Source organism: Candidatus Nanopelagicales bacterium (genome assembly GCA_030700225.1).
In the GTDB taxonomy this organism is placed as follows: Bacteria; Actinomycetota; Actinomycetes; order S36-B12.
This window is the reverse complement of record JAUYJT010000017.1, coordinates 1-57,671: the sequence shown is the minus strand read 5'-3', so window position 1 is coordinate 57,671 and position 57,671 is coordinate 1. Positions and strand designations below refer to the sequence as shown.

Here is a 57,671-nt window from a genome sequence, read left to right as displayed (position 1 = left end):
AGGACCGGGTGCTCCGGGTTCAGCTGGGTGGCACGGTGCAGGAAGCCAGCGAGCATCTCATCGTCGTAGACGATCTCCATACCCCTACCGCCCAGCACGTATGAGGGCCGTACAAGGACGGGGTACCCGATCTTGTGGGCTATGGCGCGCGCCTCATCGAACGACCTAGCGGTGCCATACGGAGGAGCTGGCAGCCCCGCTTCCGCGAGCACCATGCCGAATGCGCCCCTGTCCTCAGCCAAGTGGATGGCCTCCGGAGGTGTCCCCACGACCGGCACACCCGCGTCCTTCAGCGGCTGAGCCAGGCCCAGCGGCGTCTGCCCCCCCAGCTGCACGATCAATCCCGCCACCTCGCCCGACTGGCACTCGGCGTAGTAGATCTCGAGCACGTCCTCCAAGGTGAGCGGCTCGAAGTACAGCCGGTCCGAGGTGTCGTAGTCGGTGGACACTGTCTCGGGGTTGCAGTTGACCATCACGGTCTCGTACCCGTCCTCGCGGAGAGTCAGGGACGCGTGCACACAGGAGTAGTCGAACTCGATCCCTTGACCGATTCGGTTGGGACCCGAGCCCAGGATGATCACCTTCGGGCGATCGCCCGGCTCGACTTCTGTTTCGTCTTCGTAGGTCGAGTAGTGGTAGGGAGTCTGAGCGGGGAATTCGGCGGCGCACGTGTCAACCGTCTTGTAGACAGGCCGGATGCCAAGCGCATGCCGGACACCGCGCACGACCGCCTCGTCAAGGTCGGCGATCTGGGCGATCTGCTTGTCGGAGAATCCGTGCCTCTTGGCGAGTCTCAACACGTCGGCATCCAGTTCGTGGGAGGCGCGCACCTTCTCCGCCACCGCGTTCAGCAGATCGACCTGTGCTAGGAACCACGGGTCTATACAGGTCGCCTCATGAACCTGGTCTATCGACGCCCCGCCCCACAGCGCTTGCTGGACCTGGCGGATGCGCCCCTCCCTGGCCGTGGACATCTCCACTAGCAAAGGCGCCGGATCGGGCCTGTCGCCGCTCCATGAGAACGATGCCCCGGGGTTCTCAAGGGATCGAAGAGCTTTCTGCAACGCCTCAGTGAAGTTGCGCCCTATGGCCATGGCCTCCCCGACGCTCTTCATCGTCGTAGTGAGCCGATCGTCCGCCTCAGGGAACTTCTCGAAGGCGAACCGGGGAACCTTCACTACGACATAGTCCAGCGCGGGCTCGAATGAGGCCGGCGTCTCCAAGGTGATGTCGTTGCGGATCTCATCAAGCGAATAGCCGACAGCCAGCCGCGCGGCGATCTTCGCGATGGGGAACCCCGTCGCCTTGCTGGCCAAAGCACTTGATCGGGACACGCGCGGGTTCATCTCGATCACGATGATTCGGCCATCCGCCGGGTTGACCGCGAACTGGATGTTGCACCCGCCGGTATCCACTCCGACTGCGCGAATGATCGCGATTCCGATGTCGCGCAGCCGCTGGTACTCACGATCAGTCAGGGTCAGAGCCGGCGCGACCGTGATGGAGTCACCTGTGTGAACGCCCATCGGATCCAGGTTCTCAATCGAACAGATGACGACCACGTTGTCGTTGTGGTCGCGCATCAGCTCCAGCTCGAACTCCTTCCAGCCAAGGATCGACTCCTCCAGGAGCACCTCCGTGGTTGGGCTCGCCAACAGGCCCGCCCCAGCCATGCGAGTCAACTCGTCCGCATCGTGCGCGATCCCCGATCCAGCGCCACCCATGGTGAACGAAGGCCGCACGACGACGGGGTAGTTCAGCTCCAGCGCGGCCGCCAGGCACTCATCGATGGAGTGACAGATCCTGCTCGCGGCCGACTCCGCCCCAATCGAGTCCACAACGCGCTTGAATACCTCGCGGTTCTCGCCGCGTTCGATCGCCTCGACGTTCGCGCCGATCAGCTCGACTTCGTACTTCCGCAGGCATCCGGACCTGTGAAGTTCCATCGCGGTATTCAGCGCTGTTTGCCCCCCAAGCGTGGGCAGCAGAGCGTCGGGCCGCTCACGCTCGATGATCCTCTCAACGAACTCCGCGGTGATCGGCTCCACATACGTGGCGTCGGCGAACTCCGGGTCCGTCATGATCGTCGCGGGGTTGCTGTTGACGAGCACTACCCGCAAACCCTCCATCTTCAGCACGCGGCAGGCCTGCGTTCCGGAGTAGTCGAACTCGCACGCCTGCCCGATCACGATCGGTCCAGAACCGATGACGAGCACCGAACTGATGTCATCACGCAAAGGCATCTGGCGAACCTCCCATGACGTCACAGAAGCGGTCGAACAAGTACGCGGCATCGTGGGGCCCGGCGGCCGCCTCGGGATGGTACTGAACGCTGAACGACCGACCGCTGTTGAGTCTTAGCCCCTCCACAACGCCATCGTTCAGGCACGAGTGACTGACGCGGGCTGGCCCGAAAGGCGTGTCGAAGTCTCCTTCTGGCGCGCTGATGGCGAATCCGTGGTTGTGGGCGGTTATCTCGACGCGGCCCGTGAAGTGGTCTCGGACAGGCTGGTTGATGCCTCGGTGGCCGAACGGAAGCTTGAATGTCCCCAGCCCCAGCGCCCGGCCGAACACTTGATGGCCGAAGCAGATCCCGAACACTGGATGGTCGGCCGCGAGGAGGGCGCGTGCCAGCTCAACCGCGTGGTCAGCAGCCGCCGGGTCCCCAGGCCCGTTGGAGAAGAAGTAGCCATCCGCTTCGGTCGCCATCAGGTCGGCGGCAGTGACGCCCGCCGGAAGCACCAGCACGCGCACACCCCGTTCCGCCAGGCGCTGGGGCGTCATCGTCTTGATACCCAGGTCGACCGCGGCCACGGTGAAGCGCCGCTCGCCCAACGCTTCCACGATGTACGGCTCGCTCGTAGTGACTTCGCCAGACAGGTCCGCGCCGACCATGCTCGGACAGGCGAGCACTCGGTCCAGACGGCCCACGCCACCACTTTCATCCCCCGAGAAGATCCCTGCCCTCATGGCCCCGCGGTCCCGCAGGTGCCGTGTCAGCGCCCGAGTGTCGACCCCGCAGATCCCAACGACTCCCGCGCTGATCAGGTCCGGCTCCAGCTCAGAGCTGGCTCGCCAGCTGCTGGCCAGGGGAGATGGATCCCGAACGACGTATCCGGCCACCCAGATCGCCCGCGACTCTGGATCCTGCGCGTTCATCCCAGTGTTGCCGATGTGCGGAGCCGTCTGCACGACTATCTGACGGTGATAGGAGGGGTCTGTGAGCGTCTCCTGGTACCCGGTCATTCCCGTGGCGAAGACGGCCTCTCCGAGCGTCGAACCAAGGGCCCCGAACGACCGGCCGGCGAACTCCCGACCATCCTCCAAAACCAGCACCGCTGGCTGCCGATCCATGATCAGGCCGTTTCCGGGGCTGACTCAGCCGCCTGGGTCCGCCCAGCGATCCCCTCGACCGCCACGCGGACCAAGCGCTGGTCCGAAGGGTCTGAGAACCAAAGCCCACTCGAAACCATCTGATCACCCCACATCCAAGTGATCAGCAGCACCCCATGGCGCCCATACACCTTCTGCAGCAGGCCGGGGGCAGTGCCGACTTCCACCAGCCGGTCGGCCCCGATCACCAGCGAGTCCTCACCTGACCTGCGGATTTCCACACCGTCAGGCCCAACACTGATCGCGGCACGCGCCGGACCTCCCGCCGCCACGATCCGGTCTAGCCAATCACCGGCGCGCACGGTCCCCACGTACGTGCCAATAACCTCGGCGCGCCCGGTAGACGGCCCCCCTGCGGGCAGGGCGGGGAGCTCCGACTGGCGGCGTGCCCGCGCGCGCCAGCCGTGCCTCATCCCATAAAGGGCCAAGGCGATGATCGCCAAGACAATCAACGTCATGATCACGCGCGTCGCCCACTGACCCAGCGACGCCTGCTCACTGTATGTCTGCCCAGCGCTCAGCCCTCGGATCACCACTGCAAGACCCCTTCCAGCACTGTGGGCGTGCCCGCGTAGATCGTCGCGACCACGCGCCCTGGCAGCTCCATACCCGCGAAGGGCGAGTTGCGCGAAGGACCCGGGAACTTGATCGGGTCGACAACCCAGCGTGCGCCGGGATCAACCAGCACTAGGTTCGCCGGCTCGCCGACACTGATCGGCCGTCCCTGGGTCTCGACACTGCCGATCTTGGCCGGATTGACACTCATGCAGCGCGCGATACCCGCCCAGTCGAGCAGGCCAGTTTCCAGCGTGGCCGCGATAACGACGGACAACGCGGTGGGCAGCCCGAGCATGCCGAACGCGGCGGCGCTCCATTCGCATTCTTTGTCCTCGGAGGGGTGAGGCGCATGGTCGGTGGCGACAACGTCGATCGTCCCGTCCACGAGACCTTGCCGCACGGCTTCGACGTCGCGCATCGTGCGCAGCGGCGGATTCACCTTGAACACGGGGTCGTATCCGTTGACCAGATCGTCGGTGAGCATCAGGTGATGCGGCGTGACCTCTGCGGTAACGGCGATGCCGACTTCCTTGGCCCTACGGATGATGTCGACACTTCCGGCTGTCGACACGTGGCAGATGTGGACGCGGGAACCGACGTGTTCAGCCAGGAGTACGTCGCGAGCGATGATGGCCTCTTCGGCGACTGCGGGCCAGCCGGCTAGCCCCAGAACCGCCGACACCGCGCCCTCATTCATCTGAGCGCCCCGGGTGAGCCGGGACTCCTGGGCGTGCTGGGCGATGACCCCGTCGAGGGCCTTCACGTACTCCATCGCGCGCCGCATCATGACCGCGTCGTCGACGCACTTGCCGTCGTCGCTGAACATTCGCACACTGGCGGCTGATTCGGCCATCGCACCGAGTTCGGCCAGCTGTGAGCCGGCCAGCCCAACCGTTACGGCGCCTACTGGCCGCACATCGCAGTACCCGGCGTCGCGGCCCAGCCTCCACACCTGCTCAACGACACCAGCGGTGTCGGCAACGGGATCGGTGTTGGCCATGGCGTGAACGGCGGTGAAGCCACCGACAGCCGCAGCTGCGGAACCTGTGAGCACAGTCTCGGCGTCCTCGCGGCCCGGCTCGCGCAGGTGCGTGTGCAGGTCCACGAGCCCGGGAAGCAGAACGTTGCCTCGACCTTCGATCACGATCGCGTCCTCGGGGGCATTCCTCGAATCAGCCCCAGGTGGCGCGATCGCGGCGATCTTGCCGTCCACGAGAACTACGTCGACCGCGTCGCCACCCAGGGGTCTGGCGTCCCGGATGATCACCCGGCGTGATGGGGCGCTCATGCGACTTCCTGTTCCGAGCGAGCGCCGCCAACGAGCAGATACAGCACTGCCATGCGCACGCTGACACCGTTGGTCACCTGTTCGACGATCACGGAACGCGGCGAGTCGGCCACACCGTCGGCTATCTCAACTCCACGGTTCATGGGCCCGGGGTGCATCACGATGGCGTGCTGGGGCAACCGATCCATCCGGCGCTCATCCAGTCCGTAGCGTCGCGTGTACTCCCTCGCGCTCGGGAAGAAGGCATCCTTCATCCGCTCCCGCTGAACACGCAACATCATCATCGCGTCAGTGTTTTCCAGCACAGCGTCGATGTCATACGACACCTCGCACGGCCATTGGTCCACTCCGACGGGCAGGAGCGTCGGGGGGGCGACGAGCGTGACGATTGCACCGAGAGTTGACAGCAGCAGCACGTTCGAACGAGCGACCCGGCTGTGCAGCACATCGCCCGCGAGAGTAACGCGAAGCCCGGCCAAGTCTCCGGCTCCACCGCACAGGTGCCGCCGCATCGTGAAAGCGTCGAGCAGCGCCTGAGTCGGATGCTCATGGGTACCGTCGCCAGCGTTGATTATCGCCCCATCGATCCAGTCTGACGCGGCCAGCTGCCAGGGTGCCCCAGACGACCCGTGCCGGATGACAACGGCATCAGCGCCCATAGCCTGCAGCGTCAGCGCGGTGTCCTTCAAGCTCTCGCCCTTGGATGTGCTGGATCCCTTGGCCGAGAAGTTGATGACGTCCGCGGATAGGCGCTTGGCGGCGGCTTCGAAGGAGATCCGGGTCCTGGTCGAATCTTCGAAGAACAGGTTCACAACCGTCCGGCCGCGCAGAGTCGGCAGCTTCTTCACAGATCTGTCGGTGAGCGTGGCCATCTGAGAAGCGGTGTCGAGGACCAGAATCGCGTCCTGCCGGTCCAGGTCCCCGGCTGAAAGCAGATGCCGGTTCACGCCCGCTCCTCGAAGTAGCCACGATGACCACGACGGACCAGAACCACCTCGTCGACACCGTCCACCTCCGCCAGGCGCACTTGGACGCTCTCGTCGACGGCGGTGGGGATGTTCTTGCCGACGTAGTCCGCCCGGATCGGCAGCTCGCGATGGCCGCGATCCACGAGAACCGCCAGCCGAATGCTCCGGGGACGTCCTAGGTCAATCACGGCATCCAGAGCCGCCCTCACGGTCCGCCCTGAGAAGAGCACGTCGTCCACAAGGACCACTGTGCGACCGTCGATGCCGCCGTGAGGGATGTCAGTGGGGCCCAATGCCCGGGCCGGACGCATGCTCAGGTCATCCCGGTACATGGTTACGTCAATGGATCCGGTTGGAACCCTGGCCGCCTCAACCTCGCTGATCCTGGAAGCGATGCGGCGCGCGAGCACCGCTCCGCGCGTGGGGATCCCCATGACTACTAGGCCGTGGGCCCCGCGTGTTTGTTCAACGATCTCGTGAGACATGCGGGAAATCACCCGCGAAATGTCCGCCCCGTCGAGGACGACCGAACCTTCATCGGTTCCAGAACTCATCCGACCTCCTTGACCGCCTCACTGGACGGGCCGTTAAAGGATGCCCGCGTTGACGCTACCACCCGCTCAACACGGCGCCTAATGAGCGGCGATCGTCAGGTCGGGCTTGAGTCCGCGCCAGGCCGACGAGCGGCGGTGTGACGCAAGACTCCCGTGCCCCAGTTTGCGGAGCCGCCCGGTCGTTACTTACCGTAGACGTAGGCTCATACTCGAGTCGTCGGCTGGATCAGTGGGAAGGATGGGGATATGGCCTCTGACTATGCCAAGGCGCTCGGCGCCCGTCTGCGGGCGATTCGACAGCAGCAGGGTCTGTCACTCCAGGGTGTGGAGGAAAAGTCAGGATCTCGCTGGAAGGCCGTCGTTGTCGGATCCTACGAGCGTGGGGACCGGGCGATCACTGTCGCGAAGCTGGCCGCTCTGGCCGAGTTCTACGCGGTCCCCGTCACCGAGCTCCTCCCTGGCGGCTCTGTGGCCACGCAGCATGACCTGTCACCGCAGATGACAGTCGATCTTGAGCAGTTGACTCGGCTGCCCGCGGACAAGGCGGGACCGCTTGCTCGCTACGTCACCGCTATCCAATCCCAGCGGGGTGACTACAACGGCCGCGTGCTGTCGATCCGACAGGAAGACTTGCGGACCCTCGCGGTCATCTACGACCAGCCGGCGAGCCTCTTGGTCGAGGAGCTGAAGGCCTGGGGCGTTTTGAACGTGGACTCCCGGGCGGTCACTGACTGACTCTGGACGGCTGCGCCCTAACTAGTGCCCTAACTAGTCCTGCCCACCGGGTGTACGCGCATTCCATTCGTAGTGCCTGGAACTCCAGGTGGAACCCCGGCCACAATTACCACCAGCTCCCCACCGCTGGCTCGTCCGCTCCCAAGCAGAGCCGCGTCCACCTCATCAACAAGCGCATCGGTGTCGGCCGCCTGCGGCGCGAGGAAAGCCTCGACCCCCCACACAAGGGCCAGCCAATGGCGGACTCGGGGATTGGGCGTGTAGGCCAGCAGCGGTACCGCAGCCCTGTGTCGCGCCATCAGCCGAGCGGTCGAGCCTGTTTCGGTGAATGCGATCAGGAACGCCGCGTCGACTGCCTGACCGACTTCGACAGCTGCCCGCGTAACAGCGCGCGCGGTTGACACAATCGACTCCTGAGGCATCTCCGGCAGACGATCCAGCGCATGCTCTTCCACGTGCTGAATGATTCGGGCCATCGTCCGCACGACCAGCGCGGGATCCTTACCCACGCTGGTTTCTTCCGAAAGCATCAGTGCATCGGCGCCGTCGAGAACTGCGTTGGCCACGTCAGAAACCTCAGCACGGGTGGGGCGCGATGCCGTAACCATCGACTCCAGCATTTGGGTCGCCACAATCACCGGCTTCCCGAGCCGCCGACACAAGTCGATCGCCCGCTTCTGTTCCAGCGGAACTCGCTCCAGCGCCAGCTCCACTCCAAGGTCCCCCCTGGCAACCATGACTCCGTCGAATCTCTCAACGATCTGGTCAAGCCGGGCTATGGCTTGGGGCTTCTCAATCTTGGCCAGAACGGGAACGCGGCAGCCCTCCTCCTCCATGATCCGGTGCAACGCATCGATGTCGCTGGCCTCGCGCACGAACGACAGCGCGATCATGTCAGCGCCAGTTCGCAGCGCCCAACGAAGATCCGCCGCATCCTTGTCGGTAAGAGCCGGTGCGCTGACTACTACCCCAGGCAAGTTCAGACCCTTATGGTCGGACACAACGCCGGGCTCCACGACCTGAGTCACAACGCGCGGGCCGTCAATGGAGGTGACCCGCAAAGTCACGCGACCGTCGTCCACGAGGATCAAGTCGTCCGGCTTGACGTCTTGCGGCAACCCCGCGTAGGTAGTCGAACACCCTGACTCGTCGCCGAGTTCGTCCTGGGTCGTGATTACGAAGCGCGCCCCGCGAGCGAGCGCCACGGGGCCGTCCGCGAAGACACCAAGCCGGATCTTAGGGCCCTGCAGGTCAACGAGTATGCCGACCCCTCTGCCGGTCTCCTCGGAGGCCCTGCGCACGTTCCTGTACGTGGCTTCTTGCTGTTCGTACGTGCCGTGGGACAGATTCAGCCGCGCCACGTCCATGCCGCACTCCACGAGGCCACGCACCGCGTCGTAGTCAGATGTCGCCGGGCCCAGTGTGCATACGATCTTCGCTCGGCGCATGATCAGCACACTAGCCAGATGGCCGGCCACGTTGCCATGGTCAGCGCCTCAGACAGACAACTGCCTCGCCGATGCCGCGATCGGGACTGGGAGGTTCGATGACCCGGTGAGGTACCGGTCCACAGACGCGGCAGCCGCGCGACCCTCCGCGATCGCCCACACGATCAGGGACTGCCCACGCCCGGCGTCCCCGGCGGCGAACACGCCTGGTACGCACGTCCGATAGGCGTCATCGCGCTCGATTGAACCCCGATCCGTGATTTCGACCCCGAACTGAGTCCTCCACAGCTCCGCCTCGACTCCCGTGAAACCCATGGCCAGGAACACGAAATCCGCGGCCAGCTCGCGCGTAGAACCTGGGACGGGAATGAACTGACCGTCCTCGAACTCGACATCGGTCAATCGCAGAGCCCCGACCCGTCCTGATCCATCGTCCAGGAACGCGTCTGTGGAGACACCGAAGATCCGCTCTCCGCCTTCCTCATGGGCGCTGGAGACTCGGTAGATCATCGGGTACGTGGGCCAGGGCTGGTTCACTAGCCGCTCGTGAGGGGACAGGGGCAGGATCTCTAGCTGGGTCACCGCTGAGGCCCCTTGGCGATGAGCGGTTCCGACGCAGTCCGCGCCCGTGTCGCCGCCGCCGATGACGACGACGTGCTTTCCGTGCACGTCGATCGGGGAAAGTTCGATGTCGCCTTCGCAGACGCGGTTGGCTAGCTCCAGATACTCCATGGCCTGGTGCACACCGTCTAGCTCTCGGCCCGGCACGATCAGGTCCCGGCTACGAGTTGACCCGACAGCGAGCACGATGGCGTCGTACCGATTTAGCAGGGCCTCACCTGTGACGTCCATGCCGACGTTCACGCCGGGTCGGAAGCGCACTCCTTCGGCCTCCATCTGGCGCAGGCGACGATCAAGGTGGTGCTTCTCCATCTTGAACTCCGGAATGCCGTAGCGAAGCAGGCCTCCGATCCGGTCAGCCCGCTCAAGCACCGCGACGGTGTGGCCGGCCCTGGCGAGCTGCTGCGCTGCCGCCAACCCCGCGGGTCCAGATCCCACTACTGCCACGGTTCGGCCCGATTGGCGGGCCGGGGGTTGGGAGGAAACCATGCCGGCCTGCCAAGCTTTCTCCGCGATCGAGACCTCAACCTGCTTGATCGTCACGGGATCCTGGTTGATGCCCAACACGCAGGCGGTCTCACACGGCGCCGGGCACAGTCGACCGGTGAACTCCGGGAAGTTGTTCGTCGCGTGCAGTCGTTCGCTCGCCGCTCGCCAGTCGCCGCGGCGAACGAGATCGTTCCACTCGGGGATCAGGTTCCCCAGCGGGCATCCGCTGTGACAAAACGGGATTCCGCAGTCCATGCACCGCGTGGCCTGCGTACGCAACCGGGATTCAGGGAACTCTCTATAGACTTCCTGCCAGTCATGGATGCGAACATCGACAGGTCGGCGCCCCGGCAACTCACGCCCATGACCTAGGAATCCTCGCGGATCACCCACGACTCGCCTCCATGATCGCCTCGATCGGGTCGCGACCCTGCGATTCGGCCTGCGCCCGAGCCATCAGCACTCGCTTGAAGTCGACTGGCATGATCTTCGCGAATCTGGCCAACGCGGAGTTGGGGTCGTCCATCAGCCGCTTCGCCACAGGGGACTCGGTTTCCAGGAAGTGCTGTTCGATGATCTGAAGGAGGAACTTCCGGTCATCATCATCATCGAGATCCTCCAGCTCAACCATCCCTGTGTTGATCCGCCTCGGGTCCGGATCCAGCAGGTAGGCGACTCCACCGGACATTCCCGCCGCGAAGTTGCGGCCTGTGGAGCCAAGCACTACTACCCTGCCTCCGGTCATGTACTCGCAGCCGTGGTCACCGACACCTTCCACGACAGCGGTCGCGCCGGAGTTGCGCACGCAGAACCGCTCCCCGACGAGTCCCCTTAGGAACACGTTCCCGGACGTGGCTCCGTAGCAGATGACGTTCCCCGCGATGATGTTCTCCTCCGCGACGAGCACGGACTTCCGATCGGGACGCACCACGATCGTCCCGCCCGACAGCCCCTTGCCCAGGTAGTCATTGGCGTCCCCCTCCAGCCTCAGGGTTACGCCGCGCGGAATGAATGCGCCGAAGGACTGCCCCGCGGATCCGACAAACGTCAGGTCGATGCTGCCTTCCGGCATCCCGTCCCCGCCGTACGTGCGAGATATCTGAGCCCCCAGCATCGTCCCGACCGTGCGATTGACGTTTCGTATCGGGAAGTGGCCCCTGACAGGCTCCCCCCTGCGGAGCGCGTCCTCACGCAATCGGATCAGCTCGTTGTCCAGGGCGTGATCCAGACCATGGTCCTGCTCGATTACCTTGCGCTTGGAATGCGCCACATCCGGCACGTGGAGGATCGGACTCAGGTCCAGGTTGCTGGCCTTCCAGTGATCGATCGCCTCAGCGGTGTCCAGCATCTCGGCGTGACCGATCGCCTCATCCAGGCTGTGGAACCCCAGCGCGGCCAAGTACTCGCGAACCTCCTCCGCTAGGAACTCAAAATACCGGACCAGATGTGCAGCCTTGCCTGTGAACCGGTCCCTTAGAACCGGGTTCTGAGTCGCGATCCCGACCGGACAGGTGTCCAGATGACACACCCGCATCATGACGCAACCCAGGACCACCAGCGGCGCGGACGAGAATCCGAACTCCTCGGCACCGAGCAGCGCCGCCACGACTACGTCTCGGCCGGTCTTGAGTTGCCCGTCGGTTTGCAGAACGACGCGGTCGCGCAAGTTGTTCAACAACAGCGTCTGCTGCGTCTCAGCCAATCCCAGCTCCCACGGCGCTCCAGCATGCTTCAGCGACGTCAGCGGCGACGCCCCAGTACCGCCGTCGTGCCCGGAGATCAGGATCACGTCAGCGTGGGCCTTGCTGACGCCAGCCGCTACCGTCCCGACCCCAACTTCGGAGACCAGCTTGACGTGAATTCGCGCGTGGCGATTGGCGTTCTTCAGATCGTGGATCAGCTGGGCCAGATCCTCGATCGAGTAGATGTCGTGGTGAGGCGGTGGAGAGATCAGTCCGACACCTGGCGTGGAGTGGCGGGTCTTGGCCACCCACGGATAGACCTTGTGACCTGGGAGCTGCCCGCCTTCGCCAGGCTTGGCGCCCTGAGCCATCTTGATCTGAATATCGTCGCTGTTCACCAGGTACTCGCTGGTCACACCGAAGCGTCCGGACGCGACCTGCTTCACCGAAGAGCGCTGGGAGTCCCCATTGGCCATGGACACGAAGCGCTCAGGATCCTCACCGCCCTCTCCGGTGTTGGACTTCCCACCCAGTCGATTCATCGCGACCGCGAGGGTCGAATGCGCTTCGGACGAGATCGACCCGTACGACATCGCACCGGTGGAGAACCTTTTGACGATCTCGTGGACAGGTTCCACCTCATCGAGCGGTAGTGCCGGGCGCAGCCCATCCTTGAATCGGAACAGCCCGCGCAGCGTCATCAACCTCGCGGACTGGTCGTCGACGCGCTGACTGTACTTGCGATAGACACCCGGATGGTTCTCTCGCGTTGAGTACTGCAGCCAGAACACCGCTTCCGGGTCGAACATGTGCGGTTCGCCTTCGCGGCGCCATTGGTACTCGCCTCCAACGGCAAGCCTGCGGTGGGCTGGCGACACTCCGCTCGGGGGGAAGGCGACCCGATGCCGACGTGCGACTTCCTCGGCGATCACATCCAGACCGATTCCCCCAAGCTTGGACGTCGTGCCGGTGAAGTAGCGGTCGACCAGCTCCGCCGATAGTCCGACTGCCTCGAATATCTGAGCGCCGCAGTACGACGACACGGTCGATACGCCCATCTTGGACATGACCTTCAGCACACCCTTGCCCAAGGCCCTGATCAGGTTGCGGACTGCCGCGTCGGGCGCGACATCACCGAGCATCCCGCGGCGGGCCAGGTTCTCGACTGTCTCCATGGCCAGATACGGGTTCACCGCGGCCGCGCCATAGCCGATCAGCAAAGCCGCATGGTGAACTTCGCGCACGTCTCCGGCCTCGACGATGATGCCGACGAGGGTCCGAGTCTTCTCGCGTACGAGATGGTGATGCACAGTTGAGGCCAACAGCAGCGACGGAATCGGAGCGCGGTCCGCGTCGGCATTCCTATCCGACAAGATGATGAACCGCTTGCCCTTGTTGATCAGCGCGTCGACCTCGCGGCAGACCGCGTCCAGGCTGCGGCGCAGTCCGTCACCGCCCTCATCGACCCGGTACAGCCCGGACACGCTGCCGGCTGCCAGCCCTGGCTGATCACCAGATGCGTTGATGTGGAGGATCTTGCCCAAGTCATCGTTGTTGATCACCGGGAAAGGCAACCGCACCTGACGGCAGTCGCCCGGCTCAGCGCCCAGGACGTTCCCCGAAGGGCCAATACCCGTGCTGAGGGCCGTCACGATCTCCTCCCGGATCGCGTCAAGCGGAGGATTCGTGACTTGCGCGAAGAGCTGGGCGAAGTAGTCGAACAGAAGCCGGGGCCGATCGCTGATGGCCGCGATCGGGGTGTCGGTTCCCATGGAGCCAATCGGTTCAACCCCCGCCGCCGCCATCGGGGTCAGCAGAATCCGAAGTTCCTCTTCCGTGTAACCGAACATCTGCTGGCGGCGCAGCACGGACTCCCTGGTGTACACGACATGCTCACGCTCCGGCAGGTCATCCAAATGAATGACTCCGGCGTCTAGCCACTCCTGGTATGGGTTCTCGGCGGCAAGAGCGGACTTGATCTCATCGTCTTCCATGACGCGTCCGGCTCCGACGTCGACTAGGAACATTCTGCCCGGCTGCAACCGGCCCTTACGAACTACGGTGGCCGGATCCAGATCCAGGACTCCAGTCTCTGACGCCAGCACAACTAGCCCGTCGGAAGTCACCCAGAAACGCCCGGGCCGCAGGCCGTTGCGGTCCAGCACTGCCCCGACCACGTTTCCGTCAGTGAAGGACACGTTCGCCGGGCCGTCCCATGCCTCCATCAACGTTGAGTGGAACTCGTAGAACGCGCGCCGGGCGGGGTCCATCTCAGCGTGATTCTCCCAGGCCTCCGGGATCATCATCAGGACCGCGTGCGGCAATGCCCGCCCGCCCAGATGCAACAGCTCCAGCACCTCATCGAACGACGCCGAGTCGCTGGCGCCGGGAGTGCAGATCGGGAACAGCCGCGTGAGGTCCCCCGGGATCACGTCCGAGGTCAATATGGCCTCGCGCGCCCGCATCCAGTTCCGGTTGCCCATGACTGTGTTGATCTCACCGTTGTGCGCGATCATCCGATAGGGGTGGGCCAGCGGCCACGACGGGAACGTGTTGGTGGAGAACCTTGAGTGAACGAGGCCGATCGCCGAGGTGAAGCGGGGATCGGAGATGTCCGGGTAGAAAGGCTCAAGCTGAGCTGTCGTCAGCATCCCCTTGTACACGATTGTCCGCGCGGATAGCGAAGGGAAGTACACGTCAGCTTCCCGCTCCGCCCTCTTGCGCACGCAGAACGCCACGCGGTCCAGATCCATCCCCTTCAAGCCACGATCGGGGGCGGCGAGGAACAGCTGCCGGAACCTCGGCATGACACTGCGGGCCGTGCGGCCCACTAGGGCCGAGTTGACCGGCAGATCTCGCCAGCCGAGCACCTCCAGCCCTTCACCCGCCGCGATCTCGTCCACACGAGCAGCAGCCTCATCCGCGAGAGCAGCGGCGACCGGAAGGAACGCTGTGCCTACGGCATACTGACCAGACTGCGGCAGATCGAATTCGACGACCTGTCGAAAGAACTCGTCTGGTACCTGAGTGAGGATCCCGGCCCCGTCACCGGAGTCCGGCTCCGACCCTGATGCTCCGCGATGTTCCAGGTTATGCAGCGCTGAGAGCGCCTTGTCGACTATGTCGTGACTTGGCTCGCCTGTGAGTGTGGCCACGAAGGCAACGCCGCACGAATCGTGCTCGGCTGACGGGTCGTACAGGCCTTGGCGCCGCGGAAAGGCGGTGTGCACGATGTGAACCTCCGTCTTTCGAATTCCAGCGATGATCATCGCAGATGTGAACCGCAGAGTGACAGGCCCCGCGCCCATGAGCCTACTTCACGCGTGCCTTTGGGCACCAAATCGTGACCGGCCGCGCCCCGCCCCGCCCCCGCCCCGCCCCGCCGGAACGGCCGTTCCGGAAAGACGCACCCGTTAGTCAAGGAAACTACCGTTGCAACGGGCGCGTCTGTACCCGAACGGTCGCGTTTGTTCGGAACGGCCGTTTCGCGGCGGGCGTGGAGTTCCATCGAGCTACCAAGGCCACGGCTGAAGCGATTCCCCAGAACTCGGGATCTGCCGTGCTAGGAAGATGATTCGGCGGTGTCTTCCTCTTCACTACCCGCGACGGGCTCCGGCGGCCGCAGAGTCTCCGGCGCCTCGCGGCCTGGCCTGACCCGAGCGCTGATGATCAGCCACACGACGGCACCGAGCCCGACCAGGATTGACGTCCAGATGTTCAAGCGAAGGCCGAAGATGATGTTCGCCGTGTCGATTCGAAGCCACTCCACACCCAGGCGGCCTAGGCAGTACAAAGCGATGTACAAGGCGAACACCCGACCGTGCCCCATGCGGAAGCGCTTGTCTGCCAGAAGCAACACCGTGAACACGCCGAGGTTCCACAACGACTCGTACAGGAACGTCGGATGGAAGGTCGCGAACTGCTCAAACCCGTCTGGCCGGTTCACTGGATCGATCGCGAGACCCCAGGGCAGGTCAGTGGGCCCGCCGAAGAGTTCCTGGTTGAAGTAGTTGCCCCAGCGCCCGATCGCCTGGGCGAGCACGATGCCGGGCGCTATCGCGTCTCCGAACGCCGGAAGCGGAATGCCCTTGCGACGGCAGCCAATCCAGGCACCGAGCGCACCGAGCGCCACAGCGCCCCAGATACCCAGGCCGCCCTGCCAAACCTGCACAGCACCCGCGAAGCCGCTGCCTCCTGGACCGAAGTAGAGCTGGTTGTCGCTGATGACGTGATACAGCCGACCACCGACGATCCCGAACGGAATCGCCCAGATCGCCACGTCAAGGACAGTCCCGGGCAACCCACCGCGAGCAACCCAGCGCTTGTCCCCCACCCAGATCGCCACGACGATCCCGAGGATGATCGCGACCGCGTACGCGCGCAGCGGTAGCGGCCCTAGGTACCAGACACCGTGCGGGGGGCTCGGGATGTAGGCGGGGAGCATCAACTCTGCGGCGCCCCCGCCTCGGCCACTGCCTTCTTCAGCCGTTCGATGTCCCCGTCCGGATCCGAGGGATCAAAGGCGACTTTTTTCCCGTTCACGACGACCGTGGGCGTACCTGTGATGCCTTGGATCCGCATCTGGTCGGTGCTGTTGACAGACCATCCGAAGTACGTTTCGGAGACAACGCACTGCTTGAAGGGGTCGAAGCGGTCGCCCTTGATGCCCGCCTGCGCCCCGAAGGAGATCAGCTGGTCGTTGGTCCAGCCGACACCCTCAGTCGGCTGGTTGGCGAACACGATCTCGTGGTACTCGTCCTTCTTGCCCTCGTCGATGGCGCATCCCCAAGCCGACATGGCCCGTTTGGAGTTCTGGCCGGGAATGTTGCTGTCCAGGAACGCGATCGTGCGCCAAATGACTTCGGCGTCGCCGGACTTCGCCATCTCCGTCACGGTTTCGCCGAAGACCTTCTCGAAGTACTCGCAGGCTGGGCACTGGAAGTCCTCCCATATCTCGACGACCGGCTTGCCCTGAGCCGCACCCTTGGCAGCCACGACTCCGTACGCGTAGGGACTATCCGCCGCGAGTACTCCCTGCGGCAAGACCGCGTCCGCTGAAGGCTCGATGTTCCCCCCGGACCTGCCCGACGACCACCAGGCTCCCCCGACCAGGCCGACGACGACTACGACCAGGACGGCACCAATCCCGATGTTGATCAGTCGCTGGCGCCGGTTCTGGGCTGCCTCCGCTGCCGCCCGGGCCTCAGCCGCTCTCTTCCTCGCGCGGCTGCTCTCAGTACTAGCCATTCTCCGTAGCTCCCTTGTTCAAGCTCGTTGTCGTTCGCGCCGGTGATTCCGGATTCCGGATCGGACCCACTGTACGCGGACGCCAAGTGCCCAACCCAGAGGCGGGTTACCGGCACGCCGGACCCGGTACTCACAAGTAGCGGTAGACCACCATGGCCGAGATGATCGCCACCAGCAGCACCGACACCACGATGTCCAGCCCGTACTTGAAGTACGGTCCGACACGCATCTGGAGAGTGGATCCCAGATTGCCCTCAAGTATGTTGATCCTGGTCATCGACGAGAACACCAAGGTCACTGTCACCGTTATCAGAAGGCACCAGGGACACAGGGCGCCAATTACAAAATACGCCTGGTAGAACAACCAATAGGCGAACAAGAATCCAATCGTGGTCACCGCCTGAGCGGTGAGCATGAGTCCGCGGGGGAACCGAACCCCCATGAGAAGGGCCAAAGCGAGGAAGATGACGATCGGTTCAGCGATCAAACCTAGAAACGCGTTAGGAAACCCCAGCAAGTGCGCCTGCCAGGAAGTCCCCACAGTGCCGCACGAGATCTTCGAGGTTATGTTGCACGACAGCTGCGCATTGGGGTTCGCGGCCAGAACCACCGCATCGTATGACAGCACCAGCGACGCCACCAACCCAAGCACGCTGGACACCAGCATCTCAACAACTGTCGGTCTGTGCGCCCCCCTTGACCGTGGGATAACCCATTCCTCAAACCTCTTTCCGCTGAGAGGTCTCTGCCCGCGCACACCGCTTTGCGCCGCCTGGCGCAGATTGTCCAACTCTCGCGAGAAGCCAGCTTCGAAATCCCGCGGGAGATCCAGGTGGTCTTTGAGCTCGTCCTTCACGTCCGCCGCGGAAGACTCCAAGCCGTCCGCCAAATTCAGCAGATCCGTCCTGTTTAGGGGGAGCTGACTTCCCAGCAGCACTTCCGGTTCCCGAGCTACTTCTTCAAGGCACCTGCACTGCGTGGAAATGAAGTCGCCGGAAAGTTCCGGATTCTCTTCGCACAGGTCGCCGAGATCCAGCATCCTACTTTCCAGGCTGGCTACGGACCCAGGCTGCAGTCCTTCCGTGTCAACCCAGGCGAACACCCAGTCTCCGGATTCTAAGAACGCGACGAACCAGTGCTTTCCGACTCTCTCCATCTTCTTCAAAGTGAGCGCTTGTCCCCCTTGCCCCACAGTGGCTGCCAAGACGATTCCCTTCACTCCCCGCTCAGACGCCGGACCCCGGCGGCGAGTTCCGCCGCGAGTGCCGCGACCGCAGCCTCAGCCTCATCCGGCCCACCCGCCTGTAGCGCCGCCTTCACGAACGCCGAGCCGACAATCACCCCGTCAGCGTATCCGGCCACGCCCGCTGCCTGGGCGCGCGTCGAAACACCCAGCCCCACCGCGATCGGCAGCCGCGTGACAGCGCGAAGTCTGCGCACCAGGGACTCGGCAGCCAGGGGCGGATCGGATCGCGCCCCAGTCACTCCCATCAACGATGCCGCGTAGACGAAACCCGCGCTGGCCGCGGCGACCCTGCCGAGCCGTTCATCCGTTGACGACGGCGCGGCCAGGAAGACGTGGTCCAGTCCTGCGCGGTCGCACACGGCCAGCCAATCGCTGCCCTCCTCTGGCGTGAGGTCCGGCGTGATCACACCGCAACCCCCGGCTGCGGCGAGGTCCGCGGCGAACTTCTCAGCGCCGTAGCGCTCGATCAGATTCCAGTAGGTCATCACCGTGATGGCGGCACCGCTCGCACGTAGCTCGCTCACGATTTCGAACACGTCCAGCGTCGTGGTCCCGGCCTTCAGGGCTGTCTCTGACGCGGCGCAGATCACCGGGCCGTCCATCATCGGGTCTGAATACGGCAACCCGACTTCGAGTACGTCCGCTCCACCGGCCACCATGGCCTTCAGCAAGCGCACGGAAGTTTCCTTGTCGGGGAAGCCGCCAGGCAGGTAGCCGATCAGCGCCGCCCGGTCTTCGGCCCTCGCGGTCTCGAAAGCGGCGGACAGCGCGCTCATGAGGCGCCGTCGTCAATCAGACCGAAGTAGCGCGCGGCCGTGCTCACGTCCTTGTCCCCGCGACCCGACAGGTTCACCAGGATCAACGCCTCCGGTCCCAAACGCCGACCGAGCCGTATCGCTCCCGCCAGCGCGTGCGCGCTCTCGAGCGCTGGGATGATGCCCTCGGTGTGGCACAGAACCTTGAACGCGGCCATGGCTTCGTCGTCGTCAACGGGCTCGTAGGTCGCCCGCCCGCTGTCATGCAGCAGAGCGTGCTCAGGGCCCACGCCCGGGTAGTCCAACCCGGCGCTGATGCTGTAGGAGGGGCGGGTCTGTCCGAACTCGTCTTGCAGGATGTACGTGCGCGTGCCGTGCAGGACACCGGGACTACCGCCACTGAACCGGGCCGAGTGCCGGCCGCTGTCGACGCCCTTGCCCCCGGCCTCGAACCCGAACAGCGCGACTCCCGGATCGGCCAGGAACGCGCTGAACAGTCCGATCGCGTTGCTGCCGCCGCCGACGCACGCCGCGAGCGCGTCGGGCAACCTGCCGGTCCGTTCGAGCACCTGACGGCGCGCTTCGACGCCAATCACCGACTGGAAGTGCCGAACCATCTCAGGGAACGGGGCCGGTCCAGTGACGGTCCCGAGCAAGTAGTGCGTGTGCTCGACGCTGGTCACCCAGTCGCGCATCGCCTCGTTGATGGCGTCCTTGAGCGTCTGGGTTCCGGCGGTGACGGTCACGACTTCCGCGCCGAGCAGACGCATCCTCGCTACGTTCAGGGCCTGCCGTCGCGTGTCTTCCTCCCCCATGTAGATCGTGCATTCAAGCCCGAACAGTGCCGCGGCAGTAGCTGTCGCGACGCCGTGCTGCCCAGCGCCCGTCTCGGCGATCACGCGGCGCTTGCCCATCCGGACCGTCAACAGCGCTTGCCCGAGAACGTTGTTGATCTTGTGGCTTCCTGTGTGGTTGAGGTCCTCGCGCTTCAACAGCACGCGAGCCCCGCCACACTCCGCGGCGAACCGGCGTGCGTCAGTCAGCGGACTTGGGCGACCCACGTAGTCGCACAACAGGCCATCCAATTTCGACGCGAAGTCGGGATCAGCTAGTGCCTGCTCGTACGCGCCGGTCAGCTCGTCCAGGGCTGCCATTAGAGCCTCGGGCACGAATCGCCCGCCGTAAGGCCCATAGTGGGTGAACGCGGAATCCGGCACGCTCACTCCCGGTGGTTGGCTACCGATGGATGAGCCCCTGCCGTCACTAGCTCATGCACTGCGGCGCGCGGGTCTTCGTGTGTCACGAGGCTCTCCCCCACGAGCACGGCGCTCGCGCCTCCGTGGGCGTAGGCGATCAGGTCAAGCGGGCCGCGCACGCCCGATTCCGCGATGCACAAGCAGTGGGCTGGTATGGATGGCGCAACCCGCGCGAAGAGCTCGTGGTCAACCGACAGGGTGTGCAAATCTCGGGCGTTCACACCGACCAGGACAGCGCCAGCGGCAACCGCGCGTTCCACTTCCCACTCGTCGTGCGCCTCCACCAGTGGCGCCATGCCCAGCGACTTGGCGCGTTCGATAAGGCTCACGAGCGCGTCCTGGGCAAGCGCGGCGACGATCAGCAGAACGATATCGGCGCCGTACGCCTTCGCCTCCCAGAGCTGATAGGAAGTCACGACGAAGTCCTTGCGCATCACAGGGATGTCGACCGCGGCCCTGACCGAAGACAGGTCAGCCAGTGAACCGCAGAACCGCCGCTCCTCTGTCAGGACACTGATCGCGTGCGCACCGCCGGCTTCGTACTCAGCGGCCAACGCTCCAGCGTCGGGTATCGGCGCGAGGATTCCCCGGCTCGGACTGCACCGCTTGACTTCCGCGATTACCTTGACCCCTTCACCGCGAAGGGCCGCCACCGCGTCGCGGCATGGCGGCATGTGTGAAGCGCGCTCCTTCAACTCCTCAAGCGGTGTCTGGGCCATGCGCAGCTCAACGTCTGTGCGGACGTCATCGAGGATGTCGTCCAGTACGCTCACCGCCGACCTCCCTGAAAGCCCGATTCACGTCACAGTAGCGCCGCGCCCAACCCATGAATCCGGTGGGTGCCAGGCCTCAGGAATGAGTCACGGGGCTGCCACCTTCGGGGAGAACCAGCGGCATCCTCACCTGGAACGCGGCACCTCCCTCGGCGGACCGCTCGACCCGAGCGCGACCTCCCTGTCGAGCTGCCAGGCGCCCCACTAGAGCCAGTCCGACTCCGGAGCCAACATCGCGAATACCCCGGTAGCGCGCGTACAACGCGGCCGGTTCGAACGCGACTGCCATGTCGTCGTCGGACAGCCCCGGTCCACCGTCGCGGACCTCGATCACCGCGTCTCCATCCTCCCTGCGCAGAGCCAGGACGATTCGCGCGCCGGAAGGTGTCACCCGCAGAGCGTTCTCAGCCAAGTTGTCGATGACTTGGCGCGCCCTAGTGGGATCGGCGCGGACGAAGACCCCTGAGGAGATGTCGGGAGTGAACACGACGCCTTCCCGCTGGCAGCGGTCCGACCACACTTCCGCGGCCTGGGCGCAGACTTCGGACATGTCAATGACGACGACCTCGACAGCGACTTCCGCGGCACCCAGCCTCGCCAGGTCGAGCAGATCGGAAACGAGCCGGTCCAGCCGATCTGACTCCCGCGTCATTACCGCCCCAGTGCTGGCGACCTCACTGGGATCCACTAGCCCGTCCGCGAGTGCCTCCGCGTACCCGCGCACCGCTGTCAGTGGAGTTCGCAGTTCGTGTGACACCGAGAGCAGGAACTCGCGTTGACGTCCTTCGCTTCGCGCCAACGCCTGAGAAAGCTGGTTCAGCGACGTCGCTATGTCGGCCACTTCGGCGGGCCCCTCTGGGTCCAGCCGCAAACCGCGCTCTCCGGATGACAACCTCTCGGCGGCATCGGCGGCCTGGCGCAAAGGACTTGTGAGGCGCCGCGAGGCCAGGTAACCGATTCCAGCGGCAACGAGCACCCCGATGGCCAGCGCTACCAGGAGCCGCCTGACCGCCTCATCCGCGGAGTCCCCCGCGAGTTGGGCTGGCGCCAACAACACCAAGCCGTAGCGACCGTCGATGGGGCGCCCGGCGACGAAGTAGCTGTCCCCGGAGACCGTGACTGTCGTAGACAAGCGATCTCCCGCGATGATCGCGGCAACTTGGGCACGGTCCAATCCGGGCGGCACCTCGAGCTCCGGACCCACCACGTAGGGAGTCACGCGCTGGGCAGCCAGCGACTGCCTCAACCGCATTGTCGCCCCCATCGGAGAGGGGCGTTGAAGCGCTTCGACTGTGACGTCCGCGAGCCTGTCGAGAGTCACCTGCTCCTGGGTCTTGGACGCGCCAAGGATCAGCGGGATGCTGACCGCCACAGCGACCACGGCCGTCAGAACAGCGACGCCCGCCGCGAGCAGGACGGTTCTGCCCGACACGGTCCGCAGGAAGCCCTGGCGCGATTCAGTCATCGACGCTCTCTCGGACAGCCGAGTATCCAACTCCGCGCACGGTTCGGATTGGACTCGCCGAGCCCAGTTTGGCCCTGACCTGTGCCACGTGCACGTCGACCGTCCGAGTGCTGGCCATGGCCTCGTAACCCCAGACCTGTGACAGCAATTGCTCGCGCGAGAACACCCGGCCAGGCTTCGCCATGAGGTATGCGAGTAGTTCGAACTCGGTGGCCGTAAGCGCCATGTTCCGATCGCGGACGCGGACCGTGTGCGCCGCTCGGTCAACTGTCACCTCGCCGACGCTCAGCACGTCCGCGCCACCCGGACCAGACGCCCTGCGCACCGCCGCCTTGACCCGGGCGACGACTTCGCGGGGGCTGAAGGGCTTGGTGATGTAGTCGTCCGCTCCAAGCTCCAATCCCAGGATCCGGTCGATCTCGTCCTCTCTGGCTGTGCAGAACAACACGGGCGTCCAGTCACCCGCTGCCCGCATCCGGCGAACGACTTCAGTGCCGTCGATTCCGGGAAGTCCGACATCCAGAACTACCGCGACCGGGCGCACGCGTTTGATCGAAACCAGAGCCGCCTCACCGGACTTCTCGATGGTGACTCCGAAGCCTTCACGACGAAGGTACATGCGCAAGATGTCCGCGATCGCTGCCTCGTCTTCCACGACGAGCACCAGACCTCGCGACCCATCCGTCATCGGGGTCACGCGCCATCGTCCGTTAGGGCGGCGTCCATCGTCGCGGCCGAAGCCACAGCGTTGAGCACGGCGGCCGCCTTGTTGCGGCACTCCGCGTCCTCGGTCTCCGGAACCGAATCCGCGACCAACCCCGCGCCCGCCTGCACGTAGGCAACACCGCCGAGGATGACCGCTGTCCTGATCGCGATCGCGGTGTCGAGATCGCCAGCGAAATCGAGGTAGCCGACAGCTCCTCCGTACAGTCCGCGCCTGACGGGCTCTAACTCGTCGATGATTTCCATGGCACGTGGCTTGGGCGCGCCGGACAAGGTTCCCGCCGGGAAGGCAGCGGCGAGCGCGTCGAAGGCGGACTTCCCTGGCGCGAGACGACCCACGACGGTAGACACGATGTGCATGACATGCGAGTAGCGCTCCACCTGCATGAACTCGACGACTTCGACCGACCCAGGCGCGCACACCCTTCCCAAATCGTTTCGGCCCAGATCTACCAGCATCAAGTGCTCAGCCCGCTCCTTGTCGTCAGCCAGCAAGTCCTCCGAGAGGGCGACATCCTCTTCAGGTGAATCGCCCCGGCGTCTGGTACCAGCGAGGGGATGCAGCATGCACTCGCCCGCCTTGACGGTCACTAGCGCCTCCGGGGACGAGCCGACTACGTCGAAGGCGACGCGGTCCGACAGCCCGTCGTCGGATCCAGTCGCTTCGGGGAAGCGAAACAGGTACATGTATGGGCTTGGATTCGTCGCGCGTAACACCCGATAGACGTCTATCGCCGAAGCCGGGCACTTAGTCGAGAAACGCTGCGAGATCACGATCTGGAACGCGTCCCCCGCCTCTATGTACTCACGGGACTTGGCAACGGCATCCAGATAGTCGTCCCGGTCAGTGCGGGAAGCCGGAGCCTTCGCGGATACCGCGCGGTATCTGGCCGGCGGAATAGGTACTGCCCTGGCGAGGTCGCGTGTCATGCGATCCAGCCGACCCATCGCGTCGACCCACGCGGCGTCGGCGCGCTCGTCAGAGTTGTCGTAGTTGACAGCGTTGGTTATGAGCAACACAGTGCCGTCGGCGTGATCCAAGACAGCCACGTCGGTGGCCAGGAGCATGCACAGCTCGGGAACTCCCAATTCCTCGGGGTTCTCGTCCGGAAGCCGCTCCAGCCGTCGCACGGCGTCGTAGCCGACGTACCCGACCAGGCCGGACGTGAATGGCGGCAGTCCTTCTGGACGATCTGTTGCCAGTGCTTCGATCGTGGCTCGCATCGCCTCCAGAGGGTCATCGGTGTGCGCGACGCCTTCGGGTGCCTTACCCGACCACAGCGCCCGCCCATCGGACTCGGTGAGCATCGCGGGGCATCGCACTCCGACGAACGAGTACCGCGACCACACGCGGCCATGCTCGGCCGACTCGAGCAGGAATGTTCCGGCCCGACCTCCAGCCAGAGCTTGATACAACCCGACGGGTGTGAACCCGTCCGCCAGCACGCGGCGCATGACCGGAACAACGCGGCGGGTCTTAGCCAACTCCCTGAACTCGGACAAGCTCGGAACCGCGTTGCCGTCGGCGGAGGCGATGTTGGTCATGCTCGCTCGCCAGTCATGCGCCGTCACGAACAGAAAGCGGCAGATCGCGGTCATCGAAACAAGTCGCTGTGCCTGTGTGGCAAGCAGGTCCGGTCTGCTCAACCGTCAGCAGAATCGCGTCGCCGTCGCAGTCGTAGCGGACGCGCCGCACTAGCTGAACGTTTCCGGACGTCTCGCCCTTGGTCCACTGTTTTCCACGGCTCCGGCTGAAATACGTACCGCGGCCTGAATCCAAAGTTGCCAGCAGCGCGGCGCGATCCATCCACGCGAGCATCAGGACATCACCGCTCACAGATTGAGCGATAGCGGGAACCAGACCGTCGGGCCCGAAGCGGACCGCTTCCAACAAGTCGTCGTCTTCGCGCGCGGTAGACACGCTTCCCATTGTGCCTCTCTCGGGGGCATCCGCGCGGCAGGACCGAAGTGCCGAGGGGGGTACCAGGTCACGGTACGCGATGTGCCTAGTATGGGCCGCGTGTCAGCCATTGACCTAGCACGCGAGGAGCGGTCACAGCTTTGTGACCTGCTGGAGCAAGTCGGCCCGGACGAACCCACGCTTTGCGAGGGGTGGACGACAAGGGACTTGGCGGCGCACTTGGTAGTGCGCGAAGGCCGTCCTGACGCGGCGCTCGGAATTCTTGGAGGGCCTCTATCCGCGTGGACGGAGAAGGTCCAGAACGACGCTGCCTCGCAACCGTTCGAGAAGCTCGTCCGTCTGGTCAGGAACGGCCCGCCGATCTGGTCGACCTTCCGCCTCCCATGGGTTGATGGCCAGGCGAACATCGTGGAGTTTTTCGTTCATCACGAGGATGTGCGCAGAGGCTCAAACAGCTGGAAGCCGCGCAGCCTTGACCCGAAGCTGTCTGATCTGCTCTGGGATCGTCTCAAGCTCGGCGGTCGGCTGCTATTCAAGGGCGCCAAGGGTGGTGTGATTCTGCGACGTACGAACGCGGATGAGCACGAGCACAAGGCGAAGGGCGGCAGCCAGGCTGTGACCATCGTCGGCACTGCCGGTGAGCTGATGCTTCTCGCGTACGGCCGCAGCGAAGTCGACGTTGAGATTCTCGGTGAGCCCGAGGCCGTTGCCTCGTTCAGGCAAGCTCGGTTCCACGTTCGCGAAGACCAGGACCGACCAGCCTGACCGGGTAACCCGACCGGCTCAATTCCGCTTTCACATCAGGTATCCGCAGCACGCCGAAGTGGAACACGCTCGCGGCCAGCACCGCGTCCGCGCCAGCCTCGATAGCCGGCCCGAAGTCCGCGAGGCAGCCAGCGCCGCCGCTCGCTATCACCGGCACGGACACTACGTGCCGGACAGCACGTATCAGTTCGAGATCGAATCCGCGCTTGGTCCCGTCCGCGTCCATCGAATTCAGCAGGATTTCCCCGGCTCCTGTTTCCGCCGCCCGCTTGGCCCATCCGACCGCGTCGATGCCGGTCCCGCGGCGCCCTCCGTGAGTCGTGACTTCGAACCCGCTCGCCGTATCAGCACACCTGCGCGCGTCAACCGACACGACGACGCACTGTGAACCGAATCTCCGCGAGGCATCCTTGACCAGCTCAGGATTGGCCAAGGCAGCGGTGTTCACGCCCACCTTGTCCGCGCCAGCCCGGAGCAATCGGTCGAAGTCGTCGACACTTCGCACTCCGCCCCCAACGGTCAGGGGGATGAAGACCTCGCTCGCCGTCCGGCGAACCATGTCATACGTGGTTTCCCGCTGGCCGCTTGAGGCCGTGATGTCCAGGAAGACGAGCTCGTCCGCCCCTTCGGAGTCGTAGACGGCCGCCAGTTCAACAGGGTCTCCAGCATCCTTGAGGTCGACGAAATTGACGCCCTTTACGACACGGCCGTCATCGACATCCAGGCAGGGGATGACACGCACGGCGAGTGACACGGGTCCAGGTTACGGCGTGCCGACACTTTGGTGCGCGTAAGCTGGCGGCGATGAGGACTCCCGAACTTGACCGCATGAGCGCGGCGCGGAACATACTGCTGACGACCTCGAGCGCCGCCGGGACCACCAGCACGACGGCTGAATGGGTCGCGCGCGAAGGAGATCACCTCTACCTGATTGTCGATGACGCGTCCGAAACCGCCCGCAACATCAAGGCCAACCCTGACGTTGAGTTGGCTCCGTGCGATCGCAGCGGCAAGGCCCAAGGCGGCACAACCCAGGCCCAAGCTGAGCTCGTAGTCGATCAGGCTGGCGTATCGCGGACCCGCGATCTCCTGCGCCGAAGGTACGGGCTGGTTTGGCCGATGCTGGACATCGTGTTGCGGGTTACCCGCCAGCGGCCTGAGCACTACGCGGCCGTCCGGCTAACCATCCCCACCTAGTTCGCCCCCCCCCGCTACGGCCCCGCCCCCTTGCGCGGAAGCGGCCGTTCCGTGCAAACGCGACCGTTACGCAAGGAGACACCCGTTGTAACGGGCGCGTCTGTACCCTAAAGGGCGCGTTTGTCAAGAACGTCCGCTAAGTTCGGGCGGGTTCGCAGGTTCTGTTCAGCCCTGGGTCAGACGGCACCGTCGAGGTCAAGGTAATCCCGGCGAGGAGCGACTGCGGCCAAAGCCTCGGAGAGCGAGAACGCCCCCGAATACAGCGCCTTGCCGATAACCACGCCTTCAAGTCCCAAGGGCAGGAGCTCCGCGAGCTCATGCAGATCCTCCAGTTTCGCGACGCCGCCAGAAGCGATGACCGGCCGTTCAGTCCTGTGGCAGACAACCCTGAGCAGCTCCAGGTTGGGCCCGGTCAAAGTGCCATCGCGAGACACGTCGGTCACGACATAGCGCGCGCACCCCTGCGCATCCAGTCTCGCGATCGTCGCGAGCAGTTCCCCACCTTCGCGCGTCCATCCCCGAGCTGCCAGGCGACTCCCCCTCACGTCCAGACCGACAGCGATGCGGTCTCCGTGCTCGGCGATGACTTTCTCGCACCACTGGGGGCTTTCCAGCGCGGCTGTGCCGAGATTGACCCGTCGGCATCCTGTGGCCAGGGCCGCCGTCAGCGAATCCTCGTCACGTATTCCGCCGCTGAGTTCCACGTCGATGTCGACGCGTCCAACTACATCAGACAACAGCTCCCTGTTTGAGCCTCGGCCAAAAGCCGCGTCCAGGTCCACCAAGTGGATCCAGGACGCTCCCTGAGATTGCCACCGCAGAGCGGCCTCGATGGGGTCGCCGTAGTCGGTCTCCGTGCCCGCGACCCCCTTGACCAGGCGGACGGCCTTGCCGTCAGCGACATCGACAGCGGGGAACAGCTCCAGGATTCCAGCCATCGGGTCAACCTACGACTATGACGTCGGGGTCGGCGGCGGCGGGGTCGGCGGGGTCGGCGGTGTCGGCGGTGTCGGCGGGGTGACAGTTGGACCCGCGGTCGTCTCTGTCGTCGTAGGACCTGGCGCTGGCTTCTCGCCACCGCTGATGACAACCGCTGCGATGAGCAGAATCACGCCGATGATCGCGATCGCGACGACCCATGCCCAGGAGCTATCGGACTTGTTCCTCTCGTTGGGAGCCGACGGGTTCACCCCGACCTGGGTCTCCGGGTACGCCCTGGCCTCGGTCCACTTCACGCCGTCCCAGAATCTCTGTCGCCCAGGGTTCTCCGGATCTGGGTACCAACCTGGCATCGGAGAAGACATCTACCCACCTCATCCTCGGATGATCGGAATCTAGCGGCTTTGACCGGTTTGTTCAGCTATTCCGGGCGCGACATGCTGGACAACCAGTTAGCGAGCAGCTTTAGCCCGGCCGCTCCAGATTTCTCGGGGTGGAACTGAGTAGCCGCGACTACGCCGTGCTGGACCGCTGCCGCGAACTTCTCACCATGCTCCGACAGCGCCACCTGCGCACCAGGAAGCCCAGCCAACTCGGCCCACTGCCTCAGTCCGTATGAATGCACGAAGTAGAAGCGCTGGTCGGCCACGCCGCGAAACAGCGCCGAACCTGCCGGGGCCTCGACGGTGTTCCAGCCCATGTGAGGCAGAACTTCCGCATGGAGCAGTTCGACGGTGCCTGGCCAGATGCCAAGACCCGCCACCTCCTCACCGTGCTCGGCGCTGCGGGAGAACATCACCTGCATCCCAACACAGACCCCCAGGACAGGGCGCCCCACGGCGATGCGGTCGGCGATGATGTCGGGCCCTCCGGCATCAGCCAGACCCCGCATGCACGCGGCGAAAGCGCCCACTCCCGGGACGACCAGCCCGTCGCACTCACGAGACAGGTCAGCGTCCGCTGTGATCACGGCGTCAGCTCCAACGCGGTTGAGCGCCTTTTCGGCCGACCGAACGTTCCCGAACCCGTAGTCGAATACGACGACGCGCGGCCTACTGGCCACCTAGAGTCCCCTTGGTGCTAGGGATGCCGGCGACCCGAGGGTCCAAAGCCACGGCCGCGCGCAGCGCTCTGGCGACTGACTTGAACTGAGCCTCCACAACGTGGTGCGCGTTCCTACCGGAGAGAACGCGGACATGCAACGTGATGCCAGCACTGGCCACAATCGACTCCCAGACGTGTCGGGTCAAAGTCGTGTCGTAACTGCCGATGAGTTCGATCAGCTCCGGCTCGACGTGAACCAGATGGGGGCGGCCAGAAAGGTCAACCGCTGTCTGCACGAGGGCTTCGTCTAAAGGCACCAGCGAGTCGCCGAAACGCTGCACACCCGACCTGTCGCCCAGGCATTCATTGAGCGCCTGCCCGATGGCCAGGCATGTGTCCTCGACGGTGTGGTGCGAGTCGACAGCCACATCGCCGTCTGTCGTAACCGCTAGATCGAAGCCGCCGTGCTTCCCTAGCTGGGAAAGCATGTGGTCGAAGAACGGCACGCCAGTGTCGATGCTCGTCTTGCCGGAGCCGTCCAGATCAAGCTCCACCACGACTCGGCTCTCTTTGGTCGCCCGTTCAACTCGCGCGGTCCTATTCATGACTGCAACCCTTCATCCCGCAGTGCGCCGGAGCCCAGGAGCCGCGCCGCACCGCTGTCCAAGACGATACTCATCGCTTGGCGCATGGCCTGGTTTTCCTCCGGTGTCCCCACGCTGACCCTCAGCCAACCGTCCGGCCCGACCATCCTCACAAGGACGCCCTGATCGACCAACGCACGCCAAGTCGCCTCCCGGTCAGCGAAACAGCCCACCAGCAAGAAGTTCGCCTGCGACGCCGCGACATCAAGCCCAACCGCACTGAACCACTCCGCCTGCTGGCGTCGTTCGGCTCGCAACGTCGCCACGGGGGCTAGCAAGACCGGGGCATTCCTGGCCGCGACGCACGCCATCGCCTGCGTCGTCGACGACAAGTGATACGGCAGTCTCACGATGCGCACCGCGTCGATCGCCTCGGCGCTGGCAACCGCGTAACCGAGCCTGAGGCCCGCGAGCCCAAACGCCTTACTCATTGTCCGGGTGACGATCAACCGATCGCTGTCGGGCACACGAGCTGTGGCGGAGAAGACCCCGACGTCGGCGAACTCCACGTAGGCCTCATCAACAATGAGCATCGCGTCGGCGCCCGCGACCAGGTCGAGCAACTCGTCGAGCTGTCCCGCTGGAAGAAGCGTGCCGGTCGGGTTGTTCGGCGAGGCCACCACAACCAGCGACGGCCGGGCTTCCGTGAAAGACCGCGCGACCTCGGACATGTCCAACTCGAAGTCGCCACGACGCGGAGCCGTCACATACTCGGTGAACGTCTCACGCGCGTACTGGGGGTACAGCGAGTAGGTCGGCGCGAATGACAGGGCGCGGCGTCCGGGCCCCCCGAAAGCCGCGAAGATCTGATGCATGACCTCGTTGCTGCCGTTGGCGGGCCAGATGTTGGCTGCCGCGGTTCTACCTCCGATCAGGCTGGCCAGCTCCGCGCGCAGCTCGATGCACTCGCGGTCGGGATATCGGTTGGCGGAAGCAAGCGCGTCCGCGGCCGCCCGGCCCATCTGAGCCACAACATCGGCCGACGGGCTGTAGGGGTTCTCGTTGACGTTTAGCCGGTTGGGCACGTCAAGAACAGGCGCCCCGTACGGCTCGACACCGGCCAGATCCGCCCGCACCGGCAACCCTGGGTTCACTGGCTGCCCTGAGATCGCGACGAGATCGCCGCACCGTGAGCTGGCAGGTCCTCCGCCTCCGCGAGGGTTCGGACGACGTCGGCGATCCCGGCCAGCCCGTCTTTGTCATAGTCGATCACCTGGACCGCGCGCAGGAAGGTGTGCACGCCAAGACCCGACGAGTGGGCTGCGGTGCCGCCGGTCGGCAAGACGTGGTTCGATCCTGCCGCGTAGTCGCCGAGTGAGACGGGACTGTACCGCCCGACGAAGATCGCTCCGGCGTTGCGCACGCGCCCAGCGTCCTCGCGTGAGTTGCGAGTTTGGACCTCGAGATGTTCGGCGCCGTACGCATTCGCGATGTCGAACGCGGCCGCCAAGTCGGCCACAAGCATGATCGCGCTCTGCGGTCCGCCCAGCGCTGCCGTGATCCGCTCCCGGTGCTTCGTGCCAGCTACTTGACGGGCCAGTTCCGTGACCACGTCGTCGACCAGATCCGGCGAGTCCGTGACAAGGACGCACGCCGCCATGGTGTCGTGCTCGGCCTGACTCATCAGGTCGGATGCCACGCACGCCGCGTCGGCGGAGTCGTCAGCGATCACCATGACCTCGGTCGGGCCGGCTTCTGAGTCGATGCCGACCAGCCCCTTGACGAGCCGCTTCGCCGCCGTGACGTAGACGTTCCCTGGGCCCGTGATCATGTCGACTGGACGACAAGCAGTGCCGTCCGAGAACCTGACGCCGTGCGCGAGCATGGCGATCGCCTGAGCGCCTCCCACCGCGTAGACCTCATCGACACCAAGCATCGCGCAGGCCGCGAGAACTACGGCATCTGGCAAGCCGCCGTTCTCCCTCTGGGGAGGGCTGGCGACCGCGAGCGACTCCACGCCGGCCACCTGGGCGGGGACGACGTTCATGATCACGCTCGATGGATAGGCGACGTTGCCGCCCGGAACGTACAGGCCGACGCGCTCGACTGGAATCCACCTCTGGCTTACGCGCCCCCCGGGGGCGACGTCGGTGTCGTGCCGCAGAGGAACCTGGCCCTCGTGCACCAAGCGCACTCGCCCGATGGCTTCGCCCAGCACCGCCCGAACGAGAGGATCCAGCCGACTGTCCGCCTCGGCCAGGGCTTCCGCTGGAACGCGCAGCACGGGCGGGCGGAACCCATCCAGACGCTCGGTCCATTCCAGGATCGCCTCTTCACCGCGCACGGCGACGTCTGCGACAATCCCGCTGACGCGATCCAGCTCGCTCCCTGAGGACGCGGCGGCCCGCGGCACGACAGATGCCGTGTCCACCATCCGCGCGCGAAGGTCAACAACCCGAATCACCCCAATATCCTACGTTTTCCGAGCGCATGCGGTGTCACGCGCGATCCGGCCGACGGGAGGGGCAGGATGTCAGATGTGGAAAAGCGCAAAACGAAAGCTGGCAAGGCCTCCGCAACAGGGGGGACCAAACGAGCCAAGGTGAGCGCCGCGAGCAAGGCCGCGCCGGACAAGGCCGGCTCCACCACCAAAGCCAGCGGCTCTGATACACCGGCGACGAAGGTCCTCGGGCGCGCCGGAATCGCCTACGCCCTACACGCGTGTCCGCCTGAAGCCGACGCGGACAGAGTTGCCGCCGCAGAGGACTACGGGATCCCGGCAAGGCGGCTGTTCGAAACCCTAGTCGTCAAGGTGGAAGATGAGAACCTGATCGCCGTCGTGCCAGCTCGCAGCATCATGAGCCTGAGCGCCGTCGCCGCGGCTGTGGGTGCTCGCAGTGCCGATTACACCGATGCGGATGAGGTCGAACGGATCACCGGGTACGCCGCGGACAGCGTTAGCCCCCTGGGATCGAAGACCCCGCTGGGACTACTTCTGGACACCTCCGCGATGGAGCAGCCAACCATCCTGGTCCCGGCCGGCCGTCAGGGGCTGCTGCTGGAGCTGATTCCCGACCAACTCATCAATCTTCTGCGCGCCCGTACTGCCCCCCTGTGCGTCAGCTGACGGCCAGGCGCGACCCCATCCCCTATCCGGAGGACTCAGCCACTACCGATGCCGGGCCGAGCAGCGCCTTAAGTTCTCCGTAGAGCGCTGGTGAGGGCGTGACCCGCAGCCGGTCGTCCAGACGCAGAACCGTCGTCCGCTCACCGTTGGTGAGGCTCAGCTGCACCTCAACCATCCCGGGACTGGCCGCCAGGATCTCCTTCAGGCTGTCGACCACGGCCGGGACACATCGGGTCACGGGCATAGACAGCCGTACAGGGCCAGCGGATACGTCACCCAGATCTGGGAACGAGACTTCCAAAGCGACGAGCCTGAGGCTGTCCTCGTCCCGCCGGTCAATGCGGACCTTGAATGCCGCGACACGGTCCTCGGTCAGCTGGGCACTGACCGGCAAGTAGGACCGTGGGTAGACGACGATCTCTACCGAGGCGTCAAGATCATCGAGAGTGACCAGAGCCCACGGCTCACCCTTCTCACGCGTCACCTTGCGCTGTACCGATGAGATCAGCCCCGCTATGGTGACCACCTGGCCCGACGGACGGTCGTCGGAGTGAAGCGAAGCCAGCGGGCAGTCAGTGGCCTTCCGGAGCAGATGCTCCAACCCGTTGAGCGGGTGGTCACTGACGTAGAGTCCGAGCATCTCGCGCTCGTACGCCAGCAGCACGCCCTTGTCCCATTCGGCGTGACCGATGGTCGGCAGTGCGCCACTCACGGCGGCGCCCCCTCCAGCATCCCCACCGAAGAGGTCATACTGGCCGACCGCCTCGGCCCGCTTTGTCGCGACCGCCTCATCGATGTACTGCTCGTGCGCATCCAACAGGCCCTTGCGGGAGTGCCCAAGAGAATCGAAGGCCCCAGCCTTGATGATCGACTCAATAACCCGCCGGTTGCACACATTGATTTCCACTGAGGCCAGGAAGTCCCGGAAGTCAGCGAACGGTCCGTGTGAGTTACGGGTCCTGACGACTGACTCCACGACCGCGGCCCCGACATTGCGTACAGCGGACAATCCAAACCGGATGTCGCCCCTCGTCGGGGTGAAGTCGACGTCCGATTCGTTGACATCCGGCGGCAACACCTTGATGCCCATCCGCCGGCATTCGTTCAGATACACCGCCGACTTGTCCTTGTCGTCCTTCACACTCGTAAGCAGCGCCGCCATGTACTCAGCTGGGTAGTTCGCCTTCAAGTAACCGGTCCAGTAGGCGACCAACCCGTAGCCAGCGGTGTGGGCCTTGTTGAACGCGTAGTCGGAGAACGGAACCAAGATGTCCCACAACGTCTTGATCGCGCCTTCGGAGTAGCCGTTGGTCCGCATGCCATCGCTGAAGGGCCCGAACTCCTTGTCGAGAATGGCCTTCTTCTTCTTGCCCATTGCCCGTCGCAGAAGGTCGGCCTTGCCTAGCGAGTATCCGGCCACTTTCTGCGCGATAGCCATCACCTGCTCTTGGTAGACGATCAGGCCATAGGTGTCATCGAGTATCTCCGCCAGCGGTTCGGCGAACTCGCGGTGGATCGGAACGACAGGCTTGCGCCCGTTCTTCCGGTCGGCATAGTCGTTATGAGCGTTGGCGCCCATGGGCCCTGGCCTATACAGCGCCAACACCGCTGAGATGTCCTCGAAACTGTCCGGGGCCATCGACCGCAGCAGAGCGCGCATCGGGCCACCGTCAAGCTGGAACACGCCGAGGGTGTCACCGCGCGACATCAGCTCGTAGGCGGCTGGATCATCGAGCGGCAGTTCTTCCAGGATGACGTCCTCGCCGGTGTTCGCCAGGATGTACTTCAGGCAATCGTCGAGAACGGTCAGATTCCGCAGCCCAAGAAAGTCCATCTTCAGCAGCCCGAGGGCATCGCACGCGCCCATGTCGAACTGCGTGATGATCGACCCGTCCGCGTCACGGCGCCACACGGGGATGACGTCCAGCAGCGGCTCGCTCGACAAGATCACGCCTGCCGCGTGGACCCCAACGTGCCGCTTCAGCCCCTCCAACCCGCGCGCTGTGTCAACGACTTCCTTCACTCCGGGATCCGATGCGTACAGGTCACGGAACTCACCGGCCTCGTTGTGACGTTCGTGAGCCTCATCGAAGATCCCGGACAAAGGGATTTCCTTGCCCATGACGGCGGGCGGCATGGCCTTTGATATCCGGTCAGACAGACTGAAGGGGTAGCCAAGAACCCGTGCTGAATCCTTGATCGCGGCCTTTGCCTTGATCGAGCCGTACGTGACGATCTGGGCGACGCGGTCCGATCCGTACTTCTGCGTCGCGTACCTGATCATCTCCCCACGACGGCGCTCGTCGAAGTCGATGTCGATGTCGGGCATCGATACCCGCTCCGGGTTCAGGAAGCGTTCGAACAACAATCCGTGCTCTATCGGATCGAGCTCGGTGATGCCAAGGGCCCACGCGATCAGGGCACCGGCGGCGGACCCACGTCCGGGGCCGACGCGGATCCCCTGTTCCTTCGCATGTCTGACCAGGTCCGCGACGACGAGGAAGTACGCGGGGTAGCCCATCTGCGCAATGACGCGAACTTCATACTCGGCGCGCTCCCGGTGACCTTGCGGCACCGGATTCGGCGCGAACCGGGCGATAAGTCCCAGGTCAACTTCCTTGACCAACCAGGATTCCTCCGTCTCGCCCGCCGGTACCGGATAGCGCGGCATGAGGTTGGCGCCCTCATTGAAGGACACGTTGCACCGCTCCGCGATCGCGACTGTGTTGTCACAGGCTTCTGGAAGGTCTGACCACAGGCTGCGCATTTCAGCGGCGGACTTGATGTAGAAGTCATGGCTCCCAAACCGGAACCGCTTCTCATCGCTGACAAGGCTCTTCGTTCCGACGCACAAGAACGCGTCGTGCATCTTCCATTCGTCAGCTCGGACATAGTGAGTGTCATTGGTCGCCACGAGCGGCAGACTCAGCGACTTGGCTATCCGCAGAAGGTCTTCGCGGAACCTGCGCTCGATCGCGATTCCGTGATCCATCACTTCGCAGTAGTAGTTCCCCGCGCCCAGGATGTCTTGGAAGTCCGCTGCCACGGAAAGGGCCTTGTCGTAGTTGCCAGCCTGGAGCCAGCGGTTCACCTCTCCGGACGGGCAACCGGTGGTCCCGATCAGGCCCTTCCCATGCGATTCCAAGAGCTCATGGTCCAGGCGCGGCGAGCGATAGTAGCCCTCGAGGCTGGCCAGGCTCGAGACTCGGAACAAGTTGTGCAACCCGACATTGTCTTCAGCCCACAAAGTCATGTGTGTGTAGGCGAATCTGCCCCTGCCTTCGCCGACCGCATCGGTCAGCTCGTCATACCCACCGCCGAAGTCCGCGGGGACCCGTTCGCGGCGCCCTTGCGGCGCGTAGTACCCCTCCATGCCGATGATCGGCTTCACTCCGGCGGCGCGTGCCTTGGTGTAGAACTCGTAGGCGCCATACAGGTTGCCGTGGTCTGTGACAGCCACGGCGGATTGCCCAAGGCGAGCCACTTCCGCGAAGAGATCATCGAGCCGCGCGGCACCGTCCAGCATTGAGTACTCGGTGTGGACGTGCAGATGTGCGAAAGAGTTGTCCGCTGCTGCGGCGTCGGACACAGGCACCTCCGGGGCGGTCGGTCTGCCCGAACTCGTCGGACCTATGGACTCTAACCCGAGGGTCCCCCGGCGCCGCTCACCTGAGGCGGCGTGCCTCAGTCCGTGGTGGTCGCGCTCGAGTTTCTCACATCGCGGCTCCGTGTCGGCGCTTGTCGACTGCCACCACAAGCGACGCCAAGATCGAGAAGCAGACGATGCGCACCCAACTCTCGCCGGGGATCGGGGCAGTTCCGAACACGCCGTTCATCGCTGGAAGGTATGTGATCGCGATCTGGGCGACCGCCTGAATCGCGAGGCCCCCAATGACCCAGTGATTGCTGAAGATCCCGAGCTGCCAGGTAGAGCGAGTAAGGGACCGGCAGCTGAACAGGTAGAAGGCCTCGACTGTGACGAACAGGTTCATCGCCGCGGTACGGCTCACTTCCAGCCCCGACCCGGCGGACAGCTCCCATTCGAAGATCAGCCAAGAGCCGCCGACGAGCAGAGCCGACACCACCAGGATCCGTTCGATCAGAGCTCTGGTCAGCAGCGGCTTGCTCGGGTCGCGGGGAGGCCGGTTCATGATCCCGGACTCCTTGGGCTCGAAGGCCAGCATTAGTCCCAGCAGCACCGCGGTCGTCATGTTGATCCACAGGATCTGTAGCGGAAGAATCGGCAGGGCTGTGCCCAAGGCCACCGCGACCAGGATGACGAACCCCTCGCCCATGTTCGTCGGTAACGTCCACACGATGAACTTGATGAGGTTGTCGAATACGCCTCGACCCTCTTCGACAGCCGCCTCGATGGTCGCGAAATCGTCATCAGCCAGGACCATGTCCGCGGCTTCCTTCGCGGCTTCCGTGCCAGCGAGCCCCATCGCGACGCCGATATCCGCCTGGCGTAGAGCCGGAGCGTCGTTCACGCCGTCGCCGGTCATCGCCACTACATGGCGGCGGGCCTGGAGCGCCTCCACCAGACGAAGCTTCTGCTCAGGTGAGACGCGCGCGAACACCGAGGCCCGTTCGGCTGCCAGGCCGAGTTCATCTTGCCCGAGCCGGGCGAGCACTTCACCCGTGAGGACGTCTCCCACCCGCACTTCGTCAATTACCCCGACCTGAAGCGCGATCGCCTCGGCAGTCGCCGCGTGATCGCCCGTGATCATCTTCACCGCGATGCCGGCCTGACGGCACGACTGAACGGCTGAGATCGCCGCCTGCCGCGGGGGGTCGAGCATCGCGTGCAGCCCGGTGAATATCAGCGATCCGCCAGTTCCTTCAGGAATACTTCCCACCGATTCGTCCACGCCCAGCACTGCCGTGGCCAGGACACGCAGCCCCGATCCGCCCATCACAGCGGCCCGCCGCAGTATCCGGTCCGCGTCAAGAGGTTCGATCTGCCCCGAAGGCGCCATCGCGGCGGTACACAGGCTCAGAATCCGTTCCACGGCGCCCTTGGCCAGAATCACCCGGAAGCCGGGATTCTCACCTTCATTCAGCGTCGCCATGTACTGGCGCTCAGAGCTGAACGGGATGGAATCGAGCCGAGGATGCCTGGCCCGCAGATCGTCCAGGTCCATCCCAGACTTGACCCCAACGACCAGAAGGGCAGCCTCGGTGGGATCCCCGGTTATGCGCCACGCGCCGGTGTCGGCTCGATCCAAAGAAGCGTCATTGCACAGCGCGCCGACGAGCAGCGACCAGGACAGCGCCTCGTCCTGGTTGGCGTGCCGGGCTTGCGAGGCGACTAGCACCCCGGACGGGTCGTATCCACCCCCGGTCACTTCGTAGGAACCCGCCAGAGTCCAGATGGCGCGAACCGTCATCTGGTTCTCGGTCAGGGTCCCGGTCTTGTCCGTGCACACGACGGTTGTGCTGCCCAGGGTCTCCACAGCTGGAAGACGCCGAACTACCGCGCGCCGTCGGGCCATCCTGCCCACCCCGATGGCCAGCGTGATTGTCACGGCTGCGGGCAGCCCCTCCGGGATGGCGCCGACAGCCAGGGCGACGGCCGCGACGAACATCTCCGACCAGGATTCACCCCGCGCGACACCCACGGCGAAGGCGAAGACGGCCAAGGAGACGATCACGACCGTCAGTACCTTGCTGAACCACGTCAGCCTGCGAGTCAACGGCGTTGCCAGCGGATCAACGGCGCCCACGAGTCTGTGGATCTCTCCCAGCTCGGTTTCCGAACCCGTGGCGACCACGACCCCGACACCGCTGCCGCCACTGACGAACGTCCCGGAGTAAACCATGTTGCGCCGGTCGGCGACGGGTGTGTCCGCCGGCAATGCGACCTCGTCCTTGGTGACCGGTTGCGACTCACCGGTCAGAGCGGACTCGTCGACTCGCAGCTCAGCTAGCTCCATGAGCCGCATGTCCGCTGGCACCTTGTCTCCGGCCTCGATCAGGACTAGATCCCCGGGTACCAAGCTCTCGGACGACACCGTTGTCGTGTGCCCGTCACGCCGCACACGCGCGGTAGTCGTAACCATCTTGCGAAGCGCCTCAAGCTCGGCCTGCGCCTTGGATTCCTGCCAGTAGCCAACGATCGCGTTGACAATGACAACGCCGAAGATCACCGCGGAGTCCGCGATCTTGCCAAGCACGGTCGTGATCGCCCCAGCGGCCAGGAGCACGTACACCAGTGGTGTCAGGAGTTGCCGCAGGAATCTCTCTATGCGTCCGGCGATCGCTGTTTCAGGTAGCGCATTGGGTCCGTACGACCCAAGACGCCTGCGCGCCTCAGACTCTGTGAGCCCGCGTGACCGATCAGTTTCGAGCAGCAGGAGCACTTCGTAGTGGGCGAGAGCATGATGATCTCCCGACAACGTGCCACCAGCAGGCATTGGCATCACCACATTATTGCCGACGCCCCCACAACTCGCTAGACATCACAATCCGGGCGCGCATGACCCCGCGCGGCGGCACGCCTCCCTTATGGTGGGCAAGGAGACGGGACCCTGATTCGAGGGAGGAACCGATGCGCGCAACGCGGCGCCGACTGGTTCTCGGGTCGGCAGTTGTGATCATCGCTGGAAGCCTCGTCGCCATGCCGGCGACGTCCTGGCCTTCCCCCGCACCGCGGCAGGTCACACCTAAGGTGGAAACACACCGTCTGGCGGGACCCAACTCCGCGCAGGTCGACGCGGAGATCGAGTTCGGACTCATCGGTGTCACGTTCGACAGAGATCCCGCTCCCGGCTCAGCGGTGTGGGTTCGCGTGCGTGAGCAGGGCGGTTGGTCCCAGTGGCAGCATCTTCCGGTGAGCACGGACACACCCGACCCGGATGACCCGGATTTCGAGGCCATCAAGCCAGCCACGGTACCGCTGCTGACGGACCCCGCCGACGCTGCCCAGGTGCGCATCGACACACCAGGCGGGCGCCCCTCTCCCACTGCGTCGGTTCGCATGATCGAGGTAGCCGAAGCTCCAGCTGATCGCGCTGTGATCGAGCGGTACACCGCCGCCTCTTCGGCTAGGGCCGACTCAGACATCCCCGAGATCATCTCCCGGGCCGAGTGGGGCGCCAACGAGTCGCTTCGCAGCAAATGCCCAGGGCTGACGGACGCGCACAAGGTCGCGTTCGTGCACCACACGGCATCCAGCAGCAGCTACACCGAATCCCAAGCCCCTGCCCAATTGCGAGCCGTGTACTCATATGCCACGGGGAACGGCTACTGCGACTATCCCTACAACTTCGCCGTTGACAAGTACGGCAATATCTATGAGGGACGCGCGGGCGGAGTGGAGCTGCCTGTCAAGAGCGGCGCGACGGCTTCTTTCAACGACAATTCCGTGTCGGTGTCAGCGCTGGGCAACTTCACCGACGCGCCCTCAACCGGTCGCACGGCACTGAACGATGCCCTGGCGCAGATAGTCGCTTGGAAGCTCGGGCTGACTGGCCGCACCGCGATCGGCTGGGAGAAACTCACTGCGGCGGGATACCCCGGTGGGGCGCCCAAGGGTCAGGTACAGACGTTCCACCGCGTCAGCGGCCATAGGGATGCCTATTCGACAGCGTGCCCAGGCGAAGACCTATATGGGCAACTCGGCAAGATCCGCACTCTGGCTTCCGACTACCAGGAGCGGAACGGCATGGCCGACAGCGCGCCCCCCGCTCTATCGGCGACATCCATCGGCCCTTGGCCCGCCAAATACGTCCGAGGGAAGACGAAGCGCTACTACCGGACCAAGTCGCGCGTCAGGCCGGGAACCGGCCGCACGGTTCTGGTGAAGTTCAGGAGGAACAAATCGCCCTGGCGGCTCTACGCCACGCGCAAGACAGACAGCTCGCGCTGGGCTCGGCTGAAGCTGAAGTACTACGCGGGTTTGACAAAGTACCGGCTCGTCGCGCCGCGCACGCCGACTGCGGATCGTTCACGCGGCCAGGTCATCCGGCTGCGCGGCAGCAAGTGGGGCTGAACGACGCCTCAACCAGGTCGAATGAGCTCCTCAAGCGAAGCCTCCATGCCCTCGGCCAGGACGTGGACGTCCGGCAGGTTGTCCCGGTCCGCCGTGAGCCCGAAGGTGAGCTTGCCGTTGTATGACACTACAGCCACCGCGAGATCAGTCGTTTGGATGAGATTGGGACCGAAGAAGAACGCTTCGAGCATCTCGCCGCCCACGAAGTAGAGCGGCTCCCTGGGTCCGGGGATGTTCGTGATCACCAAGCTGTACATCGGCTGCGCTGAAGCCACACGCCCGGCGATCGCTACCAGCGAGGCCGGCGCGAATGTGCCAATTCGCGCCACGAAGTCAACTCCCGAAGACTGCTTGGTCTCCTTGGCCTCTCTCATGCAGTTCTGCACAAGCTCCAGCCGCTTCCACGGGTCAGGCTCGCCTACCGGCAAGTCAGCCTCCATCGCGGCGATCATGTTCCCGTACGTGTAGTGCTCGTCCTCAGACCGGGTTGACACAGGGATGACCGACTTCACGACCAGGTCCGTGGTGTCTTCGCCCCTGCTGCGCAGCAGGTGCCGGATGCCACCCGCGGTGACGGCCAGCACCACGTCGTTCACGGTCGCGCCGCTCCGGCTCCTGATCGCCTTGACGTCCGCGAGGCTGGTGCTCACCGTGTCGAGTCGGCGGTGAGGAGCGCTTACGTGCTGATCCAGCGATGTGGACGCGCTGGACGGCACGCTCGAGGACAGGAACGACTCGACGCTGCGAGCGGTCTCAACCCCCTTGCTGACCATCTCAACGGGCTTGCGGGCCACGTCCCACAGCTTGCGGGCCGCTTCCCACGGCGCTGTGATGTTCTCGGCGACGCTGTCCCGCAACAGTTCCGCACGTGAGGGCGGGGGCTGCGGCTCCCATTCCGTCCGCGGCCCCATCGCTGGCCTTTCCGCTGTGCGGTCGAACAGCACCGTGACGATATCGACGGCGGAGATCCCATCGACAAGGCAGTGGTGTGTCTTCTGCATCAGCGCCTTGCGGTTGTCCGGCAGGTCAACGATCCACATTTCCCACAACGGCTTGCTGAAGTCGAGAGGGCTGCTGAATACTCTCGATGCCATTTCCAAGAGTTCCTTACGCCCGCCCGGGCGAGGTAGGCCGGAGTGGCGGACGTGGAAGCGCAGATCGAAGTTCTCGTCGTCCACCCACACAGGACGGCCTTGCCCGAACGGAACCCGCATCAGCTTCCTGCGGAATCGGGGCACCATGTCCAGGCGACTTTCCACAGTCGCAAGGATCTCGTCGAAGTCCGCCCCCGAATCCTCGATGATCGCCAGCAAAGCGATCGTCATCGGCAGGCGAGGAGCGTCGAGCTCCACAAACAGGTGGTCTTCGACGGAGAGACGTTCGTAGTTCTTGACAGCGCTCATTCGGTTCAGCCCTCCTCGTGCAGCGCCAGCCTAACGATGGAACCCATGTGTCGCCCTGTGAGCGGAAGTCAGAATTCAGCCTGGGCCAGAGTTCCTGGCCCCAACCCAATCTCACACGTCGATCGGCTCGAGCCTTCCCGTGTGGACGTCGTAGATCGCACCGGCCACGACCAACGATGCGGGCAGCAGGGGGTAAGCGCGGATGCGGGCGACGTCGGCCGCCAGCGTCTCCGCCTGGTCATCGATGACGTGGAACTCCAGGCCGCGTGTGTCTGGACCGCCTCGAGCCTCGATCTCGTTGTGAATCTGCGCTTCAGTCGCGCTGGCCATCTTGCAATCGCTATGCGCCATCACGAGGACCCGCCTGACATTGAGCAGATGGGTAGCCAGCACCAGGGTGCGCAACACATCGTCGGTGACACGGGCGCCAGCGTTGCGCAGAATCTTGCCGTCACCGGCGTTGAGACCGAGCAGTGCCAGCGGGTCGATCCGCGAATCGATGCAAGTCACGACGGCGAGCCCGCAAGCCGCGCGCCCAGTCAGTTCTTGACCCTGGAATTCCTCAACATAGCGCGCATTGCCTTCGAGAACGTCAGCGAACTCTTCCCTAGGAAGCCGGCGCCTCCCGTCCACGCTGGCGCGCTTCTCAGGAGGCATCTGTCAGGGCCTCAGCATTGAGCCGCAGCATGGTATCCACTACCGACGGGTCGGCGTAGTTGAAGAAGTCGACTATCACGATGTTGACTGGCAGCGATGCTTCCGACCATGACTCGACGCTGTTGGCGATGGAGTTGTTGACCGTCTGGCTCAGCGCGAACAGCGAACACTTAGCGCGGGGGTCTAGCACACATCCGGCGTACATGGTGTTGCCGATCGACAGCTGCATCTGGCTGACGAAGAAGCCGCACCAGTTGGCGGGATCGGTTCCAGGCTTCGGTGTGCCGTCCTTCTTGGCGCCGACGGATTGGGTGCCCTCGCATTTCGGCGGAGTCGCCGCAAGCTTCTGACGACGCTGCCTCAGCTCGGCCTTGTTGTACGTCGCGCTGACTTCTGGATCTTGAGTCTTGGGCCACTGTGACAGCACGGCGTCCACCCGGTCGCGGTAGCAGGGGCTGGCGGGAAGCCCCTCGGGGTCGGTCAGCACGATGAGGTTGCGCTCCGCGCGCCATGCTTCGCCGAACGACACCTTGGTTGCCAGGTCACTGTCATCAACCTTGATGACGTCTGAGCTCCACGCCCGTGAGCACACCGGCACAGCACCGGCCAGGCCGCGTGGCGCATAGTCGTGCAGGTACCGGTCCAGGATCTTCTTGTAGTAGTCCGCTACCTGGGGGTCCTTGGGCAGGTTGACGTGCTGGAAGTCCAGAATCACCTGCTCCTTGGGGTGTTCTTGGGCGAACGTCAAGATCCCATCCAGCGCCTCGCCGAGCGGCTGCGACACCACAGTGTGTTGAGTGACAAGCTCCACCGACAGCGGGTTCTTCGGCAAAGGGATCGGCTGGCCCGTCGGCTTCACCGCCTGATCCGCCGGCACGCCGATGCGCATGTCCAGGTACCGGATCCCCGATTCCAGTTGTGTCTTCAAGTCGACGTCCTGGGTTCGCGAGAATCCCGCCAAGACGCAGGGTTCTGTGTCGAGCAGGGCAACGATGGGCTGAAGCGTTCCCGCGATCACCTGGTTCTCGCAAGGGGTCTCGGTATCGATTCCGCCCGTGCCCGAATCGTGCGTGCCGGGAATCAGGATGCTGCCCAGCTTGGTGTTCGGCTTGTCTGAGTAGAGGGTTTCCATCCATGTTCTCGCCGTCGCTGAAGCGGTCGTGGGTGTGGATGCTGGCTGCTCGGGATTGGTCGTACAGGACGCCATCACCAGACTCGCCGACGCTGCCGCGGCAATGGCCATGGACCGGAGTACGCGTTCGCGCTGCATGTTCCACCTCAGATCAGGACCCGCTCGGCCTCAGTACCCGCCATCTTGCCAGCCGTTTGGCGCGGAATCACACTTGCTGCGAAGCCGGATCCGGCTCTGCTGCGCCAAAGAGCCAGCCCTGCCCGTGCTGCCAGCCGAATCGACGCAGCAGGTCAGCCTGACACTCCTGCTCGATCCCCTCCGCGGTCGTTGTCAATCCGAGCCGTCCGGCCAGCTCAGCCAAGCCCATCGCGACTCGCGCCGACGGACCGTCTTCCTCCGAGCAGTCGGTCGAGAAGTCGACGAAGGACTTGTCGAGCTTGATCCCGTAGACCGGCATAGTTCGAAGGTGCGTGAGGGAGGAGTAGCCAGTCCCGAAATCATCCAGACAGACCCTGACGCCGCTGTCCACGAGCGAGTCTAGAGTCGCCTTGACAAGCGCCGGAGCCTGCATGATCGACTGCTCCGTCACCTCCAAGATCATCTGTTCCGGCCTGGCACCGTAGCCGTGGAGCATTGAAACGATCGACTGCGCGAAGAATCTGCTCGTCAGCTGGGCCGCTGAACCGTTCACAGCGATGAACAGGTCACTGGGGATATCCGACAGCCTGCGGGCGGCCTCCCAGGCCACGCGGTCGCCCACGGCGACGGTGAGCCCAGTCTCCTCCGCGACATCGATCCATTCCGTTGCCGGGATCACCGACCCATCTGGCTGATGCCAGCGCGCCAGCGCCTCATACCCGACGAGCGAGTAGTCGTCCAGGTCGACGATGGGCTGATATGCGGCATGAATGCGGCCCTCGTCCAGAGCCGTCCGCAGTTCCTCCTCGATGCGGACACGCCTGAGGGAATTCTCTCGCATTGCCCTGCCGAAGATCTCGCACCTGCCGCGCCCAGTCGCCTTAGCGCGGCGGAGGGCCTCATCGGCTTCGCGCAGCATCGTGTTCGCGTCCAAACCGGGGCGCGAGATCGAAATCCCGATGCTGACACCGATGCGGAGCTTGTGGCCATCGACTTGGTAAGGCTCCGCGCCAACGAGGTCCTGGACCTTCGCGGCAAGCCTCTTGGCGGCCTGCGGCGATGCCACGTCGCGCACACCGATGACGAACTCGTCTCCTCCCATTCTCCCGACGATCGCGCCGTCACTCGCGGCCGTCCGCAGACGTTTCGCTACTTGAAGCAGCACTTCGTCGCCAGCCCCGTGGGAGATCCCGTCGTTGACGTACTTGAAGTCATCGAGGTCGCAGTACAGGACCGCTACATGATGCCCGTCGACCGTGGCAAGGAACTCGCCGACCTCGTTCAGCAACTCCCTTCGGTCCAGAAGCTCCGTGAGGGAGTCGTGGCGGGAGCGGAAGTCGAGCTCCGCCATCGTCAGCTCAACTTCGGCCTCGGCCCGCATCTGGGCGGAAACGTCGATGCCCTGCACGGAGATCGCCACTATCCGGCCCGCCTCGTCGGTAAGCGCCGAGACATGGAGTTCCAGCCAGACGGTGGAGCCGTCTGCTCGCGAGAACCGGTGCGTGGCTTCCATCAAGCCCCTGGCCCCCGCCGCCCCCAGCATCCGAAGGAAGTCGGGCTCTGGATCGTCCCACGTCGCGAAGTCCCGATAGGGCCGTCCCAGGGCATCGGCGCGGTCGACTCCCAGGAACCGGCATGCCGAGTCGTTGAGCTGCGCGATTGTTCCGTCCATCTCGATGACACCGAGCATGATCGGTGACTGTTCCGTGGCCTGGTCAAGGAGTTGCCTGGCCCGATCCCGGTCCGAGCGCAGCTTCTCCTCCTCGGTCCGGTCTCGCATCGACACCAGCAGCACGTTTCCGCTCGGCCCCGCAATGGCGTGCAGCGCGATATCGGCGGGAAACTCTGTGTCGTCTGCCCGGTGACCTGTTACCCGAATATCGCCGAGCCAACGGTCGCCTTGAGCTGTGAAGTCCTGATCCTCAAGCCCCTCATGGTGTTCCCTCGTGCGATCTGGTATCCACTCCTCGGCTGCGCTACCGCGTAGCCGAGCCACATCCGACCTCAGCATCGACGCCGCTTGAGGGTTCGCGTCTACGACGCGACCTCTCGCGTCGACTACTAGCACCGCGCCGGCGGCGGCTTCCGTGTAGCCACGCAGCCGTGACTTGTGTGCCACGATGACACTCGCCGCGACGACCGCGATGGTCAATCCTGTGATCACGATGGCGGTCGCCCATTCGTGGGCTTGAGCGAACCCGTGATCCTCGGCGATCATCTGAAGGAATGCGACGAACAGGTCCCAGGCGACGACCGAGACCCCCAGCCCAAGGCCAACAAGCAACGCCTTTGGGGTCGGCGTCAACGACATGGGCAGCTGGGTCGGCCTGGCTGCGGCGACGCCCAGTCCGGTGGCGGCGAAGCCGACGATGGCGGTCAGGGCCTCGTCTTGGATCCATTCCCCACCTTCTGGGTGCATCAGCGTGTAGGCCGACGCCATGATCTGGCTCAGTTCGATCAGCAGGCTCAGCGCCAGGAAGATCGACACGAGGACGCGCACCCGCCGTCGACTCCGGCCCGAGCCGCAGGACAGCAGTCCCGCCACGCAGATGCAGGCCACGATGATGACTTCCCTCTGTGAGGGCAAGCTAGGGAGGTCGAAGCCATCCGACTGCAGTTGCTCTGGGAACTGGAGGAGCCGCGCTCCCGGCTCCCAGTACCAAACTTTGCCCGCAGCGAGCAAGGCGTCAAGGACAGTCACTAGCGCGAAGAGAACCAAGGCCTGAATCCGGAATCCCCGGACTAGACAGGCTGCGGCAGATGCGGACCCCAACAGAAGCAGGGCAACCCACAGCGGCATGACAAGCGGCCAAGACTCAGCAGAGGGGCTTGGCCAGTTGATGCCCCAGGGCCACGCCGCGAGCGCCAAGACCGCCAAGGCGGCGGCCCCGAGCGACACCGCGACGCCGACCCTATTGGCCCAAGCTATTTGATCCGGCCCAGTGCTGACACGAGCTTCGCTCACTCTGGACCCCACCCAGTGAGCCCCGTACGCATCAGAGCTCGCCGTGCGAGTCGATCACACCTGAATTGTAACGATCATTAACACGGAACGCGGCGCATCGGAGTTCTGCGGTCTAGCGGAACATCATTTTCTCGAAGAGGGTGCGACCCTTCACGATTCGCTTGACTCCACCGAGTTCGACAGACAACTCCATGTCGGCGTTGAAGTCGTAGTACATCGGGTGACCGCCCAGTGCGTGGATCAAAGTCCTGCGCAGTGCGCCCGCGTCCTCGGCCATGTCGAGCGCCTCTATCAGCTTCGGCTCGGTCACGCGCATCTGGACGCTGCCCGCGTCGGTCTGCCACTTCCAGGTCAGCTCGCTCGGGTAGGTCTGATCGCCTGGGCCGGGAACCTCCTCGCCAGTCTCAAGCCGCAGCGGCAGAATGTCGTCTGTCAGCAGCCGCTCACCCTTCGCCAAGTAGAAGGTGGGGAAGTTGACTGATCCGAACCCGAAGATCCCTTTCGTCGTCATCCGCACGTACACGACGGTGAAGTCCTCGATGTGAGCGCGCCCCCAGTACCAGTGGTCGAGGTAGTCCGACATCAACTTGTTGCCCCAATTGTGGTCGTGGTACGCCGAGCCGGATACCTCGCGTGTTCCCGAGGCATCGGTGATGGTCCCCGCAACCGAGCCGTAGGGCACGGGTACTACCCAAGCCAAGTAGTGCTTGTGCGCCGAGTCGAACCACGACACTCCCGCGCCGGGCCGCCACGACGGTGCCCCTCGCTTGATCGTCAAGTCAGCGACCACCCCCGCGACATCGATGTGCAGCACATAGGTGTCCAGGTCACCCGCGACCGTGTTCGGGCCTATCCTCACGTCGCATGCCTCTGTCGCCGCCCGGAACCCCGACTCCTCACATGGCTGGCTCACTCGGATCTTGGACCCGTCCGGACCGTGATAGATCAGCAAGACGGACGGTTTCAGTGGGCCACTGGGATGGGTGCTCGGCTTGGTGTTGAACGTCGCCACCAACGTGGATCCGTCATCGAGCTGCATGTCGAAGTACCACCACTCGAACGTGTTCTCGACATCGCGGGCTGTCCGCCAACCGTCCTCCCAGGCGGCCACCGTATGCGCGTCCAACCCCATCCTGGCCAGAGAGTCGGCCTGAGCCTCGTCTAGCTTCGCTCGAACCTCAGGAGTGTCCGGGAGGTCGTAGCCCTCGATCATCCTGCCCCACTTCCGGGTCGTCGTTGTCCGCCGAATCTACCTGCGACGGAGTCCAGTCCGCCTGGTGGGCGCAAAGGGACTCGAACCCCTGACCCCCTGCTTGTAAGGCAGGTGCTCTAACCAACTGAGCTATGCGCCCCGCCCGAAGGCTACATTCCGGGTCAGTGACGCGGCACAAGGCGAGTGCCATGCCAGTCATCGGAAACGCTGATGCTGGCTGTCGGCCGCAGTCCGGCCGTTGGGGCAGCGTCCGCGATCTCCTCAGCTTCCACGTGACCGCTGCGCCCCGGCTTTGGAGTCAGCAGCCACACCGAGCCGCCCTCACCTAGCATCCCCATCGAGTCGAGCAGGCCGTCCACGATGTCACCGTCATCATCACGCCACCACAGCAACACTTCGTCAACGACGCCTTCGAAGTCCTCGCCGACTACGGGACCCCCGCCAGCCGCCTCCACCGCTGTGCGAACTCCCTTGTCGCAATCGTCGTCCCATCCGACGATCTGCACGACTGATCCAGGTTGGACGCCGAGCGGCGTACGAGTGCCAGACTCGCTCACGAGATCCCCCACCGGGCCAGCGCGAACACCGCGCCGCTTGGTTGCATGGCCGTAGTCCATCCGATCAGGGCGGCAGTCCGCAACCCCCTTGCGGGATCTGGGGACTTACTCCCTCGCCACGGCCAGCGGAGATGTTCGACACATCCCATCCAGCGATCCGCTACGTTGGGTGAGCATGCCTGTGAAGATCATTCCGACAGCGGAACGCAAGCGAGCGCGCAACAGCATCCTGTACGGATCAGCCGGAACGATTGTCGAATGGTTCGACTATGGCCTGTACCTGTATCTCGTCCCAGTCATGGCCCCGCTGTTCTTCCCTACGTCCGATCCCGTCACCTCGGCCATGGCCACCCTCGGAGTCTTCGCGGCCGGCTCGATCATGCGGATCGCGGGCGGGGCCTTCTACGGCTGGATTGGCGACCGCCAGGGCCGCAAGCGAGCGCTTGTGCTGTCAATCATCCTCATGACCTTCCCCTTGGCGATGACGGCCTTCCTGCCGACATACGCGACCGTCGGCATATGGGCACCGATCCTGTTCACCACGCTGCGACTGGCTCAGGGATTCTCCGCTGGCGGCGAGTACAGCGGCACAGTAGTACAGCTGGTGGAGCAGGCACCCCCGGCCAGGCGCGGCTTCGTGGCCGCTACCGCGGTGTTCACATCCGGCATCGGGATCCTGATCGCCTCAGCACTGGTCTCGGCGCTGACCACGTGGCTGGATCCCGGCGCCATGAGCAGCTACGGCTGGCGGATCGGATACCTCATCGGGGGGCTTCTGGGCCTTTGGGCGCTTGTGATGCGAAGGAAGATGGCCGAAACGACGGCCTTCGAAGAAGAGGTAGCGCATGGCCAGGTTCCGAAACGGCCGCTCAGGTTCGCTCTGAAGTACTTGCCAGGACCGGTTTTCGTGGCGGCTCTACTAGCTGGCTACGCCGGCATCCTGTACTACGTGGTCCTGGGCTTCGTCCCGACCATCCTCGACTCCTTCAGCGAGCTGCAAAGTGACGAGGCCCTATGGGTGACGACCGGGATGACGGCACTGTACGCGGTGGCAACCCCGCTGTTCGGGCTCCTATCAGATCGCTGGGGAAGACGCCCGTCAATGATCTGGGCCGCCCTCGGATTCATAGTCCTTAGCGTCCCGCTGTTCATCGTGTTAACCCACGACAGCCTGATCCCCGTCATCCTCGCCGGTTGCGGTTTGCTACTGCTGCTCATGCTGCTCAACGGACCTCTACTAGCCGCGATCGGAGAGCAGTTCCCGACTGTCGCTCGCTACTCGGCACTCGCCGTGGGCTACAACCTGGGTACGGCTACGCTCGGCGGGACCGCGCCACTGATCGCGGCCGCCATGATCCACTACTTCAACACGCCTGTGGCTCCTGCCTTCTATCTGGTCGCGACATCGATCATCGCCGTCCCCCTGCTAATGAGGCTGCGCGAAACAAAGGGGGAATCGTTGGACGAAATCAACGCCAATCGCTCGCCAGAGCCCATGGCCGTGAGTCCCGACTGACTCGGAGAGTGGTGGGACTGACCCTTATCGGTGAACATCAAACCAGCGGAATGTGGCGCCTGGCGGAGAGGATGTTCCGCGCAGGACGTGGTCAACTCCCCCACGCGCCAGCCATCTACCGCGTTGCGCACAAGCGATCCGCTACGTTGGGTGAGCATGCCTGGCAAGACCGTCCCGACAGCGGAACGCAAGCGAGCGCGCAACAGCATCCTGTACGGATCCAGCGGGACAGTCCTCGAATGGTTCGACTACGGCCTTTACCTGTATCTCGTTCCAGTGATGGCGCCGTTGTTCTTCCCGTCGTCCGATCCAATCGTCTCGGCCATGGCCAGTCTGGGAGTCTTCGCGGCCGGCTCGATCATGCGGATCGCGGGCGGGGCCTTCTACGGCTGGATTGGCGACCGAAGGGGCCGCAAGCGAGCGCTTGTGCTGTCAATCATGCTCATGACCTTCCCCCTGGCGATGACGGCCTTCCTGCCGACGTACGCGACCGCCGGCATATGGGCGCCGATCCTGTTCACCGCGCTGCGACTGACGCAGGGATTCTCCGCTGGCGGCGAGTACAGCGGCACAGTAGTACAGCTGGTGGAGCAGGCACCCCCGGCCAGGCGCGGCTTCGTCGCGGCGACAGCGGTGTTCACCTCCGGCATCGGGATACTGATCGCCTCAGCACTGGTCTCGGCGCTGACCACGTGGCTGGATCCCGGCGCCATGAGCAGCTACGGCTGGCGGATCGGATACATCGTCGGGGGGCTCCTGGGCCTGTGGACGCTGGTGATGCGCAGGAAGATGGCCGAAACGACGGCCTTCGAAGAAGAGGCCGCGCATGGCCAGGTTCCGAAACGGCCGCTCAGGTTCGCTCTGAGGCACTTGCCAGGACCTGTGTTCGTGGCGGCTCTACTAGCTGGCTACGGGGGCATCCTGTACTACGTGGTGCTGGGCTTCGTCCCGACCATCCTGGACACCATCAGCGAACTGCAGAGTGACGAGGCCCTATGGGTGACCACCGGGATGACGGCACTGTACGCGGTGGCAACCCCGCTGTTCGGGCTCCTATCTGACCGCTGGGGAAGACGCCGGTCACTGGTATGGGCCGCCCTGGGATTCATAGTCCTCAGCGTCCCGCTGTTCATCGTGCTCACTCATGACAGCCTGATCCCCGTCATGCTCGCCGGTTGCGGTTTGCTACTGCTGCTGATGCTGTACACAGGACCTGTCGTTGCCGCGATCGGTGAGCAGTTCCCGACCGCAGCTCGGTACTCGGCCCTGGCGGTGGGCTACAACCTGGGCTCGGCGGTGCTGGGAGGCACAGCCCCGCTGATCGCAGCCGCCACTATCAACCTCTTCGACACTCCGGTGGCCCCCTCCTTCTACCTCGTCGCGTGTTCGGTCATCGCCGTTCCGCTGCTGCTCAAGCTGCGCGAAACCAAGGGGAACACGTTGGCGCAGATCGACGCTAGACATCCGCGGTCAACTGGCCAGCGGCAGATCTCCAGTGGGCGATAGGACCGATCTGGGAGCACAATGATACGTATATGGCCCGCCAATCCTTGGAGAAGAAGTGGCCAAGAAGCCGGACTCCGCGCCTCTCTTGGAAGGGGGGCTGCCCACCCAGTACGTGGACACGGACCCGGAGGAAACACGGGAGTGGCTGGACTCATATGACGCGGTGATCAATCAGAAAGGCCACACGCGCGCGCGGCTGCTCACATTGCAGATGCTCCGACACGCGGCTCAGCGTCACGTCGGAGTGCCAAGTCTGCGCAGCACCGACTACATCAACACGATTCCGCCTGAGTTGGAGTCCGAGTTCCCAGGTGATGAGGAAGCTGAGAAGCGCATCCGCGCCTATGTGCGCTGGAACGCGGCGATTATGGTGCACCGGGCACAGCGGCCCGGAATCAGTGTCGGCGGACATATATCGTCCTACGCGTCGTCTGCGGCCTTATACGAAGTCGGGTTCAACCACTTCTTCCGAGGACCAGATCATCCAGGCGGTGGAGATCAGGTCTTCTTCCAGGGGCATTCCAGCCCAGGAATCTACGCCCGGGCCTTCCTCGAAGGGCGGCTTCGGGAATCCCAGCTCGACGGCTTCAGGCAGGAGCTGTCACACCCGGGCGGTGGCTTGCCGTCCTATCCGCATCCGCGGCTGTTGCCGGACTTCTGGCAGTTCCCGACAGTGTCGATGGGCCTGGGGCCGCTCAACGCCATTTTCCAAGCCAGGTTCAACCGGTACTTGCTCCACCGCGGAATCAAAGACACCGCTCAGCAGCGAGTGTGGGCTTTCCTGGGCGACGGCGAGATGGACGAGCCGGAAGCCCGAGGGGCTCTTCAAGTCGCCGCGGGCGAGCAACTCGACAACCTGATCTTCGTTATCAACTGCAACCTGCAACGCCTGGACGGGCCTGTACGGGGCAACGGCAAGATCATCCAGGAGTTGGAGTCCTTCTTCCGGGGCGCGGGCTGGAATGTCGTCAAAGTCGTCTGGGGCCGCAACTGGGATGAGTTGCTTGCCAATGACACCGAGGGGGCACTGGTGTCATTGATGAACAACACCCCGGACGGCGACTTCCAGACGTTCAAAAGTGAGAGCGGCGGATTCATACGCGAGAATTTCTTCGGCAGGGATCCCAGGGCCGCAGCTCTTGTGGAGGACTGGTCGGATGAGCGGATTTGGTCACTCAAACGCGGCGGACATGACTACCGCAAGCTCTACGCCGCCTACGCGCTGGCCGCCGAGCCAACCGGTCGACCCACGGTCATCTTGGCCAAGACCATCAAGGGCTGGCGCCTGGGACCCAACTTCGAGAGCCGGAACGCCACCCACCAGATGAAGAAGCTCACGATCGCGGATCTGCGCTTGTTCCGCGACCGACTCGACATCCCAATCCCCGACGCTGATCTTGACCAGTCACTGCCGCCGTACTACTACCCCGGCGCCGACCATGAAGACATCCGCTACATGCTGGCCCGGCGCGAGGAACTAGGCGGCGGTCTTCCCGCCCGCCGCGCGACCGCCCCGGCTCTGCCGACCCCGGCCGATTCCGCTTTCGCTGGGATGAAGCGAGGATCGGGCAAACAGCGGGTCGCCACGACGATGGCCCTAGTCCGCTTGTTCAAGGATTTGATGCGCGATCCGGGGATCGGGAAACGGATCGTGCCCATCATCCCCGACGAAGCGCGCACTTTCGGCCTGGATGCCATCTTCTCGTCAGCGAAGATCTACTCCCCCCATGGCCAGACCTACATCTCGGTCGACCGGGAGCAACTTCTGTCCTATAAGGAGAGCGAGTCCGGGCAGATCCTTCATGAAGGGATCAACGAGGCCGGCTCTGTCGCATCATTCATCGCTGCCGGAACGTCTTACGCGACCCATGGCGAGCCGATGATCCCCGTGTACATCTGCTATTCCATGTTCGGGTTCCAACGGACCGCGGATTCGATCTGGGCCGCGATGGACCAGATGGCGCGCGGGTTCATCATCGGCGCGACTGCGGGGCGGACGACGTTGAACGGCGAAGGCCTGCAACATCAAGACGGACACTCCCCACTGCTCGCCTCGACCAACCCCGCTGTCATCTCGTACGACCCCGCCTACGCATACGAGATCGGGCACATTGTCCGCGACGGTCTGAGGCGCATGTGCGGCCAGAACCCAGAGGACGTCTCCTACTACCTCACCGTCTACAACGAGCCCATGCAACAACCAGTCGAGCCGGATAACGTCGACGTCGACGGGATCTTGCGGGGTATGCACCTGGTAGCCCCCACCGATGCCGACGGCGGTCCACGCGCACAACTACTCGCCAGCGGAGTCGCGCTTGCCTGGGCGCTGGAAGCCCAGCGTCTCCTGGCCGACGAGTGGTACGTGGATTCCGACGTGTGGTCGGTGACTTCCTGGACAGAGTTGCGCCGAGAAGCGCTCGCGGCCGACCGTCACAACCTGTTGAACCCGCGCGGACCCGTGCGCGTGCCATTCCTCACCCAGCGGCTCCAGGGACGCCCCGGACCGGTGATTGCCGTGTCCGACTACCTCCGCGCTGTGCAGGACCAGATCGCCCAGTGGGTCCCGCAGGACTTCGCCTCGCTGGGCACAGATGGCTGGGGACGTTCAGACACGCGGGCCGCGCTGCGCCGTCATTTCCTTGTGGACGCACAATCGATAGTTGTCCAGACCCTGGTGAAGCTGGCCGCCAATGGCGAAGTCGAACCTGGCGCAGTGCCGGATGCTATAGAAAGGTACGGACTCGATGCGGGACATTGATCGCTACTCGCAGTACCTGGCCGCCGAGCGCAGCGCCGCTCGCCTATACCACGCACTGGCCGACCTGGCCGGCGGCGAGCGCCGTGAGGTGCTGAATGAACTCGCGGGTATCGAGGAGCGCCACGCCGAACACTGGATGAACCTTCTGGCCGAGCGCGGCGCCGATGTCCCCGAAGACGACGGTTCGCTCCCGCGATCGGACCAGGATCTGCTCAACACTGCACGCCGCTTCTCCCTCGACGCGGTCCTGCCCGATCTCGAGGCGGCCGAACGCGAAGCCCAAGGAGTGTACGACGACGAGCCCGATGCTCTGCCGGGAATGGTGGAAGATGAGAGAGCGCACGAGCGCGTGCTTCGAACCCTGCAGGCGGAGCCAACCTCAGACGGCGGGGATTCCGGCGCTAGCTTCGCCATGTCGCCTGCGGACGTCAGGCAGTACCTGAACAAGGCCGAGCCTTGGCACAGAACTGACAAGTCAGGGTCTCTGCGGGCTGCTGTCTTCGGAGTCAGCGACGGACTGGTATCGAACACAGCGCTGGTGATGGGTTTCGCCGGAACAGGCATCGCCAGCGGGACAGTGCTGTTCGCGGGGCTGGCCGGGCTGCTGGCAGGTGCCTTCTCAATGGCGGCCGGCGAGTACGTTTCCGTCTCCAGCCAAGTCGATCTGTTCCAGCGAGAGATCAACATCGAGTCCCGGGAATTGGCTGACAGCCCCGAGGAGGAGCGCCTGGAGCTGGAGCTGATCTACCGGGCGAAGGGCATGGACCGCCAGAGCGCTCGGCGACTGTCGGAGAAGATCATCTCCGATCCGGACACCGCGCTGGACACCCTCGCCCGCGAGGAGTTGGGGCTCGACCCCGAGGGACTCGGATCTCCAATACGCACCGCTGCGTCGAGCTTCGCCGCGTTCGCGATGGGTGCCGCCGTTCCCGTCATCCCGTATGTGTTCCTGGTCGGCACGGCGGCGCTGCTGACGGCGGTTTGCCTCGCGGTCATCGCGTTGGTGATCGTCGGATCCGCTGTTGGTCGACTGTCCGGGCTTGGCATGGCGAAATCAGCGGCGAGGCAGCTCCTTGTGGGAAGCGCGGCAGCAGCTGTCACCTACGTAGTCGGCAGCCTCGTAGGAATGGGGTTGGGCTAGCGTCAACCCACTCTGTGAAGCCAGCGGACCGGGGTCCCCTCCCCCGCGTACCGGAAGGGTTCGAGCTCGTCGTCCCACGCCGCACCCAACAGCGACTTGATCCGCTCGCCTATCTCATTGTCGGTGTCGGCATCAGCGAGCGCGGCCCGCAAGCGATCCTCGGCGATGACGACGTCCCCGTGTATGCCTATGGTGGCCCGGAACACTCCCAGGTCCGGCGTGTATGAGAAGCGCTCACCCTCCCTGCCAGGAGTTTGTTCCTCGGTGACCTCGTACCGCAGGGCATGGAATCCGCGAAGGGCGCTCACCAGCTCTGCTGCTGTGCCGGGGTTTGCTTGCCATGACAGCTCACCGCGAACGAATCCTGGCGCGACCGCCTGCCCGGTCCAGTCCATCAAGACATCGACGCCGAGAACCTGGGACAGCGCCCACTCCACGTGGCGGCCAAGGGCGCGCGGGCACGAATGCACGTAGATGACTCCACGCGCCGGCACCTGCGCCTCTGTGACGTACACCGGACTTAGCGAACTCGACATTGCGCCTCCTTAGGTCGAGGGTCGCCTTCCCCAGCATCCTCAACCGCAGCGCTATCGCGTTCGTCAAGTATTCGATTGTCACAGCCACACCGATCTCGCTCCCGGTAGTTCGAGACTTCTTCAATCCCGAGAACCGTCACCGATGCCAGTTGACCACTGCAAACCCTAGCCGATTACCGCCGAGCAGTGGGCGAACACGTCGTGTCGTTACGATCTGGTTGCGCATTTGGTCCGATTTGGCATGATCAAGGACATCACCGCGTAGGGTGACTCAAACGCAGATCTTCGCGACTCCCAAGTTTGGAGATGAAATGGCAGCTCCGGCCCCCCGAGTTCTAGCCGACGTCCTTCCCCGAAGCTTGATTCGCAGCGCCCTGCTGGTGGCGCTCGGCGCGAGCTTCGTTGGCCTCGCCGCTCAATTCGTGCTTCCAATGGGCGACACGCCAGCCCCGATGTCGGGCCAGACCTTGGCCGTACTTCTGGTCGGCGCGTCGCTTGGGTGCATCCGCGGGACGATATCAATGCTTGTGTACGTGGTCGCGGGGATCGCCGGTGTGCCGTGGTTCGCTGATGGCGCATCCGGCTACTCCAGTGTGTCCGGCGGCTACCTGATCGGATTCGTAGTCGCGGCCGGGCTCGTCGGGTTCCTCGCTGAACGGAACTGGACCCGGACCGCCCTGGACACCGCACTGTGCATGGTGCTCGGAAGCATCGCGATCTACATCTTTGGGGTGGCAGGGCTAGCAATGGCGATTCACACGTCAATCGACAACGCGATCGCTCTGGGCATGTCTCCGTTCCTCCTTGGTGACGGAATCAAGATCGCCGTCGCTGCTGTGCTGTTCCCGTTGGTGTGGAGCTGGCTGGTCCGGAGCGGTCGGGCCCTGCCCTACAACCCCAACGCCGCCGACGCCAGCCGCTCTGATCACGAAGACGTCTTCGACGTGGATATCGCCGGCGACGTGGACATCTCCGGCGACGCTGACGCCACGGACGCCGACGCTGTGCTGGACCTGACCACATCGCACGAGACAGCACGGGACACGGCTGAAGACCAGGCCGCCACGACCTCCGCTTAGGGCGGGGGTCTTCGCCATCGGTGTCGCGGTGTCGGGGTGACGGTCCACCACGGCTGGGATGGATCGCCTGCGGGGGGTTCCCCGACCCCGGGTTGGCCCGCCTCGGGTTGGCCCGCCTCGGGTTGGCCTGGATCGGTGTCGCGGGTCAGTTCCCATCGGCCGAGGTCGAGTTGACGGTGATGCGGCCAGCAAACGCTGGCCAACGAGTCCAGGTCGGTCGCGCCTCCCAGGGACCACGCGGTGACGTGATGCGGCTGGGTGTGTTCAGGACCCACATCACAACCCGGGATCACACACCC

General features: G+C 64.4%; 45 protein-coding genes and 1 tRNA gene (1 of these 46 running past the window's edge). 10 read left to right on the top strand and 36 right to left on the bottom strand.

Annotated elements, in window-relative coordinates:
* The 6 genes in view from carB to pyrR are tightly spaced (at most 2 nt apart) and all read right to left on the bottom strand, a layout consistent with a single transcriptional unit that may run on beyond the window.
* On the bottom strand, positions 1 to 2,243 hold the 5' portion of the coding sequence (carB, locus tag Q8P38_02145; GenBank protein ID MDP4013413.1) for a carbamoyl-phosphate synthase large subunit. Its footprint begins 1,060 nt before the window's first position; the window shows 2,243 of its 3,303 coding nt (coding positions 1-2,243); it begins with the start codon at positions 2,241 to 2,243; its stop codon lies off the left edge, out of view.
* A complete protein-coding gene (carA, locus tag Q8P38_02140) occupies positions 2,230 to 3,354 on the bottom strand; it encodes a glutamine-hydrolyzing carbamoyl-phosphate synthase small subunit (protein MDP4013412.1) in 1,125 nt (374 codons plus the stop codon). The genes carB and carA overlap by 14 nt, the downstream gene beginning before the upstream one ends.
* A gap of 2 nt (positions 3,355 to 3,356) precedes the next feature.
* Positions 3,357 to 3,929, bottom strand: coding sequence for a hypothetical protein (locus Q8P38_02135; protein ID MDP4013411.1), 573 nt, complete (start codon positions 3,927 to 3,929; stop codon positions 3,357 to 3,359).
* Positions 3,923 to 5,239 (bottom strand): dihydroorotase, encoded by a 1,317-nt coding sequence (locus Q8P38_02130; protein ID MDP4013410.1) that lies wholly within the window; start codon positions 5,237 to 5,239, stop codon positions 3,923 to 3,925. Before Q8P38_02130 ends, Q8P38_02135 begins: the two co-directional genes overlap by 7 nt.
* Positions 5,236 to 6,186 (bottom strand): aspartate carbamoyltransferase catalytic subunit, encoded by a 951-nt coding sequence (locus tag Q8P38_02125; protein MDP4013409.1) that lies wholly within the window; start codon positions 6,184 to 6,186, stop codon positions 5,236 to 5,238. The genes Q8P38_02130 and Q8P38_02125 overlap by 4 nt, the downstream gene beginning before the upstream one ends.
* Positions 6,183 to 6,761: a bifunctional pyr operon transcriptional regulator/uracil phosphoribosyltransferase PyrR gene (pyrR, locus tag Q8P38_02120; GenBank protein ID MDP4013408.1), complete on the bottom strand. Its 579-nt coding sequence runs from the start codon at positions 6,759 to 6,761 to the stop codon at positions 6,183 to 6,185. The genes Q8P38_02125 and pyrR overlap by 4 nt, the downstream gene beginning before the upstream one ends.
* 246 nt (positions 6,762 to 7,007) lie before the next feature.
* Between pyrR and Q8P38_02115 the strand changes: the two genes are divergently transcribed.
* A complete protein-coding gene (locus Q8P38_02115) occupies positions 7,008 to 7,496 on the top strand; it encodes a transcriptional regulator (protein ID MDP4013407.1) in 489 nt (162 codons plus the stop codon).
* A 29-nt stretch (positions 7,497 to 7,525) separates the two neighbouring features.
* Here the strand turns inward: Q8P38_02115 and pyk are convergent, their stop codons facing one another.
* From pyk to hisI, 13 genes are all read right to left on the bottom strand, one after another.
* Positions 7,526 to 8,974, bottom strand: a complete 1,449-nt coding sequence (gene pyk / locus Q8P38_02110; protein MDP4013406.1) for a pyruvate kinase — start codon at positions 8,972 to 8,974, stop codon at positions 7,526 to 7,528.
* 18 nt (positions 8,975 to 8,992) lie between these two features.
* Positions 8,993 to 10,447 carry a glutamate synthase subunit beta gene (locus tag Q8P38_02105; GenBank protein ID MDP4013405.1) on the bottom strand — a complete coding sequence of 485 codons (1,455 nt, stop codon included), beginning with the start codon at positions 10,445 to 10,447 and terminating at the stop codon, positions 8,993 to 8,995.
* Positions 10,440 to 15,044, bottom strand: coding sequence for a glutamate synthase large subunit (gene gltB, locus Q8P38_02100; protein ID MDP4013404.1), 4,605 nt, complete (start codon positions 15,042 to 15,044; stop codon positions 10,440 to 10,442). The genes Q8P38_02105 and gltB overlap by 8 nt, the downstream gene beginning before the upstream one ends.
* A gap of 254 nt (positions 15,045 to 15,298) precedes the next feature.
* Positions 15,299 to 16,180 (bottom strand): prolipoprotein diacylglyceryl transferase, encoded by an 882-nt coding sequence (lgt, locus tag Q8P38_02095; protein ID MDP4013403.1) that lies wholly within the window; start codon positions 16,178 to 16,180, stop codon positions 15,299 to 15,301.
* Positions 16,180 to 16,983, bottom strand: coding sequence for a thioredoxin domain-containing protein (locus tag Q8P38_02090; GenBank protein ID MDP4013402.1), 804 nt, complete (start codon positions 16,981 to 16,983; stop codon positions 16,180 to 16,182). Before Q8P38_02090 ends, lgt begins: the two co-directional genes overlap by 1 nt.
* A 130-nt stretch (positions 16,984 to 17,113) precedes the next feature.
* On the bottom strand, positions 17,114 to 18,202 hold the full coding sequence (locus tag Q8P38_02085) for a vitamin K epoxide reductase family protein (protein MDP4013401.1): 1,089 nt from the start codon (positions 18,200 to 18,202) through the stop codon (positions 17,114 to 17,116).
* A complete protein-coding gene (gene trpA, locus Q8P38_02080) occupies positions 18,199 to 19,005 on the bottom strand; it encodes a tryptophan synthase subunit alpha (GenBank protein ID MDP4013400.1) in 807 nt (268 codons plus the stop codon). The genes Q8P38_02085 and trpA overlap by 4 nt, the downstream gene beginning before the upstream one ends.
* Complete coding sequence (trpB, locus tag Q8P38_02075) at positions 19,002 to 20,201, bottom strand: tryptophan synthase subunit beta (GenBank protein ID MDP4013399.1); 1,200 nt, start codon at positions 20,199 to 20,201, stop codon at positions 19,002 to 19,004. Before trpB ends, trpA begins: the two co-directional genes overlap by 4 nt.
* Positions 20,202 to 20,203: 2 nt before the next feature.
* The gene (gene trpC, locus Q8P38_02070) at positions 20,204 to 21,013 is read right to left on the bottom strand and encodes an indole-3-glycerol phosphate synthase TrpC (GenBank protein MDP4013398.1); all 810 of its coding nucleotides are present in this window, start codon (positions 21,011 to 21,013) and stop codon (positions 20,204 to 20,206) included.
* 76 nt (positions 21,014 to 21,089) lie between these two features.
* Entirely contained in the window at positions 21,090 to 22,478 is a 1,389-nt protein-coding gene (locus Q8P38_02065) for a HAMP domain-containing sensor histidine kinase (protein MDP4013397.1), read from the bottom strand.
* A complete protein-coding gene (locus Q8P38_02060; GenBank protein ID MDP4013396.1) occupies positions 22,471 to 23,166 on the bottom strand; it encodes a response regulator transcription factor in 696 nt (231 codons plus the stop codon). The genes Q8P38_02065 and Q8P38_02060 overlap by 8 nt, the downstream gene beginning before the upstream one ends.
* Before the next feature lie 5 nt (positions 23,167 to 23,171).
* Positions 23,172 to 24,746 carry an anthranilate synthase component I gene (locus Q8P38_02055; protein ID MDP4013395.1) on the bottom strand — a complete coding sequence of 525 codons (1,575 nt, stop codon included), beginning with the start codon at positions 24,744 to 24,746 and terminating at the stop codon, positions 23,172 to 23,174.
* Between the two features lie 13 nt (positions 24,747 to 24,759).
* Complete coding sequence (hisI, locus tag Q8P38_02050) at positions 24,760 to 25,122, bottom strand: phosphoribosyl-AMP cyclohydrolase (protein MDP4013394.1); 363 nt, start codon at positions 25,120 to 25,122, stop codon at positions 24,760 to 24,762.
* 99 nt (positions 25,123 to 25,221) lie between these two features.
* On the opposite strand from hisI, the gene Q8P38_02045 reads away from it, so the two are divergent.
* Positions 25,222 to 25,887 (top strand): TIGR03085 family metal-binding protein, encoded by a 666-nt coding sequence (locus tag Q8P38_02045; protein MDP4013393.1) that lies wholly within the window; start codon positions 25,222 to 25,224, stop codon positions 25,885 to 25,887.
* Here Q8P38_02045 and hisF read toward each other — a convergent pair.
* A complete protein-coding gene (gene hisF / locus Q8P38_02040; protein ID MDP4013392.1) occupies positions 25,838 to 26,641 on the bottom strand; it encodes an imidazole glycerol phosphate synthase subunit HisF in 804 nt (267 codons plus the stop codon). The two genes, Q8P38_02045 and hisF, sit on opposite strands and share 50 nt — an antisense overlap.
* A 50-nt stretch (positions 26,642 to 26,691) precedes the next feature.
* Here hisF and Q8P38_02035 point away from each other — a divergent pair, with 50 nt between their 5' ends.
* Entirely contained in the window at positions 26,692 to 27,084 is a 393-nt protein-coding gene (locus Q8P38_02035) for a PPOX class F420-dependent oxidoreductase (GenBank protein MDP4013391.1), read from the top strand.
* Between the two features lie 176 nt (positions 27,085 to 27,260).
* Here Q8P38_02035 and priA read toward each other — a convergent pair whose 3' ends face one another.
* From priA to hisD, 6 genes are read right to left on the bottom strand one after another with little or no spacing between them, the layout of a single operon-like run.
* Positions 27,261 to 28,022: a bifunctional 1-(5-phosphoribosyl)-5-((5-phosphoribosylamino)methylideneamino)imidazole-4-carboxamide isomerase/phosphoribosylanthranilate isomerase PriA gene (gene priA, locus Q8P38_02030; GenBank protein MDP4013390.1), complete on the bottom strand. Its 762-nt coding sequence runs from the start codon at positions 28,020 to 28,022 to the stop codon at positions 27,261 to 27,263.
* A gap of 15 nt (positions 28,023 to 28,037) precedes the next feature.
* Positions 28,038 to 28,388, bottom strand: a complete 351-nt coding sequence (locus Q8P38_02025; protein MDP4013389.1) for a DUF2510 domain-containing protein — start codon at positions 28,386 to 28,388, stop codon at positions 28,038 to 28,040.
* Positions 28,389 to 28,444: 56 nt separating this feature from the next.
* Positions 28,445 to 29,086 (bottom strand): imidazole glycerol phosphate synthase subunit HisH, encoded by a 642-nt coding sequence (gene hisH / locus Q8P38_02020; protein ID MDP4013388.1) that lies wholly within the window; start codon positions 29,084 to 29,086, stop codon positions 28,445 to 28,447.
* Positions 29,076 to 29,672 (bottom strand): imidazoleglycerol-phosphate dehydratase HisB, encoded by a 597-nt coding sequence (hisB, locus tag Q8P38_02015; protein MDP4013387.1) that lies wholly within the window; start codon positions 29,670 to 29,672, stop codon positions 29,076 to 29,078. The genes hisH and hisB overlap by 11 nt, the downstream gene beginning before the upstream one ends.
* Complete coding sequence (locus tag Q8P38_02010; GenBank protein ID MDP4013386.1) at positions 29,669 to 30,805, bottom strand: histidinol-phosphate transaminase; 1,137 nt, start codon at positions 30,803 to 30,805, stop codon at positions 29,669 to 29,671. Before Q8P38_02010 ends, hisB begins: the two co-directional genes overlap by 4 nt.
* Positions 30,802 to 32,115, bottom strand: coding sequence for a histidinol dehydrogenase (hisD, locus tag Q8P38_02005; GenBank protein MDP4013385.1), 1,314 nt, complete (start codon positions 32,113 to 32,115; stop codon positions 30,802 to 30,804). The genes Q8P38_02010 and hisD overlap by 4 nt, the downstream gene beginning before the upstream one ends.
* Positions 32,116 to 32,181: 66 nt before the next feature.
* Here hisD and Q8P38_02000 point away from each other — a divergent pair, with 66 nt between their 5' ends.
* Entirely contained in the window at positions 32,182 to 32,778 is a 597-nt protein-coding gene (locus Q8P38_02000) for a YbaK/EbsC family protein (protein ID MDP4013384.1), read from the top strand.
* 22 nt (positions 32,779 to 32,800) lie between these two features.
* Here Q8P38_02000 and dnaE read toward each other — a convergent pair whose 3' ends face one another.
* Both dnaE and Q8P38_01990 read right to left on the bottom strand, forming a co-directional pair.
* On the bottom strand, positions 32,801 to 36,367 hold the full coding sequence (dnaE, locus tag Q8P38_01995) for a DNA polymerase III subunit alpha (GenBank protein MDP4013383.1): 3,567 nt from the start codon (positions 36,365 to 36,367) through the stop codon (positions 32,801 to 32,803).
* Between the two features lie 124 nt (positions 36,368 to 36,491).
* A complete protein-coding gene (locus Q8P38_01990) occupies positions 36,492 to 39,200 on the bottom strand; it encodes an HAD-IC family P-type ATPase (GenBank protein MDP4013382.1) in 2,709 nt (902 codons plus the stop codon).
* Between the two features lie 128 nt (positions 39,201 to 39,328).
* On the opposite strand from Q8P38_01990, the gene Q8P38_01985 reads away from it, so the two are divergent.
* Positions 39,329 to 40,771, top strand: a complete 1,443-nt coding sequence (locus Q8P38_01985; protein MDP4013381.1) for an N-acetylmuramoyl-L-alanine amidase — start codon at positions 39,329 to 39,331, stop codon at positions 40,769 to 40,771.
* Positions 40,772 to 40,779: 8 nt separating this feature from the next.
* Here the strand turns inward: Q8P38_01985 and Q8P38_01980 are convergent, their stop codons facing one another.
* The 7 genes from Q8P38_01980 to Q8P38_01950 all read right to left on the bottom strand — a co-directional run bounded on the left by Q8P38_01980 (position 40,780) and on the right by Q8P38_01950 (position 48,896).
* The gene (locus Q8P38_01980; protein MDP4013380.1) at positions 40,780 to 42,174 is read right to left on the bottom strand and encodes a wax ester/triacylglycerol synthase family O-acyltransferase; all 1,395 of its coding nucleotides are present in this window, start codon (positions 42,172 to 42,174) and stop codon (positions 40,780 to 40,782) included.
* A 111-nt stretch (positions 42,175 to 42,285) separates the two neighbouring features.
* A complete protein-coding gene (locus Q8P38_01975) occupies positions 42,286 to 42,831 on the bottom strand; it encodes a carbonic anhydrase (GenBank protein MDP4013379.1) in 546 nt (181 codons plus the stop codon).
* Positions 42,821 to 44,101: a hypothetical protein gene (locus Q8P38_01970; GenBank protein ID MDP4013378.1), complete on the bottom strand. Its 1,281-nt coding sequence runs from the start codon at positions 44,099 to 44,101 to the stop codon at positions 42,821 to 42,823. The genes Q8P38_01975 and Q8P38_01970 overlap by 11 nt, the downstream gene beginning before the upstream one ends.
* Positions 44,102 to 44,168: 67 nt before the next feature.
* Entirely contained in the window at positions 44,169 to 47,066 is a 2,898-nt protein-coding gene (locus Q8P38_01965; protein MDP4013377.1) for an EAL domain-containing protein, read from the bottom strand.
* 112 nt (positions 47,067 to 47,178) lie between these two features.
* A complete protein-coding gene (locus Q8P38_01960) occupies positions 47,179 to 48,279 on the bottom strand; it encodes a hypothetical protein (protein ID MDP4013376.1) in 1,101 nt (366 codons plus the stop codon).
* A gap of 62 nt (positions 48,280 to 48,341) precedes the next feature.
* A tRNA-Val gene (locus Q8P38_01955) sits at positions 48,342 to 48,418 on the bottom strand.
* 22 nt (positions 48,419 to 48,440) lie between these two features.
* Entirely contained in the window at positions 48,441 to 48,896 is a 456-nt protein-coding gene (locus Q8P38_01950) for a DUF3052 domain-containing protein (protein MDP4013375.1), read from the bottom strand.
* Between the two features lie 115 nt (positions 48,897 to 49,011).
* On the opposite strand from Q8P38_01950, the gene Q8P38_01945 reads away from it, so the two are divergent.
* The 4 genes from Q8P38_01945 to Q8P38_01930 all read left to right on the top strand — a co-directional run bounded on the left by Q8P38_01945 (position 49,012) and on the right by Q8P38_01930 (position 55,757).
* The gene (locus Q8P38_01945; protein MDP4013374.1) at positions 49,012 to 50,352 is read left to right on the top strand and encodes an MFS transporter; all 1,341 of its coding nucleotides are present in this window, start codon (positions 49,012 to 49,014) and stop codon (positions 50,350 to 50,352) included.
* 156 nt (positions 50,353 to 50,508) lie between these two features.
* Entirely contained in the window at positions 50,509 to 51,858 is a 1,350-nt protein-coding gene (locus tag Q8P38_01940) for an MFS transporter (protein MDP4013373.1), read from the top strand.
* A gap of 97 nt (positions 51,859 to 51,955) precedes the next feature.
* On the top strand, positions 51,956 to 54,616 hold the full coding sequence (gene aceE / locus Q8P38_01935; GenBank protein MDP4013372.1) for a pyruvate dehydrogenase (acetyl-transferring), homodimeric type: 2,661 nt from the start codon (positions 51,956 to 51,958) through the stop codon (positions 54,614 to 54,616).
* Positions 54,603 to 55,757 carry a VIT1/CCC1 transporter family protein gene (locus Q8P38_01930; protein MDP4013371.1) on the top strand — a complete coding sequence of 385 codons (1,155 nt, stop codon included), beginning with the start codon at positions 54,603 to 54,605 and terminating at the stop codon, positions 55,755 to 55,757. The genes aceE and Q8P38_01930 overlap by 14 nt, the downstream gene beginning before the upstream one ends.
* Positions 55,758 to 55,759: 2 nt before the next feature.
* On the opposite strand, the gene Q8P38_01925 is transcribed toward Q8P38_01930, so the two are convergent.
* Positions 55,760 to 56,251, bottom strand: coding sequence for a DUF3145 domain-containing protein (locus Q8P38_01925; protein ID MDP4013370.1), 492 nt, complete (start codon positions 56,249 to 56,251; stop codon positions 55,760 to 55,762).
* 353 nt (positions 56,252 to 56,604) lie between these two features.
* Here Q8P38_01925 and Q8P38_01920 point away from each other — a divergent pair, with 353 nt between their 5' ends.
* A complete protein-coding gene (locus Q8P38_01920; GenBank protein MDP4013369.1) occupies positions 56,605 to 57,372 on the top strand; it encodes a biotin transporter BioY in 768 nt (255 codons plus the stop codon).
* Positions 57,373 to 57,671: the final 299 nt, after the last annotated feature.

Coding starts and splice junctions, on each gene's coding strand:
- carA (MDP4013412.1), bottom strand. CDS start 3,354: ATGGATCGGCAGCCAGCGGTGCTGGTTTTGGAGGATGGTCGGGAGTTC.
- Q8P38_02130 (MDP4013410.1), bottom strand. CDS start 5,239: ATGAGCGCCCCATCACGCCGGGTGATCATCCGGGACGCCAGACCCCTG.
- pyrR (MDP4013408.1), bottom strand. CDS start 6,761: ATGAGTTCTGGAACCGATGAAGGTTCGGTCGTCCTCGACGGGGCGGAC.
- Q8P38_02115 (MDP4013407.1), top strand. CDS start 7,008: ATGGCCTCTGACTATGCCAAGGCGCTCGGCGCCCGTCTGCGGGCGATT.
- gltB (MDP4013404.1), bottom strand. CDS start 15,044: ATGGGCGCGGGGCCTGTCACTCTGCGGTTCACATCTGCGATGATCATC.
- lgt (MDP4013403.1), bottom strand. CDS start 16,180: ATGCTCCCCGCCTACATCCCGAGCCCCCCGCACGGTGTCTGGTACCTA.
- Q8P38_02090 (MDP4013402.1), bottom strand. CDS start 16,983: ATGGCTAGTACTGAGAGCAGCCGCGCGAGGAAGAGAGCGGCTGAGGCC.
- trpA (MDP4013400.1), bottom strand. CDS start 19,005: ATGAGCGCGCTGTCCGCCGCTTTCGAGACCGCGAGGGCCGAAGACCGG.
- Q8P38_02065 (MDP4013397.1), bottom strand. CDS start 22,478: ATGACTGAATCGCGCCAGGGCTTCCTGCGGACCGTGTCGGGCAGAACC.
- Q8P38_02060 (MDP4013396.1), bottom strand. CDS start 23,166: ATGACGGATGGGTCGCGAGGTCTGGTGCTCGTCGTGGAAGACGAGGCA.
- Q8P38_02055 (MDP4013395.1), bottom strand. CDS start 24,746: ATGACCAACATCGCCTCCGCCGACGGCAACGCGGTTCCGAGCTTGTCC.
- Q8P38_02035 (MDP4013391.1), top strand. CDS start 26,692: ATGAGGACTCCCGAACTTGACCGCATGAGCGCGGCGCGGAACATACTG.
- priA (MDP4013390.1), bottom strand. CDS start 28,022: ATGGCTGGAATCCTGGAGCTGTTCCCCGCTGTCGATGTCGCTGACGGC.
- Q8P38_02025 (MDP4013389.1), bottom strand. CDS start 28,388: ATGTCTTCTCCGATGCCAGGTTGGTACCCAGATCCGGAGAACCCTGGG.
- hisB (MDP4013387.1), bottom strand. CDS start 29,672: ATGAATAGGACCGCGCGAGTTGAACGGGCGACCAAAGAGAGCCGAGTC.
- Q8P38_02000 (MDP4013384.1), top strand. CDS start 32,182: ATGTCAGATGTGGAAAAGCGCAAAACGAAAGCTGGCAAGGCCTCCGCA.
- Q8P38_01990 (MDP4013382.1), bottom strand. CDS start 39,200: ATGCCAATGCCTGCTGGTGGCACGTTGTCGGGAGATCATCATGCTCTC.
- Q8P38_01985 (MDP4013381.1), top strand. CDS start 39,329: ATGCGCGCAACGCGGCGCCGACTGGTTCTCGGGTCGGCAGTTGTGATC.
- Q8P38_01980 (MDP4013380.1), bottom strand. CDS start 42,174: ATGAGCGCTGTCAAGAACTACGAACGTCTCTCCGTCGAAGACCACCTG.
- Q8P38_01975 (MDP4013379.1), bottom strand. CDS start 42,831: ATGCCTCCTGAGAAGCGCGCCAGCGTGGACGGGAGGCGCCGGCTTCCT.
- Q8P38_01970 (MDP4013378.1), bottom strand. CDS start 44,101: ATGCAGCGCGAACGCGTACTCCGGTCCATGGCCATTGCCGCGGCAGCG.
- Q8P38_01960 (MDP4013376.1), bottom strand. CDS start 48,279: ATGATCGAGGGCTACGACCTCCCGGACACTCCTGAGGTTCGAGCGAAG.
- Q8P38_01950 (MDP4013375.1), bottom strand. CDS start 48,896: ATGGACTACGGCCATGCAACCAAGCGGCGCGGTGTTCGCGCTGGCCCG.
- Q8P38_01945 (MDP4013374.1), top strand. CDS start 49,012: ATGCCTGTGAAGATCATTCCGACAGCGGAACGCAAGCGAGCGCGCAAC.
- Q8P38_01940 (MDP4013373.1), top strand. CDS start 50,509: ATGCCTGGCAAGACCGTCCCGACAGCGGAACGCAAGCGAGCGCGCAAC.
- Q8P38_01930 (MDP4013371.1), top strand. CDS start 54,603: ATGCGGGACATTGATCGCTACTCGCAGTACCTGGCCGCCGAGCGCAGC.
- Q8P38_01920 (MDP4013369.1), top strand. CDS start 56,605: ATGGCAGCTCCGGCCCCCCGAGTTCTAGCCGACGTCCTTCCCCGAAGC.